The sequence below is a fragment of the Methanospirillum lacunae genome (genome assembly GCF_003173355.1).
Classification (GTDB): domain Archaea; phylum Halobacteriota; class Methanomicrobia; order Methanomicrobiales; family Methanospirillaceae; genus Methanospirillum; species Methanospirillum lacunae.
The window spans coordinates 1-57671 of record NZ_QGMY01000007.1; the positions used below are offsets into that span (position 1 = coordinate 1).

54 protein-coding genes and 2 tRNA genes (1 of these 56 running past the window's edge) are annotated in these 57671 nt (G+C 46.3%); 15 read left to right on the forward strand and 41 right to left on the reverse strand.

Going from position 1 to position 57671, the window contains the following annotated elements; translation table 11 throughout:
- Positions 1–374 precede the first annotated feature (374 nt).
- Genes DK846_RS07955 through DK846_RS07965 form a run of 3 tightly spaced genes read right to left on the reverse strand, consistent with a single transcriptional unit; the run spans position 375 to position 4980 of the window.
- Positions 375–1079, reverse strand: a complete 705-nt coding sequence (locus DK846_RS07955; RefSeq protein WP_109968413.1) for a segregation and condensation protein A — start codon at positions 1077–1079, stop codon at positions 375–377.
- Positions 1072–4512, reverse strand: coding sequence for a chromosome segregation protein SMC (gene smc / locus DK846_RS07960; protein ID WP_109968414.1), 3441 nt, complete (start codon positions 4510–4512; stop codon positions 1072–1074). Before smc ends, DK846_RS07955 begins: the two co-directional genes overlap by 8 nt.
- Before the next feature lie 21 nt (positions 4513–4533).
- Positions 4534–4980 (reverse strand): DUF7518 family protein, encoded by a 447-nt coding sequence (locus DK846_RS07965; RefSeq protein WP_109968415.1) that lies wholly within the window; start codon positions 4978–4980, stop codon positions 4534–4536.
- Between the two features lie 232 nt (positions 4981–5212).
- Here DK846_RS07965 and DK846_RS07970 point away from each other — a divergent pair, with 232 nt between their 5' ends.
- From DK846_RS07970 to cofE, 4 genes are read left to right on the forward strand one after another with little or no spacing between them, the layout of a single operon-like run.
- Positions 5213–6457: a serine hydroxymethyltransferase gene (locus tag DK846_RS07970; protein ID WP_109968416.1), complete on the forward strand. Its 1245-nt coding sequence runs from the start codon at positions 5213–5215 to the stop codon at positions 6455–6457.
- Positions 6454–7293: a bifunctional methylenetetrahydrofolate dehydrogenase/methenyltetrahydrofolate cyclohydrolase FolD gene (gene folD / locus DK846_RS07975; RefSeq protein WP_109968417.1), complete on the forward strand. Its 840-nt coding sequence runs from the start codon at positions 6454–6456 to the stop codon at positions 7291–7293. The genes DK846_RS07970 and folD overlap by 4 nt, the downstream gene beginning before the upstream one ends.
- Positions 7275–8087: a dihydropteroate synthase gene (gene folP, locus DK846_RS07980; protein WP_109968418.1), complete on the forward strand. Its 813-nt coding sequence runs from the start codon at positions 7275–7277 to the stop codon at positions 8085–8087. Before folD ends, folP begins: the two co-directional genes overlap by 19 nt.
- Positions 8084–8866, forward strand: a complete 783-nt coding sequence (cofE, locus tag DK846_RS07985; protein WP_109968419.1) for a coenzyme F420-0:L-glutamate ligase — start codon at positions 8084–8086, stop codon at positions 8864–8866. The genes folP and cofE overlap by 4 nt, the downstream gene beginning before the upstream one ends.
- Positions 8867–8897: 31 nt before the next feature.
- On the opposite strand, the gene DK846_RS07990 is transcribed toward cofE, so the two are convergent.
- A complete protein-coding gene (locus DK846_RS07990) occupies positions 8898–9098 on the reverse strand; it encodes a hypothetical protein (protein ID WP_109968420.1) in 201 nt (66 codons plus the stop codon).
- 497 nt (positions 9099–9595) lie between these two features.
- Here DK846_RS07990 and DK846_RS07995 point away from each other — a divergent pair, with 497 nt between their 5' ends.
- Entirely contained in the window at positions 9596–11398 is a 1803-nt protein-coding gene (locus tag DK846_RS07995; RefSeq protein ID WP_109968817.1) for a S8 family serine peptidase, read from the forward strand.
- 695 nt (positions 11399–12093) lie between these two features.
- On the opposite strand, the gene DK846_RS08000 is transcribed toward DK846_RS07995, so the two are convergent.
- Positions 12094–12810, reverse strand: coding sequence for an HAD family hydrolase (locus DK846_RS08000; protein ID WP_109968421.1), 717 nt, complete (start codon positions 12808–12810; stop codon positions 12094–12096).
- A 67-nt stretch (positions 12811–12877) separates the two neighbouring features.
- Between DK846_RS08000 and DK846_RS08005 the strand changes: the two genes are divergently transcribed.
- Complete coding sequence (locus tag DK846_RS08005; RefSeq protein ID WP_109968422.1) at positions 12878–13378, forward strand: hypothetical protein; 501 nt, start codon at positions 12878–12880, stop codon at positions 13376–13378.
- 77 nt (positions 13379–13455) lie between these two features.
- Positions 13456–14106 carry a putative phosphothreonine lyase domain-containing protein gene (locus DK846_RS08010; protein ID WP_109968423.1) on the forward strand — a complete coding sequence of 217 codons (651 nt, stop codon included), beginning with the start codon at positions 13456–13458 and terminating at the stop codon, positions 14104–14106.
- A 4-nt stretch (positions 14107–14110) separates the two neighbouring features.
- Here DK846_RS08010 and DK846_RS08015 read toward each other — a convergent pair whose 3' ends face one another.
- The 23 genes from DK846_RS08015 to DK846_RS08125 all read right to left on the reverse strand — a co-directional run bounded on the left by DK846_RS08015 (position 14111) and on the right by DK846_RS08125 (position 35270).
- Complete coding sequence (locus DK846_RS08015; protein WP_109968424.1) at positions 14111–14257, reverse strand: 50S ribosomal protein L40e; 147 nt, start codon at positions 14255–14257, stop codon at positions 14111–14113.
- A 126-nt stretch (positions 14258–14383) separates the two neighbouring features.
- On the reverse strand, positions 14384–14923 hold the full coding sequence (rdgB, locus tag DK846_RS08020) for an RdgB/HAM1 family non-canonical purine NTP pyrophosphatase (protein ID WP_109968425.1): 540 nt from the start codon (positions 14921–14923) through the stop codon (positions 14384–14386).
- On the reverse strand, positions 14920–16494 hold the full coding sequence (locus DK846_RS08025; RefSeq protein WP_109968426.1) for a bifunctional N(6)-L-threonylcarbamoyladenine synthase/serine/threonine protein kinase: 1575 nt from the start codon (positions 16492–16494) through the stop codon (positions 14920–14922). The genes rdgB and DK846_RS08025 overlap by 4 nt, the downstream gene beginning before the upstream one ends.
- The gene (locus DK846_RS08030) at positions 16494–16682 is read right to left on the reverse strand and encodes a 30S ribosomal protein S27ae (RefSeq protein ID WP_109968427.1); all 189 of its coding nucleotides are present in this window, start codon (positions 16680–16682) and stop codon (positions 16494–16496) included. The genes DK846_RS08025 and DK846_RS08030 overlap by 1 nt, the downstream gene beginning before the upstream one ends.
- Before the next feature lie 12 nt (positions 16683–16694).
- Positions 16695–17027 carry a 30S ribosomal protein S24e gene (locus tag DK846_RS08035; protein WP_109968428.1) on the reverse strand — a complete coding sequence of 111 codons (333 nt, stop codon included), beginning with the start codon at positions 17025–17027 and terminating at the stop codon, positions 16695–16697.
- A 46-nt stretch (positions 17028–17073) separates the two neighbouring features.
- Positions 17074–17571, reverse strand: a complete 498-nt coding sequence (locus DK846_RS08040) for a GTP-dependent dephospho-CoA kinase family protein (protein ID WP_109968429.1) — start codon at positions 17569–17571, stop codon at positions 17074–17076.
- A complete protein-coding gene (gene spt4, locus DK846_RS08045) occupies positions 17571–17774 on the reverse strand; it encodes a transcription elongation factor subunit Spt4 (RefSeq protein WP_109968430.1) in 204 nt (67 codons plus the stop codon). Before spt4 ends, DK846_RS08040 begins: the two co-directional genes overlap by 1 nt.
- Positions 17775–17776: 2 nt before the next feature.
- Positions 17777–18358: a DNA-directed RNA polymerase gene (locus DK846_RS08050; protein WP_109968431.1), complete on the reverse strand. Its 582-nt coding sequence runs from the start codon at positions 18356–18358 to the stop codon at positions 17777–17779.
- A 2-nt stretch (positions 18359–18360) separates the two neighbouring features.
- A complete protein-coding gene (locus DK846_RS08055; protein WP_245926504.1) occupies positions 18361–18777 on the reverse strand; it encodes a type II toxin-antitoxin system VapC family toxin in 417 nt (138 codons plus the stop codon).
- Complete coding sequence (gene eif2g, locus DK846_RS08060) at positions 18741–19976, reverse strand: translation initiation factor IF-2 subunit gamma (protein WP_109968433.1); 1236 nt, start codon at positions 19974–19976, stop codon at positions 18741–18743. Before eif2g ends, DK846_RS08055 begins: the two co-directional genes overlap by 37 nt.
- A gap of 116 nt (positions 19977–20092) precedes the next feature.
- Positions 20093–20383, reverse strand: a complete 291-nt coding sequence (locus DK846_RS08065) for a DUF2098 domain-containing protein (RefSeq protein ID WP_109968434.1) — start codon at positions 20381–20383, stop codon at positions 20093–20095.
- A 41-nt stretch (positions 20384–20424) separates the two neighbouring features.
- Entirely contained in the window at positions 20425–22971 is a 2547-nt protein-coding gene (locus DK846_RS08070) for an oligosaccharyl transferase, archaeosortase A system-associated (RefSeq protein WP_109968435.1), read from the reverse strand.
- A complete protein-coding gene (locus DK846_RS08075; RefSeq protein ID WP_109968436.1) occupies positions 22968–24245 on the reverse strand; it encodes a GDP-mannose 4,6-dehydratase in 1278 nt (425 codons plus the stop codon). Before DK846_RS08075 ends, DK846_RS08070 begins: the two co-directional genes overlap by 4 nt.
- A gap of 61 nt (positions 24246–24306) precedes the next feature.
- Positions 24307–25380, reverse strand: coding sequence for a glycosyltransferase (locus DK846_RS08080; protein ID WP_109968437.1), 1074 nt, complete (start codon positions 25378–25380; stop codon positions 24307–24309).
- Positions 25381–25382: 2 nt separating this feature from the next.
- Positions 25383–26534 carry a glycosyltransferase gene (locus DK846_RS08085; protein WP_109968438.1) on the reverse strand — a complete coding sequence of 384 codons (1152 nt, stop codon included), beginning with the start codon at positions 26532–26534 and terminating at the stop codon, positions 25383–25385.
- Between the two features lie 22 nt (positions 26535–26556).
- Positions 26557–28296 (reverse strand): glutamine--fructose-6-phosphate transaminase (isomerizing), encoded by a 1740-nt coding sequence (gene glmS, locus DK846_RS08090; RefSeq protein WP_109968439.1) that lies wholly within the window; start codon positions 28294–28296, stop codon positions 26557–26559.
- Between the two features lies 1 nt (position 28297).
- On the reverse strand, positions 28298–29464 hold the full coding sequence (locus DK846_RS08095; RefSeq protein ID WP_109968440.1) for a sugar phosphate nucleotidyltransferase: 1167 nt from the start codon (positions 29462–29464) through the stop codon (positions 28298–28300).
- Positions 29461–30666, reverse strand: a complete 1206-nt coding sequence (gene glmU, locus DK846_RS08100; RefSeq protein WP_109968441.1) for a bifunctional sugar-1-phosphate nucleotidylyltransferase/acetyltransferase — start codon at positions 30664–30666, stop codon at positions 29461–29463. Before glmU ends, DK846_RS08095 begins: the two co-directional genes overlap by 4 nt.
- Entirely contained in the window at positions 30666–31922 is a 1257-nt protein-coding gene (locus DK846_RS08105) for a phosphopentomutase/phosphoglucosamine mutase (RefSeq protein WP_109968442.1), read from the reverse strand. Before DK846_RS08105 ends, glmU begins: the two co-directional genes overlap by 1 nt.
- 27 nt (positions 31923–31949) lie before the next feature.
- Positions 31950–32558 (reverse strand): hypothetical protein, encoded by a 609-nt coding sequence (locus DK846_RS08110; RefSeq protein WP_146201176.1) that lies wholly within the window; start codon positions 32556–32558, stop codon positions 31950–31952.
- 65 nt (positions 32559–32623) lie between these two features.
- On the reverse strand, positions 32624–33271 hold the full coding sequence (locus DK846_RS08115; protein ID WP_109968444.1) for a protein-L-isoaspartate(D-aspartate) O-methyltransferase: 648 nt from the start codon (positions 33269–33271) through the stop codon (positions 32624–32626).
- 2 nt (positions 33272–33273) lie between these two features.
- Positions 33274–34386 (reverse strand): SufB/SufD family protein, encoded by a 1113-nt coding sequence (locus DK846_RS08120; RefSeq protein ID WP_109968445.1) that lies wholly within the window; start codon positions 34384–34386, stop codon positions 33274–33276.
- Between the two features lie 110 nt (positions 34387–34496).
- On the reverse strand, positions 34497–35270 hold the full coding sequence (locus tag DK846_RS08125) for a TIGR01458 family HAD-type hydrolase (RefSeq protein ID WP_109968446.1): 774 nt from the start codon (positions 35268–35270) through the stop codon (positions 34497–34499).
- 90 nt (positions 35271–35360) lie between these two features.
- Here DK846_RS08125 and DK846_RS08130 point away from each other — a divergent pair.
- A tRNA-Gly gene (locus DK846_RS08130) sits at positions 35361–35431 on the forward strand.
- A gap of 899 nt (positions 35432–36330) precedes the next feature.
- Positions 36331–36404, forward strand: a tRNA-Val gene (locus DK846_RS08145).
- Between the two features lie 11 nt (positions 36405–36415).
- On the opposite strand, the gene DK846_RS08150 is transcribed toward DK846_RS08145, so the two are convergent.
- The 11 genes from DK846_RS08150 to DK846_RS08200 form a co-directional block, all read right to left on the reverse strand.
- A complete protein-coding gene (locus DK846_RS08150; protein WP_109968449.1) occupies positions 36416–37882 on the reverse strand; it encodes a DUF2079 domain-containing protein in 1467 nt (488 codons plus the stop codon).
- A gap of 113 nt (positions 37883–37995) precedes the next feature.
- Positions 37996–40719 (reverse strand): PKD domain-containing protein, encoded by a 2724-nt coding sequence (locus tag DK846_RS18150; RefSeq protein WP_109968450.1) that lies wholly within the window; start codon positions 40717–40719, stop codon positions 37996–37998.
- 211 nt (positions 40720–40930) lie between these two features.
- Entirely contained in the window at positions 40931–42511 is a 1581-nt protein-coding gene (sepS, locus tag DK846_RS08160; protein WP_109968451.1) for an O-phosphoserine--tRNA ligase, read from the reverse strand.
- 7 nt (positions 42512–42518) lie between these two features.
- Positions 42519–43400, reverse strand: a complete 882-nt coding sequence (twy1, locus tag DK846_RS08165; RefSeq protein WP_245926505.1) for a 4-demethylwyosine synthase TYW1 — start codon at positions 43398–43400, stop codon at positions 42519–42521.
- A gap of 40 nt (positions 43401–43440) precedes the next feature.
- Positions 43441–45108: an arginine--tRNA ligase gene (gene argS, locus DK846_RS08170; RefSeq protein ID WP_109968453.1), complete on the reverse strand. Its 1668-nt coding sequence runs from the start codon at positions 45106–45108 to the stop codon at positions 43441–43443.
- On the reverse strand, positions 45108–46379 hold the full coding sequence (gene prf1 / locus DK846_RS08175) for a peptide chain release factor aRF-1 (RefSeq protein ID WP_109968454.1): 1272 nt from the start codon (positions 46377–46379) through the stop codon (positions 45108–45110). Before prf1 ends, argS begins: the two co-directional genes overlap by 1 nt.
- 78 nt (positions 46380–46457) lie before the next feature.
- On the reverse strand, positions 46458–47273 hold the full coding sequence (locus DK846_RS08180; RefSeq protein WP_109968455.1) for an alpha/beta hydrolase: 816 nt from the start codon (positions 47271–47273) through the stop codon (positions 46458–46460).
- Between the two features lie 71 nt (positions 47274–47344).
- Complete coding sequence (locus DK846_RS08185) at positions 47345–47851, reverse strand: NUDIX hydrolase (protein ID WP_109968456.1); 507 nt, start codon at positions 47849–47851, stop codon at positions 47345–47347.
- Positions 47852–47854: 3 nt separating this feature from the next.
- Positions 47855–48517: a 7-cyano-7-deazaguanine synthase QueC gene (queC, locus tag DK846_RS08190; RefSeq protein ID WP_109968457.1), complete on the reverse strand. Its 663-nt coding sequence runs from the start codon at positions 48515–48517 to the stop codon at positions 47855–47857.
- Positions 48518–49126 carry a 7-carboxy-7-deazaguanine synthase QueE gene (locus tag DK846_RS08195; protein ID WP_109968458.1) on the reverse strand — a complete coding sequence of 203 codons (609 nt, stop codon included), beginning with the start codon at positions 49124–49126 and terminating at the stop codon, positions 48518–48520.
- Positions 49113–49526, reverse strand: coding sequence for a 6-carboxytetrahydropterin synthase (locus tag DK846_RS08200; protein WP_109968459.1), 414 nt, complete (start codon positions 49524–49526; stop codon positions 49113–49115). The genes DK846_RS08195 and DK846_RS08200 overlap by 14 nt, the downstream gene beginning before the upstream one ends.
- Before the next feature lie 158 nt (positions 49527–49684).
- On the opposite strand from DK846_RS08200, the gene DK846_RS08205 reads away from it, so the two are divergent.
- The 5 genes from DK846_RS08205 to DK846_RS08225 all read left to right on the forward strand — a co-directional run bounded on the left by DK846_RS08205 (position 49685) and on the right by DK846_RS08225 (position 54457).
- Positions 49685–50113, forward strand: coding sequence for a 30S ribosomal protein S12 (locus DK846_RS08205; RefSeq protein WP_109968460.1), 429 nt, complete (start codon positions 49685–49687; stop codon positions 50111–50113).
- A 5-nt stretch (positions 50114–50118) separates the two neighbouring features.
- Positions 50119–50706: a 30S ribosomal protein S7 gene (locus tag DK846_RS08210; protein WP_109968461.1), complete on the forward strand. Its 588-nt coding sequence runs from the start codon at positions 50119–50121 to the stop codon at positions 50704–50706.
- Positions 50707–50750: 44 nt separating this feature from the next.
- Positions 50751–52946 carry an elongation factor EF-2 gene (locus DK846_RS08215; protein ID WP_109968462.1) on the forward strand — a complete coding sequence of 732 codons (2196 nt, stop codon included), beginning with the start codon at positions 50751–50753 and terminating at the stop codon, positions 52944–52946.
- Positions 52947–53171: 225 nt separating this feature from the next.
- Positions 53172–53960, forward strand: coding sequence for a hypothetical protein (locus DK846_RS08220; protein WP_181391686.1), 789 nt, complete (start codon positions 53172–53174; stop codon positions 53958–53960).
- Between the two features lie 11 nt (positions 53961–53971).
- Complete coding sequence (locus tag DK846_RS08225) at positions 53972–54457, forward strand: HEAT repeat domain-containing protein (protein ID WP_109968464.1); 486 nt, start codon at positions 53972–53974, stop codon at positions 54455–54457.
- 5 nt (positions 54458–54462) lie between these two features.
- Here the strand turns inward: DK846_RS08225 and metG are convergent, their stop codons facing one another.
- The gene (gene metG, locus DK846_RS08230; protein WP_109968818.1) at positions 54463–56454 is read right to left on the reverse strand and encodes a methionine--tRNA ligase; all 1992 of its coding nucleotides are present in this window, start codon (positions 56452–56454) and stop codon (positions 54463–54465) included.
- A gap of 43 nt (positions 56455–56497) precedes the next feature.
- Between metG and DK846_RS08235 the strand changes: the two genes are divergently transcribed.
- Positions 56498–57277: a hypothetical protein gene (locus tag DK846_RS08235; protein ID WP_109968465.1), complete on the forward strand. Its 780-nt coding sequence runs from the start codon at positions 56498–56500 to the stop codon at positions 57275–57277.
- 4 nt (positions 57278–57281) lie between these two features.
- Here DK846_RS08235 and DK846_RS08240 read toward each other — a convergent pair whose 3' ends face one another.
- Positions 57282–57671 carry the end of a phosphoesterase gene (locus DK846_RS08240; RefSeq protein ID WP_109968466.1) on the reverse strand. It continues 585 nt past the right edge of the window, so only the last 390 of its 975 coding nucleotides appear in the window; its start codon lies off the right edge, out of view — the gene reads right to left on this strand; it ends in the stop codon at positions 57282–57284.

Below are 57671 nucleotides of genomic sequence, written 5' to 3' on the forward strand. Positions count from 1 at the left end.
CCCGTTGCAACATCGCTGTTCACAGTTCGGGCTCCCATCAAACGGCCTCTTATGTTGAACATTCAAGGCTATATACCTTTCCAGGTACCTACCCTCGCTGTTCAACAAAACAACCGCGTTACACGCTCGTGGTGAGCGTGGGATACAATAGTAGATCACGGACGCATATAATAGTTTCTCATGCGCACTGCGTATTTTTACAAAACGGGGGATGATTGAATGATATTCAAATTTCAGGATAGATCCAAAAAAATCCACTATTGCAGGATATTTTTACTTTTACAATAATTTACGAAGAAATATTGGAGGGATTATATCATCAAAACAAACGATGAGCGCAGGTTAGCATCTGACTCATCACAATTCACGACAGATCACGCCGCAGGATCGCCCGCATGTTTCTCGATATACAACTCGCCAAACATCTGCTCCTGGCGCAGACCTACCTTACCATCATGCATCAAAAACAGAAGCGGAATATACACTTGGGAAATAGGCCACCCAAGTCTGGCTGCAACATCCCGGAGAGTGACCGTATCCTGACGTTCAATACAACCAAAGCATTCCAAAAGAACATCGTCAGTGCTTTCATGGTATCCTTCTTCATGAGCAATGGAGACGATATCCTCCGCATACCATCCGTCGTCACGAACCCATGAATCACGCTGGCGCCGACGATCCTCCTTCTCGGCATTTCGAAGCAATGCAATAAGATCATACAGAGTGATCGGCTGTTTGCGCATACTCTTCCGGTCAAGCCGTCTGACAATTTCGTGCTCCAGTAAAAGTATCGGGTTTCCCGGAACTCTCGAAGACCCATAGTCTCCATCCCCTTCATCGATCTCACCATCATCTTCAGGAATTGGATCTTCCTCCTCAACGGCGAGATAGTCAGATTTGATCCGAAGGAGAGTTGCTGCATAGAAAAGGGTGCGACCAGAAACACGGAGGTCAAGCGTCCGCTGCTTTTCCATCTCGGTAAAAAACCGGTCAGTAACCTCGATAATGTTTACATTCCATGGATCGATTTCTCCCCGTTCTGCCATCTGAACAAGGATTTCAACAGGATCTTCAATCATGTATTGAAACTCCGGTTACCAGAGTTGATTTATCCGGTCGAATCGTCACACCAATGATTCGATCTGCTGAATCTATCATCGGCTTCCGGAGTGATATATTGATAAACTGAGAATTTTCTGATAATTCTTTTATAAGATCCGCTATCCGCTCTACATTAGCCCCGTCAAGATTCATATCCACTTCATCAAAGGCGTAGAATGGGGCAGGAATGTACTTCTGTATAGAGAAGATAAACGCAAGTGTTGTGAGAGATTTCTCTCCACCAGATAGAGCAGCCAGATGATGGACTTTCTTATCTCGTGGCTGAACTGCAAATGAAAGCCCTCCGACAAAGGGATCCTCTTCATTCTCCAGTTTCAGCTCACCACTACCAACCGTAAGCCTGGCAAATATTTCCCTGAAGTTTCGGGCTATCTCTGAGAACGCCTGATTAAAAGCCTCTAATTTTTTCTGTGAAAAGAGTTCAATCCTGGCTGAAATTTCTTCGAGTTCCTTTCCAAGTACTTCAAGTCGTTCCTTCCGCTCAGTGGCAATGGCATTGACCTGCTCATACTCCTCAATTGCCCGCATATTCACATCGCCGATTCTGTCAAGTTCAAGAGCAACGGTGCCCATCTCTTCCTCGATAGCCTCAAGAGCCATTTCAGTAGTGACGCCGGCTGCCTCTTCAGTCAGGGAAGCAATCTCTTCAGATAACTCCTTACCTTTTTGCTCAAGACTCTCAATCTTTACAGCAATGCGTTCACGCTTCCCGGTAAGTTCTCTGATCTTGCTTTCAAAGTCATCCACCTGACTGACAAGGGCATTTCGTTTTACCTGGAGATCCTCAATATCGCGTGAAAACCGGGAGAGAATCATTTCAGTCTCTTTTATCTCCTGCTCCTTTCCGGTTATTGATGCATGAGATTCGAGCATACCTGCATCATACCGCTGACTCTGCTCCCTGATCTGATCCATCTGCTGTTTCTGTTCTGCAATGGTCCGTTCAATATATCCACGCTCACGCTGGGCTTCTGCAATATCATTCTCTTTGTTGCGCAGACGGCGTTCAACCTCCTCAACCTGACGGGACGCCTGATCCATCTGCTCAAACAGAGCAGGAACGCCTGTTCCTTCAAGACGGGAAGTAATTCCATCAATTTCTCCCTGCATTGAAGATATTTCCTGACTGATACTACGAATCTTCCCCTCAAGTACAGCAAGATCTTCAGGTCCTCCAGGTGCTGCTGCGATGGCTGCTGCAATCTGATCCTCAAGACTCTTGATCTCCTCCTCCATTGATGTCCGGGATCTGATTGCAACTTCAACTCCGGCACGGGATCTGGCGACGAGCCCTTCCAGGTCCATTCTCCTCTTCTGAACTTCATCCCGTTCAGCAGATGCTACGGTAAGAGCATCATCAAGAGCGGCCTCTTCATCGCTCATCTTTGCAAGATCACCATACAGACGGCGGAGTTCATCTTCAAAAGAACTACCAAACCCTCCGGCTTCTTTTCGGATGCTGCCACCAGTCATGCTCCCGCTTTTTTCAAGCAGAGAACCATCCAGGGTAACCATCCTGAATGAGCCAATCCGTTTCCTGGCATGTTCAAGAGAGTCGACCACAACAGTTCCGGCAAAAACAACTCTGAAAGCCGGGTCAAACCTGGGATCATAATCGAGAAGATCTGTTGCAAACCCGATGATTTCAGATCCATGAGGAGGTTCAGGAAGCGGCTTTGGCCTGAGCTTGTTGAGGGGAAGAAAAGTCACCCTACCCAGATTATTATCTTTCAGAAACTGGATGGCATCAGATGCGATCTGATCGTTTTCAACTACCACAAAGTGGAGCCTCGCACCTGCTGCTGTATTAAGAGCGGTTGCATACTCGGGCTTACACCGGGCAAGACTGGCTATGGTTCCATACACCCCGTCCATTGCCAGGACGGCTTCTATCGCTTTTCCGTATCGTCCCTGTGCCTGTTGCTGAGCTTCCTTGCGGTTTATCTCGATCTTTAGATCCCGGATCTCTTTCCTTAACCGCTCCTGTTCATCGCGTTTCGAGTAGAGATTTGTATCAAGGAGTCCAACCCGCCGGTCATACTCAAGCTTTTCAGTCTCCAGTGCCTCGAGGTTCTTTGATGCTTCCTCTTCGGTCACCTTTCCTGATGCAAGATCACGCTGCAGAAGAGCTACTCTGGACCGGAGGCGATCTTCCTCAGCACTTCTCATCCGGGAACGCTCAATCATAATATCCTGTTCACGAAGAAGGTCACTGCGTTGATCCTTCTTTGTGATCATATTTTTCCTGAGAACCTGGAGTGCCTGCTCATCCTGCTCGTGTTCAGCAGTCTGCTTCTGTATCTCTTTTTCAATGCGACCTGACTCACTCTTTGCAGATGCAAGAGTCATGGCAAGGTTGGTCCGATCAATCGTAAGGTCACGAATCTCGTTATTCTTCAGAGTGAGACGTTCGTCCTGCCTTTTCGTCTCACCATAGATCGAGCCGAGACGCTTGTCATTCTCATCTTTTTCTCTCTGTTGGCGCTCGATATCACGTTTAAATCCCTCAATTGCAGCCTTTGCCTCTGCAATTCGGGAGATGAGGGTCATGTATTCACTGCCGGTCTTCGCACTGATCTCATGATCCACTCCGGCGATTTCATTCTTTACAAAATCCCGTTCATGCGTAGTCCATGAGATATCAGCGTCAGTCTGGGCGAGTGCTTTCTCTTCCTCCCTGGTGCTGTCCTGTAGTGTTTCAAGTTCTTTCTGTTTTGCAGCCAGCCTAGCAGCAGAACGGCAACTGGTCAAGTATTTAAGGCGATCATGGAGGGAGCGATATTTAAGAGCCTGGACTCGCTGCTTTTCGAGGTGAGACAAACGTAATGTTAATTCTTCCAGGTGGGCATTCTGCTCCTGGATATTATTTCTGACACGGTCAAGCTCCACAAACGCAAGGGCTTTTTTCTGGTCAAACTCTGCTACCCCTGCTATCTCATCGATGATCTTTCTTCGTTCCAGATCACTCATCTCAATGATCCGGTTGATATCTCCCTGCATGACGACGTTATACCCATGTGGGACAATTCCCCGCTGGGCAAGAAATTCTAGAAGGTCTCCCTGCCTGCAGGGACGGCCGTTCAGGTACAGATAATTATAGTAGGTACTGTCAGTCCGTTTTATTCGCCTCTTAATGACGGTCCCATCAGAAAAGGTCAATTCAACTTCTGCAGTGTTTTTTCCTGAATTCAGGTTGATCAGATCAGTCAGCCGCTCTGCTCGGAGAGAACGCGATGAGGAAAGAGCAAGGACAAAAAGGATACTATCAATGATATTGCTTTTACCCGAACCATTGGGCCCGGATATTACGGTAAAACCTGGAAATAAAGGGATTTTGGTCTTTCTGCCGAACGACTTAAAATTATCAGTCTCTAAATGAGTGATATGCAAGCCCGGGCACCAGGTTAACGATTATTTCTTCTCTGTCGGATCTACATCTTCGGCAATGATGAGATCACTTCGGTTCCGATCTCCCCCATCCTTTCCCTTGAGTCGGGCGTCACGAGCCGAAGCTATTATGATATCTTCACCAGTATCGCGAACGGGTGCCAGAGTCCCATCCGGCTGCATCTTTAGGGTGACCTTTTCACGGGGAGGCTGCGAAGGAACGGCAGATGCCACAGAATCGGCACTATCTTCTTCAGACCTGGGTGCTTTATTACGGGAAGGGGCTGGTGGCGTTACCGCCTGAATGACCGGAGCAGGACGCTGATCCTTCTTGATCTTCATGACAACCGCCTTCATATCGAGCATCTCATCAGTCAGACCCTTTAATAGTGCCTCTAATTCTGACACCCGTCGTTCTAACCGTTCAGTTCTGTCTTCCGGGGAAGAGTTCGTATACCCATCATCACTCATATCTTCCTACCTCCATCGTTCTTTTGACCAAATCCCAGATTATGTACCAATATTCGCATAATACATATATATTAGCATGCACAACAAGCGAAATTTTGAACGCATATTTACCGTATCTTACATCTTTCAGGACTCCAGATTCAGAAGAAGAACAAACGGGATGAGACAATAAACAAGATACAGGTCAACACCTCGAAACCATATTACCCTCTCAGAGAGTATTTGTATGCACATGGCCTATCTGGAAAAGATCGATCCAGAAATTGCAGAGATCATCGAAAAAGAAAAATCCCGTCAGATTAACGGACTTGAACTCATAGCTTCAGAAAACCTGGTCAGTCAGGCTGTTCTTGAAGCCATGGGATCGATCCTGACCAATAAATATGCAGAGGGATATCCCGGAAAACGATATTACGGTGGTTGCGAATTTCATGACATGGCAGAGAACCTTGCACGGGATCGCGTCTGTTCCCTCTTTGGAGCAGAACACGCTAACGTGCAGCCCCACTCTGGTTCCCAGGCCAATATGGCAGTGTACTTTAGTGCAATCAAACCAGGAGACAAAATTCTTTCAATGAACCTCTCCCAGGGTGGCCATCTCTCACATGGATCTCCAGTGAATTTTTCAGGTATTATCTATGAAGCCCATCAGTACGGTGTTGACTTAAAGACCGAGAGGATGGACTACGGTGCCATCGCAGAGATGGCAAAAAAGATCAAGCCGAAAATGATCGTTTGTGGAGCCAGCGCCTACCCACGGGAGATCGATTTCAAGGCATTTGCCGAGATTGCAAATGATGTTGATGCATACTGTGTTGCAGATATCGCACACATTGCCGGACTCTGTGCAGCAGGCATTCACCCAAGTCCGGTAGGAAAGACAACATTCACCACTTCTACAACTCATAAAACCCTTCGCGGTCCACGTGGAGGATTTGTGCTCTGTGACAAGGAATGGGCACAGCCTCTTGATAAGGCAGTGTTTCCGGGAATGCAGGGCGGTCCTCTGATGCACATTATTGCAGCAAAGGCTGTCTGTTTCAAAGAGGCATCTACCAAAGAGTTCAAGAAATATGCTGAACAGGTGGTTAAAAACTCACAGATTCTCGGAGAAACCCTGAAAGGACACGGAGTGAGACTAGTATCAGGGGGCACCGACAATCACCTCTGTCTGCTCGACCTCACCAACTTTGGCCTCACCGGGCTCGAAGCTGAGAAAGCACTCGGCTGTGCAGGCATAACTGTCAACAAGAATACCATTCCAAATGAGACCAAGAGTCCATTCGTCACCAGCGGTCTGCGGATTGGAACTCCTGCAGTTACCAGCAGGGGAATGAAGGAAGAGGATATGCGACAGATTGGAGACTGGATTGCTGCAGTCATTAAGGATATCAAGAATGAAGCACTCCAGGCAAAGATCGAACAAGAAGTTAAGGAAATGGCCAGTAAATTCCCACTATATCCGGACCTTGTATGATACTTGACGGAAAAGGACTCGCTGATCGCAGGCTTGAACTCCTGAAAGAAGATATCCGGAAACGGGGAATCACCCCCACCCTTGCAACAGTTCTTGTGGGAGATGATTCAGCATCAGCCATGTATGTTCGGATGAAACATAGGGCATGTGACCAGATCGGAATAAAATCAGTAAACGTTAAACTCCCAGGTGATGTAACAACCAGCGATGTCCTGGACCGTCTAAAGGAACTTAATGAAGATCCTGATATTGATGGTATTCTTGTCCAGCTTCCACTGCCATCCCAAATCGACACGCATCAGGTAATCAATACCGTATCACCTGAAAAAGACGTTGATGGATATCATCCCATAAATATGGGAAAACTTGTGGGCGGGCTGCCAGGTCCGAGATCATGCACACCCAAAGGAATCATGACCATCCTGAAAGAATATGGAATACAAACGTCAGGTGCCCATGCAGTGGTCATAGGAAGGAGTGTTGATGTCGGAAGACCGATGGCCCTTCTTCTCATGCTTGCCGATGCAACAGTTACCATATGCCATAGTAAAACCAGGGATCTTGCCTCAATAACCAAACAGGCAGATATTATCGTCAGTGCGGCAGGAAAAGCAGGCATGGTAACTGCTGACATGGTTAAACCCGGTGCAACTGTAATTGATGTCGGGACAAACCATGTTAATGGAAAACTGCGAGGGGACGTGGATTTTGAGACAGTCAGTCCAATTGCTGGTGCGATTACGCCGGTTCCCGGAGGAGTCGGACCGATGACGATCGCTTCATTAATGGAAAATACCTTGGAAGCTGCCCTCTCACGATGCAAACCTGCACAATAAACAAGATCAAGGTCGGCGGGGGCAGACCTGTGCTCATGGGCATTATTAATATAAGCCCAGAATCTTTTTTTTCCGGTTCATACGTCCCTGATGAGAAGATAAGGATAAAAGCTGAAGCAATGGTTGAGCAGGGAGCAGACATTATTGATATTGGCGGCCGAAGTACTGCCCCGGGAAGCAGAATTATTTCAATTGCTGAAGAGAAAGAGCGGCTCATTTCAGCATTAAAAACACTCGATGGATCGGGAATATCTATCAGCGTTGATACCATGTATCCTGACGTTCTGCGATCAGCCCTCAACCATGATGTTCATGTTGTAAACGATATTTCAGGACTTGCCAATCCGGAAATTGCTAAGATAATGGGAGAGCATAAGATCCCGGGAATACTTATGGCAACACATCATACCCCCGGTGACTGCCGGAACTTTCAGGAAACAGTACTTGCTCTGGAGACAGTAACCAACCGTGCAAAAGAAGCAGGAATCGGCGAATATGTTCTGGATCCCGGAGTCGGAAGATGGATACCAGAAAGGAACCCTGATGCTGATTTTGAGCTCTGCAGACGGTTTCATGAATTATCAGTGTTTGAGAGACCCCTCCTGGCAGCAGTTTCACGCAAATCATTTCTTGGTTCAGTGACAGGAAGAGGACCTGAAAACCGCCTGGCTGCAACCCTGGCAGTAACAACCGGACTCGTTCATTCCGGAGCCGCAATGATCAGAACTCACGATATCCCGGAGACAAAAGACCTGATAGAAGTATTGTCAGCACTTGGGGAGGAATACAATTGACACCGTCCTGTAGTCTGTTTGGTATCAAAACCGGGCTTATTCATCAGGGAGAAGAGATCCTCCCTTTACTATTATTAGGATTAAAAAAGCAGGAACTCACTCTGATTGATGGAGATATTCTGGTGATAGCCGAATCTGCGCTTGCAACCGCAGAGGGCAGACTCGTGGGTCTTACTGGTGTAACTCCTTCAAAAGAGGCGAATGAGCTTGCCATACAATACGAACTGGATCCAAGGCTTGCTGAGATCGTGATCAGGGAATCTGATGAAATAATAGGGGGGATCCCCGGATTTCTTCTCTGTACCTCAAACGGAAACCTTCTGCCTAACGCTGGTGTTGATGGATCAAATGCACCAGAAGGGATGGTCTCCCTCCTTCCTGCAGATCCCAATATGAGTGCCAAAAAAATCAGGGACGACATTTTCCAGTTAACAGGTGCCTCGGTGGCTGTTCTGGTCATAGACTCAAGGACACACCCGATGCGGTATGGATGCAGCGGAGTGGCAATAGGGTGCTCTGGGATTCCATCAGTTCTTGATGAACGGGGGAAAAAAGATCTCTTCGGCAGGGAACTCAAGGTCACAAGGAGGGCTATTGCCGATAATATCGCATCAGCAGCAGAACTTTTAATGGGAGAAGCAGATGAAGGGGTACCGGTAGTATTGGTAAGAGGCCTCGAAATCCCGGTTGGTAATTATGAAGGTGTTGAACAGATAGCAGCGGAGGAATGCCTTTTCATGGGGATCATTTCAAAAAATGCCCAAAATAGGTGTCAGTAAACACCAGCAGAATATGGAAAAAGGTTAGCCCTTACATGAAACTCTTGCGAACTTCATGAAGAAGAATACCAAGAGCGATCAGGATTGCAAGCACTGGCCAGAATGGAAATTTAATATTCCACCATCCACTGTCATTACCAAGCCACACAATACCCCAGGCCAGAATCAGGAGTGCCAGTAGAATTGCACCAATGCTATATGATTTTGATTTACACCAATTAATGTCGTCCATTTTTATCCTCAACCTTTTTAGATTTATAAGAACCTCTGGAATATCATATACAGGGAGATACCCCTCTGGTATTGGAAGCGATTAGAGACCAAATGGAGCTTCCCATTTATGCTTACACGCATTGCAACTGCATTTTGCGATCATGCTGCCGCTTTCAGTAGTGACGAGATCGTCAAATTCAGTGTCTTTTGAATTGCATTTCGGGCAGAGTATTTCACCCATAGCTGGATAGCTCCCTAAACCCGGAACCCGGATCTGTTATATTGATGTAGTCCTACCGGTATTTCAATTTCAGCAATCATGATACAACGTGTACAGATATCGATAGTATGAAGTCAAAATCAGGTAATAACAGATTTCGTGACATATTAGAGTAGCAGGGTATAAATTCACAGACAGATGATCAAATTATTTACACAAAAATGTCCGGATATGAGAAACTTCTAGGTACTATAAAGTTAATAGAGGATCAGGAATTGAATTCGTGGGATGAGGGTATGAGTTACAGATTTTTTACAATGCTATGCTGGACGCTGGTTATACTCACAATTTTGAGTCCAGGCGCTCTGGCAGGTAAAACAAACTTAGAGACATCGGGAGTTCTTGAGAACAATTCATCTCTTCAGAATCTCTCCGATAATCAGGAACAGATCAATGCTTCAGTATCTGCTGAAACAACACTCATAGGTAAGAACACAGTTCAGGTTAAATCTTCATCACCTCTTCAGGTTTCTGCAGAATATGTACCAGAACATGTGATCGTAAGATACAAAACCGACACAATAAGTACAATGTCGGCATTGCCTTCAGTGATGTCAACCGCAAATGCTGAAGTCGGTGCATCGGTGATGACTGATTATTCTGAGGCAGGTCTTCCCGGAATGCAGGTCGTTCAGGTCAAAGGTGTTCCTGTAGACAAGGCAATCCAGGAGTACACCGCCAATCCAAATGTTCTTTATGCAGAACCTGATTATCTGGTCTCGTTACCACAGGAGCAGTCTGATAAGGTTTCAGCAAAGGTAGAGAGCGTTGAGATGGCATCCATGCGGACACCAAACGATCCAAGTTTCTCACTTCAATGGGGTCTGAAGAATTCAGGTCAGGGACCATTTTATGGAAAATCTGGCGCTGATATTAAAGCATCAGATGCATGGGGAACTACAACAGGCTCTTCTTCTGTGATAATCGCAGTGGTTGATACCGGGGTTGATTATACCCACTCTGACCTCGCTGCAAACATCTGGACAAATTCAGGTGAAATTCCTAACAACGGAATTGATGATGACGGAAATGGATACATCGACGATGTCAGGGGTTGGAATTTTGTTTCAAACAGCAACAACCCGATGGATGACCACGGACATGGAACACACTGTGCTGGGACCATCGCAGCTGTAGGGAACAATAATATCGGCATCACAGGAGTCTGCTGGAATGCGAAAATAATGCCACTGAAATTCCTTGACTCAACAGGAAACGGACGTGTGTCTAACGCGATTTCTGCTATCCTGTATGCAAACAAAAAAGGAGCCCAGGTCATCTCAAATTCATGGGGAGGAACCCAGTATACTCAGGCACTCAAGGATGCAATAGATGCCTCATCTGCTGTCGTTGTCTGTGCAGCAGGAAACAGCGGACAGAACTCAGACACAAATCCACAGTACCCTGCAGCGATGAGTAGTAGTAACATCATTTCAGTAGCAGCAACAGACAGCAAAGATAATCTGGCGAGTTTTTCAAACTATGGCTCGTCTTCAGTTGATCTTGCAGCACCTGGAGTGACGATCTATAGTACATACAAAAATAACCAGTACCAGTATCTTTCAGGAACATCCATGGCAACACCTTTTGTATCTGGAGTTGCCGGGTTGGTCAAGGCTGCCAATCCCTCATTGTCAAAGAACCAGGTAAGAGATCGGATCTTAAACACAGTAGATAAACTCAGTTCACTCTCTGGTAAAGTAGCAACAGGAGGCAGGTTAAATGCAGCTTCAGCGGTGGGATCGGTTTCACCATCACCAACGGTCACTCCCACACCTACTTCACAGCCGGGTGTTCTGACTGCTTCTTTCATGGCATCACCAGTGAGTGGTAGAATCCCATTAAGAGTACAGTTCATTGACACTTCTATCGGACAACCAACTACATGGGCATGGAACTTTGGTGACGGGGGTTACTCATATCAGAAGAATCCGGTCTACACGTTTACCAAGAAAGGGGCGTATTCTGTGCGGCTTACAATAAGTAGATCCGGAAAAATGAGCACTGCATATAAGAGCAGGTATATCACTGCATATTAACAATGATCTGAAAATGTTCTGCATTTTCATTCATTTGCCTGAAATTAACCCTCAATTCTTTTTTTAAGAGCAAAGATTTCCCACCTTCAAAAACGGAGATTTTTTATTAATGACTTTTATTGCCTACAACTCCGATTATTACCACACTACTAAGGAAAATATGAGAGATTTTTTGGCCGAATCAAATATGACGGGAGGTACTATAAGAACAAACCACTTTTATGAGGCACGCGCAAGAGTTCCCGCCAGAATATTGAAGACTCCAGTAGAAAAAAAGGGGTTATTATACTCTTCGTGCCGCGCTCCAGGTACAGGCAAACATCCACATATGGACATTTAGTCCAACACAAATTCCGACTTTTCTAAAGAATTTGTGTGATATCACACATTTAGTATACGCATGAAAACCGGGAGATAATAATCATCACATAGAGATAGTACACTAGATAACAAATTGAATCAGAATGACTTGAAGACAAAAAGGGAATTAATAACCATATAAGCCCCAAAATTGTAATTGAATGCTGAAAAAAAACATGAGGTAAATTACCAGTATTATTATCCCAACTGGATTATTATTGCCTAAATAAAAAAATTAGGAACTAAGAATTCATCCAGTGGAAATCGGAATTCAAAAGAAAAATCACAACCCACATAGACAGAAAACAGAATCACTAAAAAAATTACAAGCCGTATCAGGATATGCCCAGGATAGGAATGATACTTTCAAACTGATCGATCACTGAATCAGGGATAACACCTTTTGAATATTCTTCAGAAAGCCGATTGCCATATCGGGCATGAATCCCGTACATACCCACAATTTGAGCAGGGGCAATATCATTAATCAGGTTATCTCCGAGAACACAAATCCTGCAAGTGGGATGATTCATGATCTCTGCTGCCAACTGATAAACTTCAGGGGAAGGCTTCTTTTTCCCAATAATATCAGGAGTTATGAGTGAGGAAATAAGATTTCTAACACCGATCAATTTCAGCCGCTCTTCTGCATGGCAGGATAAGGCATTTGTTACAGCCCCTATTCGAATACCAGCATGGAATATTTGTTGCAGTCCTGATACTACACCAGGATATGGAATAATATTCACATTTTTTATTCTTTCAAACTCATCACAAACTACTTTGAGAGTTGATTCATCCTCAATGCCGACAAGGTTTAGGTATTCAATAAGTGCCTCCCGGCTTTCAACCCCATGCGGCGAAAAGATCAAAGATCGAATCAAATCTTCAGATTCACCGATTCCAATTAAGGAAATAACTGCCCGGGATGCACATTCCATTGCAGCGGCAAAATCGTAGAGTGTATTATCCAGATCAGTAAGAAACACATCAAATTTCATGGGAATGATTGAAGATGTATCATCACCCTTCCTGATACACAGACATAACATTTTCCTTAACACCCATATCAGATCTCCCCATGATCATGTTCTTCTCGCCATGTGAGAAACGACTAGTATGAACTATTCAATCATAACAGGAGGAATACTTGCTATTGCATTTCTTCTCTCTGTTTCTGCAGTAGTCGCAGTAGAGCCGTCGGCTATATATCCCTCGCTTAAAGTTTCAAATACCTCACAGCCATATGAGGACCAGGCCTTCCAAGAGCGCGCTGATTATGCTATAAAAAACCTCACAAATCCTTTACCTAAAGATAACAACCTCATGGAACTCCAGTCAGTTTATTATGAGCTGGTAAAAAAGAATGTGAAACCTGAATTTTATGGAGAAGCTAAAAATATCACACAATTTATCTTCTATGACATGAAAGCGGGAGAAGGAATACAGGAATATAAAGATACGACTCATACCGCAAACAACCGGATTGAATCACGAGATGATGTCGGAAACCAGGCATATGCAGATCTTGATGCCGCCAAACAGGCATGGAAAAAGATTAGTAAACGCTACCCCGACTACACCCCAGATTTTCTAGCTGGTGACGGAAGATCTTCATAAAGACCAAAAGGTGAACCATTCAGGTTCACTCCCTATCAAATAACTATCTTTTTTGCTTCACTCCACAATCCTTGTACATGGACAGGAGCGAGATAGAGGCCCTGGCAGATATTGCATACGGGATCTTTGAGCACTATCTTACAACCCAGTTTCATAACAGAAAAAAACCACTCTACCGTTTAGTAGAAGACGGTACACCTTTTCAAAATGAATTCAATGAAATATATTCCACATTCAAGGAACTCTATCCAGAACTTGTAATCCATCTACAGGAACGATATCCATCTTCGGATGAGATGTATCGGCTTATCTGTGAAGGAGAGGGTGTCATCCCTACCAAAACTATCCAATCCTATTGGATCATTCAGGATGCGCCTGATACTGACCCCCATGCTACAGAGGATGATAAAGCAGGAAAGTGGCTTATCTTCGTCCCGCCAGACCAGGTCGATGATATATGGAAGAAAATTCGTGATTTAACCTGGCAGAATGAACTGGGTATCTCTGCCAAAGTATCAACATCCAAGAGGAATCCTGATTCCCGCGATTACCGCAAAGTCATGTATGTGTACACTGCTGACTGGGAGAATGAAGAAGAGGTCATGCGGGTGCGCGAAAAGCTTCGCTCAATTGGAATAGCAGACAGGATAGGATACAAACGCAACATTGAAACCTTTAAAGGCGAATATGCCTCAAAAGGAAAAAGAGTAACGTATTATAACGCCTGAATTATCAGGCTTTACGCTCTTTGTTCTTTGGTCTCAGATTTTTATAACCGCACTTTCTGCATGCTGTTGCACGGACAGGATTTCGTGCGTTACAGTGCATACAAACTTTAACATTTAGCAGACGTGCTTCTGCCTCAGGAAAACGTGCCATGATATTACTCCACTCGAACTATCTGTCCTATAAAGAAGGTGCTTACTTCACATAAGTGTTATGGAGATGCGTGTCATTAATATCCAGAGATCAACTCCGGAGATCTCCACACCACTTGCCTGCAGTTCACCGTGTAACTAACCAGTTCCGTAGTGCAAGAAAGCCTCTGCTCCTGTGAGAGATAGCATTCTTCTCTTCTTCACTCATCTCTGCAAGAGTCTTCCCACCTACTGAAAATATCGGATCATACCCAAATCCGTGTACTCCCTTCGGGGACACGACAGTACCATCGATTCTGCCCACAAATACTGATACACCATCTTCATCAGCGTAAGCAATACCTGTTTCAAACCAGGCAGACTTGTCTGTCTTATCTGAAAGCAGGCAAAGTATACCCTCATTTCCAATGGTTTTTTGAACGAATGCGGCACAGGAACCGGGAAACCCGTTCAATGCAGAGACAAAAAATCCGGTATCGTCAGTGATTACCGGGCGGCCGAGTTTTTCATACGCGTATGCTGCCTTGCCTTTTGCCACCTCGGCAACCGAATCATTTCGAATCTCCGGGCATTCCAGTTCCACATGCTCCACCTCGGCGATCCCGTTCAAGATACCGGCTGCTTCACGTGCTTTATGTAAATTACTGGTGACAAAAGTTATTTTCACAAATACCGGCCCCGCATATCTATTTCATGCTCACGAATAAGAACATCGTCAGCTTCCGAAAATGTTTCTCTGTACCCATCGATGAACGCTTCTTTTAGATGGATTTCATCTGGTGCTGTACTTTCAAGTACCTGGAACAGGACATGGATGTCAACCCCGCGTGCCTCAATTTCGGTTGAGGTATACCCAAGCCCGAAATCGATGAGATAACATCGATCATTCTTGAGAATCATATTACTGGTTGTCAGATCGCCATGGACTATTCCGGCATTATGGAGGTGACCCACCATTCTGCCTGCTTCTTTTAATACAGAAGATGAAAGAGCATCCTTGAGAATTGTCCCATCTATACGTTCCATTACAATGGTATCTGCAGTAATATCGCTCATAATTGGAGTAGGTACCCCAAATCGCCGGGCTTCCGAAATCAATCGTGCTTCAGCCCTTGTGCGTTCAGTAATGAGACGATGATCAAGATCAGGATGGCGATAGTGTTTGCCAACCCGCCGTTTTATCACTGATTGTTCGCAGATCTCAACAACTGCTTCAGCACCTCTAGTACAGTTTTCATTATCGGAAGAGCAATCCGGATTATGTGTTGGAATGGTACTACGCCAGGTGACAGGCACCTGATCTGCACGATATGACGGATTAACCCTGGAGTCCTTTACCTCAAGAATAGATCCATGTTCCAGCATTATCCGTCCGGTGTATGCTATCATTGCTCCATTGTCTCCAAGAAACTGCATTTCAGGAACTGCAAACGAGGCTCCCCTAGCTTCACACATAATCCGGAGCATCTCCTGAAGACGACGGTTAGCACCAACACCCCCAACAAGAATAACCTCATTCTTACCAGTCTGTGAGAGTGCCCGTTCAGTCACTTCCACACACATTGCAAAGGCAGTCTCCTGAAGACTGTAACAGACATTAGCAATGGATTCATGCGAATCTTTAGCCGCACTGATAAGACCTGAAAATGCCAGATCCATTCCCTTCACCGTATAGGGAAGAGGAATGTATGTTCCATCCTTGGCAAGTTTCTCTATCTGCGGACCGCCAGGGTGTGACAAACCCTTACTCCTGGCAAACTTATCGATAGCATTACCGATACCGATGTCAAGAGTCTCGCCAAAGATCCGGTACCGGTTATTCAGGTACCCGAAAACCTGCGTGTTTGCACCACTGGCATACAGGACAATCGGATCTTCAAATCCAGATGCATACCTTCCGATCTCAACGTGAGCAACACAATGGTTCACACCGATTAGGGGTACCTTGAGTGAAAGCGCCAGAGCACGGGCAGCGGTGCCAACTATCCTTAAACAAGGACCAAGCCCCGGACCCTGGGAAAACGCAACTGCTACTGGCCGGGGACCTTCATCAAGAACTGAACATATCAAGGCTCCAATCTCTGCAGCGTGATGCTGAGCTGCCTCACGCGGATGGATCCCACCAACTACTGGTTTATATGGTTTAGATTTCAGGCAAATGAGATCGGTATCAAAAATAGCAGCACTGAGATTCCAGGCAGTACCTTCGATCCCAAGCACCGGTCCTGATCTTTGCATCAGGCTTTGTTCTTAAATTCGGTGTATCCGCACTTACCGCAGCTTGCACGATCCTTGTGCTCGCCCATAAAAACACCCGGACCACAGCGTGGACAGTACCGGCGTGACGGGGTTGCAGTCTTTCCGCTTACAGTGAAGTATGCTGAACGTTTGACAGATGTCTTCTCTTTCTTACCTTTTGCTGCCATACTTCAACCTCCTTAAGATGCCTCCGCAGCGTCCTCAGACGGCGCATCCTGAGCACCAAAGACTTCTTCAGCAACCCCACCACGGGTCATGAGATAGGCGCGCTCAAGTTTCACCAAATCTTCCTTGCTCTGGTAAACCCGGGCTGATCCGGTCAGAACACTGATTCCAAACCGGGACTTCATTGAGTCAAGAACAACCTGGTCTTTACCTGCATTCACCATTGCAGCAAGCTTGGCCTGAACCAGCTTCCGCGATGGAGTTGCACCATTAAAATTGAGAGTGAACGCAACTTCCCTTCGGGAGAGGAGTTCATTCTGTTTATCAGAAGTAATTAAAATCTCCATAGAGATCCTCTAGTTGTATGCGGTTCTAAAATATATACCTGCGCGGTCAGGTGGTTTCAGGGATTTTTTCAAATTTTTCCAGAAAAGCCTGGGCTTGTTCACGTACCTGCGGCGAAATTTCGAGAACGACAACACCTTCTCCGGGCTGACCATAGAGGATCAGGGAGCTTATTGGAGATACCAGGGCGAGAGGAAGTACCGCAAGATCCTCTTCCCCCGATACCTGTATTACAATTCTGCCTGAATTAACCGCAGTTTTTGTTGCCAGGATTAATTCATCGCTGATACACCCGGCAGGATTCTTCACATTGATGATCTGATATTCTGGAATTTCAACACCATTATGAGGACGCCGCATGGTCTGACCATCAATAATGGCAATGACCGGTGGAGACCCTGCCAAAAGAAGATGCTCGGTTACAACATCGCCCACACTGTAAAAGAGTTTCCCGCTCAGAAGCGGAAGAACCGGATCAAGAGAGGGATATAGGGTGCCGAAAGGTCGAGTAAAAAGATGCCGCTGATCTTCGGGGAGTTTTAGCATTAGCGGACCTTAAGCGCATATCTCCCAGGGAGGGTGATATTCATTCGTTTAGCGACATCGCTGTGTTCAGGATCGATAATAACCAGGTACCCGGTCCAATCAGTGGTAAGATTGTTTGTACCGCAGATAGAGCAGGATGATCCTTCAACCACCCTGTGGCATTCACGACACACAGACAACTGTTTCTTCTTTGTCGCGGCCATAATCAAGCAGTTCCGCCATTTTCTTTCTCTTTCTGTTCGGCCTTCATGTCCTCATCAAGCCACACAAGGCTGCCAAGGCCTGCCTGTCGCATGGTAAGACCGATCTTGCTTTCACGTGGTTCACGCTCACTCAGAGAGAGAGTCACAACACGTGCTCTGACAACATCACCAACCCCGATATGACGATTTGAATCCTGGCAGATAAGTTGGGAATTCTTCTCATCATAACTGATGTATTCATCAGAGATCTGGCTTACGTGAAGCATTGCATCAATCGGACCGAGGCTTACGAACGCACCAAAACTTGTTGTCTCAACAACAATACCCTCAATGATCTCCTGGAGAGTAAGCCTGATTGCAAGCCCTTCAAAATCAACATCGTAAAAGACTGCTCCATCACCCGGAATCATCTCTCCCTCGCCAATCCGGGCCACTTTAGTCACGGCAATGAAGATTCCAATCTCCTTGTCAATACTCCCCTCAAGTTGTTCCTGGAGCACATCCAGAATGACGGTCTCAAGATCCTCACCAAGACGGTTTGGAGGAACCCTGACCTTATCAAACATCTTCAGTCTGTAATACATCTCTATCTCCTGATGATCTCTAACTTCTGCTTCCCTTTCAACGAAATTACTTCTAAACCTTCATTAAGCAACCGGTTTCTGAGATCACGATCATTGGTTACAACCCTGCATCGTTCTCTCCGGGCATACGAAAGGATCTTGTCATCAACCCTCTCGCCTTCTTCTCCATCCATCGACACAACAGTGCAGAACTGTGCAAACCGAAGACCCAGACGGGCGGCAGACGCATCGTTACCCCTGCCACGTGCAAGACCTTCAAGTTCACGAATCACAACATCCGGAACACATGGTTGTGTGACCCCCATCATCCATTTGAGCTCTTCGAGCAGGTCAATCCTGAACTGGGAGGTCATAAGAAACGCGTTTGTATCGATCAGAACGGTCACTCGATCAGCATACCCATTCCGATCAGACGCCATCTCCCCCCGACCTGCCTGCTGATAGCGATTGGTGATCCAATCTCCGCACAGACAGGCCTCTTGAGCGTAACTTCAGCAGCATCCTTCTTGGTATTGGTAACAAGGCCAACAGTCACAGCGGTGCCGACTGAGAGCATCAGAGGTTCGCGTGCCTTAAGAGGTTCAATATCAAGCTCACTGTTCGCTCCGACAACCCGCTCCATGAGCCTGACTGAGAACCACATCTTATCCCAGACTGGTGGAAGTTTACCCACATGCCCAAGCACTTGCCCGGAGAGCATATCACTCTTGGTAATGGCAGGGTCAAGTTTTGTACCGATAGCAAGGAGACCGCCGGGGGTTGCAATATGAACTTTTTTCTGTCCCTTGTGAATCTCTGTGACCTTGGTGACGATTGGATCCCAGCGGATCTTATTCTCTACCTGACTCTGAATACCAGGTCTGATCTCGATCTCATCACCGTCATTGATGACACCCCTGATGAGCGAGCCGCCAACTACGCCCCCTTTGACATCTTTCCAGCTGCACCCGGGCTTATTTACATCAAAAGATCGTGCGATCAGCATGATCGGATCTGCTTCTGGTTTACGCGATGGCTCTGGAATTGTCTCATCAAGAGCCTGAAGAAGTGCCCAGACATTGATATCTTTCTGGGCTGATACAGGAATGATTGGTGCGTTTTCTGCGATGGTACCTTTCACAAATGCCTTTATTTCTTCGTAATTACGAACAGCATCCTTCTGGGTAACAACATCAATTTTATTCTGGACGATAACAATCCGCTTTATCCCGACCAGTTCCAGTGCCATCAGATGTTCTTTGGTCTGGGGTTGCGGACAGTGTTCAGATGCTGAGATAACAAGCATAGCCCCGTCCATGAGGGCAGATCCGGACAGCATCGTAGCCATCAGAGTCTCGTGACCAGGTGCATCTACAAATGATACAGCACGAACAGGTTCAGCCTCTCCTCCACAACGTGGACATTCAGGCTTGGTTGTAAATCCTTCAGGTCCGGGACATTTCTTGCACTTGTAAAAGACAGCGTCTGCATATCCGAGCCGGATGGAGATTCCACGTTTCATCTCCTCGCTATGCCGGTCGGTCCAGACGCCTGTTAGTGCGTTGACGAGTGTGGTCTTTCCATGATCCACATGCCCGACAACGCCGATATTTGTACTCGGTATTATTTCCTCTGGCACCAGTAATCAAACCTCCTTACCAATTTGAACAGATTGATACTTATACGTGAGCATGGCATATAATCCAGATTTCCAGAATAAGACCAGAAAAAGATAGAGCCTATAGAGAGAAGAAATTATCCGGCCCCATTACATGCGCTATCAAGATTGGGAAGCTCCTGGAATGACTGATCGCGTGGATCTGACCGTTCCTTCTCAACCTGCCTGAGTTCTTCCTTGAGATCTTCAGTCCTGACAACCTTTTCAATAAGGATGGCAGGTACTAGCAGGTCTGTCCGGTAAAGCATTCCGGTACTGTCAAGTTCTGCAAATGAATGCCCACTTCTCTCTTCAATTCTTACTACTGTCCCTGTGGTTCCGGTCCGGGGATACCGCACAGAAGATCCAATATCCACTACCGTGCTCATACAACCATCCTTCTCTTCCAATCACTTAAGGGTTCCTACAATCAGGAGACGATAGATCCAGATTGGATCTGATCATCAGTAATCTGGTACTCCTTCCCGGTTGCGGCGTTACGGTATGGCCCCTGAGTTGTAACATCCCCAACCTTTGCATTTGTTGGATATGGAACAGTGAATGTTCCGTTGACACTTTCCTGTCGATAGACAAATGTCCGTCCGGTATTGGTTTTGACCGGAATCTCAATGATACCATCACCATGAATGACAGCCCCGGGAACATACTCAAAGACCTTCACATACCTGACATCAGGGAGGCTCTCTGGAGATGCTCTCGTGGGAGATTCATGAACCAGCCGGTAATGCTGAAGCGCAGGAACTGTAGAGACAGGCTCAGTGTACACATAGTTCACGAGAGCGGTCTCATACTCAGGGCCTACCGTTGACTTTGAATTCTCAAGCATTGCAGATCCGGCTTCGTATGGAACCTGGGATCCATTAACGATTATTGGATCGCTTGTTTTTGAATATTCAGGCTTCATATACTGAATATAATGCACCTGCCCAGGCTGGGTCATGGAACCGTCAAAGTTGTGGAGCTTTGAGATCATCGTCTGATAGTATGGTTCCATAAAGAACGGGAAATTCTGACCAGTATTCGGGTTGTCCGGGTTGGGCAGAATGAAGTTGCGCTGGTATGGTGATGCTCCAAGATCAGGATTATCCCAGGTTGCCATCGCCCAGAACTTTCCGGTATCTATCTCGTAATCTGTGACCACATATTTTGTTTTCAGGTGATCAAGAATACCAGATGCCACTGATTCATTTGTAGTGATAAAGAAACGGGCTGCTCCATAGTCCCCGGCAACACCATACTGGAACGGATTCGCATTTGGCATCCGCTTTGCGAGATAGGTAATCATATGACCATAATCCCACCATGCCATCACACCATATGCCTGGGCTGGTGGCTGCCATCCCTCTTTCTGATAAATCTTGAAGTAATCAACACCGGTATCAGGAGTGTTATTCTCCATCCAGTCTGTTGTCTCCCGCCAGTCAGGGTTCAGGGTAAACTGGCCTATTGCCAGATCGCGCCCGATAGAGTTGTAGGTAAAGAGTGCTCCAAGGAGAACCACTATCACCAGAAAGATCATGCTTCCGGTTGAAACTGTAGCCTGTTTCCCTGATGTTTTCTTTCCATGTGCCTGATCTTTCTGTTTTCCTCCTTTGGAATGTACTGGTGACTCTTCTTTTACCTGGGCGGGGACTCTCCTGATAAGATCGATCCCATACCCAATGGAAATACCACCAAGAATAGCGGCAGGTACAGCCAGATAATACTCGTATCTGATATGCTGCATTGTTGCATAGAGGACAACAACAGACCAGATCAGAATGAAAAGATATGACGGGCAGAGTTCTTTTCTCAGTTTATTCAAAAGGACCCCAATACCGATCACAAACAGAATCAGACTGTACTGGAAGGTCCGCCATGCATCATCAAATGTCCAGGGTCTTGCTTCCTGAATTGTCTTCCAATGGATCTCCTGACCAAAGAACGCATTAGCATTTGCAAGAAGGTAATTGAATAATTCAGGAGAGAGCAATGCAAAGAGAACGCTCCCTATGACAACCGCTCCAACAAGAGAAAGAATATAATGCGAGAAAGGACGCTCACGGAGAAGCCATGAGAACCCGAAGAGAACCCACGTTCCCAGGATGATAAGGGTATATGCAACCACATGCCCGGAAGTATAATAGTTTAATCCACCTTCACCATGAACCCCAATTATGAGGAATCCGATGATTGCAACAAGGAAGGTTATTGTATTTACCACGAGTGCTGATGCCCCAAGATGGCCAATATAGCGCTGGATGATAAACCATACTGGGGTAAACATCCCCACAAGCAGAGCAAAGAGGATCATGGTCGGCATTAGGGCAAGCCCGAGCACATATAATACTCCGCAAAGAAGACCTAATATCGCCGGTATCTTCCAGGTTTCCCTGTTTTCAATATCAACCGGATGTTTGCGACAGTAAACAACTGCCCAAAGGTAACCAAGACAGAAGAGTGTACTGAATAATACCTCCCCGATATGATGATCAAAATACCCGTAATAGGATCTGAAGAAGAACTGTCCAGGACATATCGCAATAAAAAAACCGGCAACAAGGCCAGCCTTCCAGTCCGCAACCATTCGTACCAGGAAAAATATAATGGGGACAAGAAGTGCTGCCATAACACATGGAATAAGAAGGCAGATAGATATGATATCAGGACGGGCGTGAGCCCCGAAAAGCAGGCAGACGGCACTGCTTATCAGCGGAAAGAGCGGGCCCCAGTGCATCGGTTGGCCTTCAGGGAAAAATGTCATCGGGTCAAACCAGGCGATGTTCGGGAAATTGGCCATGCACAATTCAACCCTTCTCAATTGGTAGGTGGGATCATCCATACCCACGTTAGAGAGAACATCAGTATTCCCTGAGAAGACCGGAATAATCCGGATTAACAGGGAGAACAATGAAATAAGAACAACTCCCCCCCCAATAAGGAGTACACGGGGATCTTTGAAATTAGTAAGATTCATATCTTTTTCTCCTGCGATTTACTCTCACATTCTGAACCGGGGAGCACACACCGGTTCTCGGCATCCATAAAGAAGTTCATTTGATCACGAATAATATCCCTGACCTGGTACCTGACCTGATAACCTAACTTTTTCACCTTTGTTATATCAGAGAAGAGGATTGGAACTTCAGAGGGACGGAACCGACTCGGATCAAACCGGATTCTGATGTCAGGGCCATCTGTTCTGACAAGGATCCCTCCATCACCAACGTCAAAAGTGATCTCATCGGTCAGTATCATCTGATCAATCTTTGGTTTTTCAAAATTAATGCCAAACACTGAGGACTCATCTGGCTTCAGAGGATCGTTTACAACTTTGTCAGAATGAATAGTACTAATCTCCCTGACCTTATGGCCTGAGGCCTCAATACTCATGAGAAGATAACTCAAAACTGACGTGGTCCGGTTAGAGCCCACGTTATAAACATCACCATGTTGCCCTTTTTTAGCAATGATCTGATAGCCCTCAATGATATCATCAATATGTGACCAGTCTCTGCAGGCATTCACGTTTCCAATCGAGATCTGACCGGTCTCTCCATACTTTAACTGAGTGACCTGTCTTGTTATAACAGAGGTGACAAACTGATCACCTCTCCCAGCACCTTCATGATTAAAAGAGCGGGAGACCATCCCCTTCAAACCGTAGGTCTGGTAATAGTTCCTGAACAGGATCTCTCCATACACTTTACTGGCTGCATATGGGGACATGGGTCTGAACGGATTGCTTTCTGAAATCGGAAGTTCGGGTATCCGTGAAGGATCAGGAAAAATTGTGTGATATTTCTCTTTTAGAGAGGCATACTGCTCTTCAGAACTGATAACTAAACCATACTCCTCGCTTGTTCCGGCAAAGACCATCACCGGATCAACTTCTTTCTGCCTGACGGCTTCAAGCAGATTAATCGTCCCGATGCAGTTTATCTGGGCAGTTTCAAGGGGATGAGATATTGAACGGGGAACAAACGATTGAGCTGCCAGATGGAAGATATAATCCGGCTCCGCAGTATCCATTGCGTGAGCAAGCCCCGGGAGATCTTCCAGACTTCCTTCAACAAAATGTATTGCATTCTCGATTTTTTTGTGTGAAATATTTTTTGGAATGGTCCCATCAGCCCGGCGGCGAATAAGCCCATACACATTTGCTCCCTTATCAACAAGGTTACGGGCTAGGTATGAACCAACAAACCCGCTAACTCCGGTGATAAGAACATGAGCATCATCCCATTCCATGATTACCCTGACTCCAGCCATATAGAGTGATCAAAAAATTGTATAGGTATTGGTATTACTCTCATGTTTTTGCCAGCGTATGCACATACGTGGATATTTGTTCTTTAAATAACTTATAATCAAACCGTGTAGCCTGGAGCCGTGAGGCTTTTTCATACAGTTCTGGATTTTTATCTATGCGGCAAACCGCTTCTCTGATAGAGAAAGGATCAGGTGCCACCAGCAGACCTGTATGCTCATCAACAACAGTCTCAAGGTAACCACCCTCTTTTGCAGCTACTACCGGTTTGCCACATGCCATTGCTTCAAGCGGAGTAAGCCCGTAATCCTCATCAATTGCCATAGTCAGAAATCCTCGACAATTACTGTACAGAGTTATTAGGTCGTTATCAGTGACTGAACCCAGAAATTCAACATTTGGTGGAGCTGATGATGCCAGAGGCTCAAATGAGGGATAAACCCTCCCTGCTATCTTCAGTTTCTTGTCTGGCATCTCCCTGAAGGATTCTACCAGGTTTTCTACCCGTTTCCACTTGTCAATTCTGGAAACAGATAACCAGTAATCTCCATATCCGGTATTTTGGTAATTTTCAAGGTGAATTGGAGGATATAGCACGTACGCCTGACGTTGATATGTCCTCCATATCCGGTTTCTTACATTATGAGATATACCTGCAATATGGGACACATTCTTCATAACAAACCTGCGATCCAGGAAACGGAAAAATGACAAAACTGGCACATAGATCAATTTCTTTGAAAGAGAAAGATCCGCGATAGTCTGATAATACATATCATAGAGAGCCCTGCGGGGTGTTAGCATAATATAACAATGCGGCTTACCCTTGGAGATGTACCTCAAAGCCATATCATCAGTAACGATAAAAAAATCATAATCCAGTTTTATAGACCGAAAAAGGTGCATCCCAAATACCTGTTTCAAAGGTTCATTAGGCAGGGAAACGTTGAGAGGATGAAATTTTACATCTTTAGCAAGAGGATAGCAGTCTCCCAAAAAAGGATCGTAACTCAAACATACAATTGTTGCATCCAGAGCCATTGCCATGTCAATAAAAAAGCGTTCCGCACCTCCAGGAACACTAAAATCAAGGCACGACAGAATCGCTATTCTCATGTTCACTCCCTGTTGCTTATAAAAGAGATCTCTTTTTCATACTTTTGCGCTACACTTTCCCACTTCAGATCCGAAGGCACCTGATATCGTTGATATCTCATAGAGTGAACCTGCTCCATTGCATGAGCCAGTTCCCTCTCATCTTCAGGTTGTACAAAAGTAGTCCCCCCGTATCCGGATAAACTCTCAGCAAGTCCTCCTACCTGTGATGCAATAATTGGAAGACCATAGGATATTCCGATATGGGCTACGCCACTTTGTGAGGCACGGGTGTAAGGGAGAACCAAAGCATCAGCAGACGAGAAATAAACAGGAATTTCATCATCTGATGCATACTTATTTAAAAGACGTATCCGGTCTGATGCAGGAGATGTTTGAACTGCATCTAACGAAGCATGATCTTCCCATGCTTCTCCCACAATGAAGAGGAAAGAATCATTTCTTATGGCTTCGGGGAGCATCTCAAAGGCATGAATCAGGTGTATAACTCCCTTATATGGACGGATTAACCCGAAAAACAGGAAGACAAAATAATCAGACACCTTAAGAGACCTCTTGGTATCTATTTGTTCAAGGATTGGATACTGATCATAGAGTCCATGAGGAATCACGCCAATCCGGGTTTCAGGAATCCGGTAATGAGTTGAGATCAGGTGTCGGTCATGTTCAGAATGGACAACGTACCGACAAGCCATCCTTCTTATCAGCCGGCCCATCAACCGGGCATAGATGCGTATGGGGCCAAAAGAAAATTCAAGAGGATCGACGACCTCATGAAACTCAATAATGACCGGTATTTTTTTTACATTCATAAGAAGCATGGCCAGGAACATGTGTGCAACACTTGATGTCCACCACTCCAGGATAATGACTTCAGCATCCTTAAACTCATGTGATGCCTGTATCCAGGTTACAGGATTGTACCAGTCCAGAATTTCATAAACCCTTATCGTTTCACTATATTTCAGGGATGTCAGATCGGTTCCGACTCTCTTCCAACCCGGGAAAAGTCGCTGGGGGAGCATATACCTGAAGAGAAGACTGGTAACCTGTAAATGGTCAGCAAGTGCATTGGAAAGCCGGAGTGTATAATAACTTATACCTGAAAGAAAACGAGGAGAAGGGCCAATAACCACTACAGTTCTTTGATTCATGGAGTTTTAGAAAATTGATTTGTTATTCGACGGTCACGCTTTTAGCCAGATTTCGAGGTTTATCAATCTCTCGTCCAAGGCGGGAGGCAGTGTAATATGAAAGCATTTGTAAAATTACGGTCGCTCCTACGATTTGCAGATACAATTGCTCTTCATCAAGAGGAATAACAATGTCAGCCAGTTCAGAAAGTTCTGTATCATCACCGTATCCTATTGCGACAATAGGTGTTCCCCTCGCCTTCATCTCTTTGAGATTGCCCAGCATAACCGCGTAAGAAGGTCCTGGAAGACAGATTGCCACAACTGGCGTTTCTGAAGATAAGAGAGAGAATGGTCCGTGTTTTATCTCACCTGCAGCATATGACTCTGCATGGATGTATGATATCTCTTTCATCTTCAGCGCCCCTTCCATCATTACCGGATAGAATGGACCCCTTCCCACATAGAAGATATGCTGGGCCCTGGCACAGAGAGTCACAGCATCTTCCATATTGAGGAGAAGAACTTTTTCAATGGCCACCCCGGCATGTGAGAGAGTTTCATCACTTATCCGGCCAGACAGAAGATTAACAACTTGTAAAAGGACACCCAATTGTGCAGTAAATGATTTCGTGGCTGCTACACTGATCTCAGGACCGGCCTGCATCAGGATAGTAACATCTGAATATCTTGTTATTGAACTGTTCAAAACGTTTGTCACAGCAACAGTCTGGACATTATTACAGTTCCCTTTATGAATTGCTGACAAGGTATCAGCGGTCTCTCCTGACTGTGATATACCTATGATAACATCGGTGAGGGGAACTGAACAGTATTTAAATTCAGATCCCAACTCAACCCTTACCGGAATACCACATGATGACTCAGCAAGATATCTGAAGATCAAACCGGCATGATATGAACTTCCACATGCCACCACAGTTATCGATTTAGCATCACAGAGAAACCGGGGGAGAGTATCTGATGAAAGAGAGTGAATGGCACGGTTGATAACTTCAGGTTGCTCATAGATCTCTTTGAGCATGAAATGAGGAAATCCACCCTTCTGAACTGCATCTGGTGTCCACTCTATCTCGTGAACTGCACGACTAACCAGGACTGAATCCTGATAGATAGTATATCCATCTTCACTGATTTCTGCAATGTCTCCATCCTCAAGATAGATCACACGGTTTGTATATTCCAGAAGGGGAGTGATATCAGAAGCTGCAAAAAACTCATGATCTCCTATTCCAAGGACTAGTGGGCTGCGATTTTTCACTGCGATAAGCCTGTCACTATCGCCAGATATCGCCAGAATTGCATATGAACCTTCAAGGTGATGGACAGTCTCCTGCATGGCCTTGAGAAGGTTACCCTGGTTTAAATCTTCAAGGATATGCGGGATAACCTCCGTATCAGTCTCTGATTTAAAGATATGTCCTTTGGCTTGAAGTTCCCGTTTGAGATGAGAATAATTTTCAATAATACCATTATGGACAATTGCTACCTGATCATGACAATCAGAATGAGGATGGGCATTAATATCAGAAGGAATCCCGTGGGTTGCCCAGCGGGTATGTCCGATGCCACAGGTTCCCGGGAGTGTGGCTTCTTCAGGAATGAAGTCTGAAACTTTCCCTTTTTTTTTATGGATAAAGATGCCATTAGAACGAGTGGCAATCCCATAACTATCATAACCCCGGTACTCAAGTTGCTTTAATCCCTCTAGGAGTACTGGAGCTGCCTGTCTGTAGCCAACATATCCCACTATCCCACACATATCACATCACCCATGTATGATCTGGGATGAATTTTGATCGAAGACGGATACCATTCCGGGCATCGATATGACAATCATTTCCTATGACACAATTTTCATAAATCACCAGTGGTGACGAAAAAACACCATTACCCATAATAACACCACAGGATGAATGAACGGCTTCTTTCTTAATCTCAAGAAAACCAGTTCCCGCAGTAATTACAGTATGCTCACCAATCGTGCATGCTTCACCAAGTACTGCAGACGCAATCTTCGAGTGTGAACCAATATTGCAGTCATCCATCACCAATGAGTTGCCGATCATTGTGAAAGGTTCAATGATCACTCGTGATCCTATACTTGTACCAGGACTAATCACCACATGTGGTCCAATCACACAATCCTCACCGATTATTACAGGACCTTTAATTGTACAGTAAGGACTGATGACTGACCCCTTTCCAATAGATACAGTACCTTCAATGATCGCACTTGCACTCACTGTTCCTGCATAAGAGGGAGAGATATTTCTCAAAAGCCTCTCATTCATACAGATGAGATCCCAGGGATAAATGGCATCCTGCCATTCATGTGCGTACACCGCAGAAATAGATGTACCTCGTACAATCAGTTCATTTATAGCATCAGAAAGTTGGTTGTCAATCATCCCTGAAAGGAGATCTTGCTCCAGATAGTACACACCACAACTGACAGTCATTCTTTTTGCATGAACTGGCTTTTCAACAATGCCCAGAACAACACCATCTTCGACATCTACAACTCCGAAATTTGATGGGTGCTGATGAGTAGTGATGAGCATTGAATTCTTGATCTTAAGTACCTCTTTCAGTGATGCGGGATCAATGTAGTTGTCTCCTGGAAGGACAAGAAGGTCTCCAGTTATCAGATCCAGTGCACAATTGAGTGCATGACCTGTTCCAATCTGATGCTGCTGCTCAACAATACGGACCTCTACCGGGAGATGGATCAGATGTCTCATCACCTGTTCTTTCCGGTACCCGACCACAACAATAATATCGCGAACCCCACAGGAAAGCAGTGATTCAATGAGGTGCTCAAGAATAGGGCGATTCGCAACTGGAATCAATGCCTTGGGTCTGTTTTGGGTCAGAGGTCTGATCCGGGTCCCCTCTCCAGCTGCGAGGATTACAGCCTGGACACTCATCGTTTCACCACCGAATCATCGGAAATGACACCGGTGACAAAACAGTGTGGAGCAATCCGACACCGGTTGCCAATGACAGCGCCCACATTTACTGAGCAGTTAATTCCAAACAGCACATCATCGCCTATGACGGCACCAAACTTTTTTCTCCGAGTGTTTACCCCACCGGCTGAGATACACTTCTTGTCATGACGGAGATTTGCAATTTTTGTCCCAGCTCCAAAATTACAACCGCTTGCAATGACACTATCACCAACATAATTAAAATGGGGAATATTCGAATGATTCATTACGATAGAATTTTTTAGTTCTATGCTGTGACCGATGTGACAGTTATCTCCGATAGCTGTGGCTCCCCTAATATATGCATGAGGACCAATCCTACAGTCCTTCCCGATAACACATGGGCCCTCAATGTATGTTCCGGCCTTTACCACAGTTCCTTTTCCAACCTGTACAGCACCTTTGAGCACTACACCGTCCTCAATTTCACCTTCAATACAGGAGGAGAGAGAAACTAGAAGAACTTCATTTGCAGTCAGCAGATCCCATGGAGATCCCATATCAGCCCACGAAGAGAGCATGACTGCATGTAACGAGCCCGCTTTGATATATGGAAGTAATGCATCAGTGAGTTCCAGTTCCCCACGTGGAGACGGAGTTATCAGTTTGAGATGAGAAAATAGATCATAGTTAAAAAGGTACAATCCTGCATTGATCAAATCGCTCTTCGGATTTTCACTCTTTTCTTCAAAACCCGTAATGATCCCATCTTTAACCGTGACAACACCAAAATCCCGGGGATGATCCGATTTACAGATCCCAAGAGCCGGGGAAGGACTTGAAAGGACAGCCTTGATATCTTCCCGGGAGAGGATCATATCCCCATTCAGAAGCAGAAAATCCCCGTTTACATGCGATAGGACATTCAATACTGCATCCCCGGTCCCACGCTGGCGTTTCTGAGTTACATATCTGATTGAAACTCCGAAGTCTGAACCATCACCGAAGTGATGCCTGACTGCTGCCTCATGATATCCAACAACAAGAACGAATTCATTAATGCCACAATCCCGGATAGCATTGATCAGATGCTCAAGCATGGGCCGGTTTGCAACCGGGATCATCACCTTAGGTCGTGAACCCGTGAGCGGCCTCATGCGTTTTCCTTCACCGGCTGCAAGTATCACACATTGAACCATCAGGCATCACCTTTCAGCGCCAGTCTGACCATCTCTTCGCCTCTTTCAAGCATCCGCTTGGCATCATCCAATGTACGGCCTTCAGCTGTGAAACGGATTTTTGGTTCGGTCCCACTCGCCCTTACCAGACACCAGCCATCATCCTCTTCAAGGCGAAGACCATCGGTCGGGTTAGCTGCTCCGAGTGCATACAGTATTTCATGGGACTGAGGGAATTGTTGAGAGCGTCGGAGGATTGGATATTTTGGAATTGAAGCGAGTTCTTCTGCAATATTCCACTCCCCTGCCATTTCACAGAAAAGTCCTGCTGCAAAGGGGCCATCAGGGCAGTACGAGATTTGAGGGAAGATCCATGCTCCAGAAGGTTCTCCCCCAAAGTCTCCCCACTGTACCAATTGTTCAGAGACAAAGGCGTCACCTACCGGTGTCCTTCTCACTTCAGCTATCTCTTCAACAGCCATTGAGGCATCGTAGGTAGTGACCACACGCTTAGCTCCAAGGTATTTCGCAAAGAGGATAAGGAGCAGATCACCCGGAATATAGGTACCAGTGTTGTCAAAGGCCATCATCCGGTCTGCATCACCATCATGAACAACGGCACATCGGGCATTGACCTTCTTCATCAAGGCAGGGAGGTAGGGGAGATTTTCAACGAGGGGCTCAGATGGTCTTGAAAAAATACCAGATGGATTGGCATTAACTGCTACAACTGATGCTCCGGCATCAGATAACAGGTGAGGAGTAAGAACAGAACCTGCACCGTTGCCACAATCAAGAATGACAGGGAGATCTTTTTTTACATCAATCTCACTAAGAATCGCATCATGATGAGGAGTGAGTGGATCATATTTCATCGTCTCTCCTTGCGATAACCAGTCTGCTGTCCTGTTATCACTAATAGCATCCTCGATCTCATCCTGCTGAAGTGCCTGGAATGAGGAACCATCAGGATTAAAGAGTTTTAACCCATTATAAGGTTCAGGATTATGAGAAGCCGTGACCATACAGGCTGCCTTGAACGAGCGGCAACAATATGCAATTGATGGGGTTGGTGCGATCCCACCTTGAAGTGCTTTAGCACCGGTGTAACATATTCCGGCAATAAAGGAACTGGACAGAGCAGGACCGGTTGTCCTGCTATCCATTCCAACCAGAACCTGATCAGCCCTGTTTCCTACTGCCATTCCTACCTGCATGGCAAGACTGAGCAGATCCTGATCATAAAGACGACGGATCCCTGACGAGCCGAAGAGCATAGTACTGATAAGTACGCGGTCTATCCTTTAGATATTCGTCCTGCCATATGGACAAAAGTGACAGCCATGAGTGAGAACCGCAACACCGGAAGTTGAAGGCCCGATAAACAAATATCTTTCATCGGGCTCTTCTGGAATAATCCCGTTCTCATCACTGATCATCCCATCTGATGAGACCAGGATAAGATCTGCTTCTTCAGGGGTATTTACAATTTGAGATGAGAAACGCTCACGGATCTGATCCATCCCCCCACAGCACCAGATCTTCTTCCCGGTTATGAGATCTTCAAGTTCTCTGATGCATGTAGGATGATTATCAGGAAGACAGGCATGAAGACGACGCGATGTACAGAGAAATCCGGTCAGAGCATTCAGAATACCTGCAGCCGCAGATCGTAAAGCCGGTTTTCCAAGCGTTGCACCGAACATAAAGGAGGGCTTGGTTGTTGTCCGAACAGGATCATCGGTTGCTAGACCAGCAGATCTACCACCAAATGTAACCCTGAGCAGGGCTCCCCGCTCATACGCACACCTGGCAACCTCATTCTCCTGCTCAAGTATAACCGGATTATCAGAGATACCGCAGTCTTCCACCATCGATTCGATCTGATTTACTGCTTTTTTTATGATATGCATAGAATCTCCAACTGCTTGATATTTGGAATAATAAGTGGATTGGATCTTGAAGATGAAGAGAACTCCTATGAGTTCCATCCATGTCTGCCAATCAGGGGGACAAACCTGACACCTTCATATTCCTCTCTTCGGATCCCTTCAGTATCCCTGGTAAGACGGATTAGTACCTGCATGTGCTGCGGCCCGACCGGTGCTACAATCCTCCCATTGACAGCGAGTTGTTTAATGAGTATGGATGGAATAGCAGGAGTGGCAGCTGTGATAATGATGCCATCATACGGGGCCATTTCATCCCAGCCAAGAGATCCATCTGATACGAATACAGAGACATTGACCACACCAGCTTTCTGAAGATTGGACCGGGCGTCATCAGCGAGTTCGGCAATCCGCTCGAGACTTATCACCCGGGCACCCATGGCAGAGAGGACTGCTGCCTGATATCCGCTTCCGGTCCCAATCTCAAGAATGATATCACCCTCCTCTGGTGCCAGGAGTTCGGTCATCCGGGCTACAATGTAGGGTTGAGAGATGGTCTGGTTATAACCTATCGGAATCGGATGATCGTGATATGCAACGTCAGCAAATTCTTCGGGAACAAAAAAATGCCGGGGTACCGTTTCCAGGGCTTTGAGCACCCGCTGGTCTTTAACTCCGCGTGAAAGGATCTGGGTCTGAATCATCAGTCTACGTTCTTCAGCCCGATCCTTATTCATAGTTAAAATCCGGATTTTTCTGCAGCATCAATGGCTGCATTGATCTGATCCTGAAGTACATCAGGGAGGCCCTCAACTCTGACATCAAGGAAACCCCTGATGATAGTTGCTGTTGCAGTCTCTTCATCAAGTCCTCGTGCCATCAGATACTCAATCTCATCTTTTGCAATCTTTCCAACTGCAGCCTCATGCGAAAGTTCAGTATCGACCACTTCTCCCCTGATCTCAGGGATGGCATGAATGATACCATCCTTCAGGATGAGCCCCTTACACTCAATATGTCCACGGGTTCCTTTGACTTTTCCCTGTATCATTCCACGGGAGTAGATGAGGCCACCGGTAGTAATTGCACGGGTGAGAAGTTCAGCACTGGTCCCTCGTGCATTCAGATTCACAGTGGATCCCAGGTCCAGATGAGATCCCGGAGGAGCAACCACAACACTGGAGAACCTTCCAACCGCATTCTCTCCCATCAGATGGCATACTGGTGACATCTGAATTTTACGCACAGGCTCCATGCAGACATAGTTGGAGAGAAATACACCAGCCTCTTCCACGATTGAGGCACTCCGGGGATAGACTGCAATATTTTTCCCCCAGTTATGGATCATGGTCGAAGTGACTTTTGCTCCTTTACCAACATAGAACTCAGTAACTCCAATATGTGTTCCGCTGTTCCGTGCTGATGCTGATGTACATCCAGATATGATATGGAGTTCTGATCCTTCTTCTGCGATTATGATATTATGTACATGTTGCACCGGAGAGTCTGACATGAGCAGACAGGCCTGCAGTGGATAAACACTCCGGGTTCCTTTTTTTGCAATAATGACAAAACCACGCGGATCTTTCTGGGCAGCGACATAACGGGTGAATTTATCTTTATCCTTTGATACTGCCCGCCAGACATATTCCTTTACCCAGGGGTACTGCTCAAGAGCTTTTCCGAGAGTAAGGAACTCAATTCCATCACAGTCAGAGGTAACATGGCAGACATCCTGGTCCTTCTGAAAGAAACTTCCAGAACGGTTCTTCATATCAACTTCCAGACCGGTAAGAGCAAGGCGCTTCCTATCTTCAGGCGGGAGATCCGTCATCTGTAATTTTTCAGGCATAATCCTCCAAAGGTGAATAATAATTCAGATTTCGTTTGTGAAGGGAGAACTGAACAATCTAATCATTCTTGTTCTGAGAGGCATGGGGTAATAACATACCTGATTGTCATTCATGGTTCCCGGATCAACTCAGGGAGATCTGCTATTGACTTGATGATATGACTCGGCTTGACAAGGGATTTTGCAAGAACTTCTTCATTGAATTTACCGGTCTTTACAAGTACTCCTTTGATACCACATGCCATTGAACCCCCAATATCTGTTAGAATATCGTCTCCAACCATCAAGGTGTTCCCTGGTTCTGCATCCATGCTGGATAATGCCTCACTGAAAAAATGTAATGATGGTTTTCCCATGAGGAGTGCAGTCTTTCCTGAAGCATACTCAAGACCATCAACAAACGGCCCTGCGCCAAGAGAAAGACCATCATGGTCCATCCAGTACCGGTCTTTCTCCAGGGCAATCAGGTCAGCGCCACCGATAACCTGCCGAAATACCTGATTTATTGACTGGTAGGTGAATGCATCCCCGGCATCTGCGATAATTACTACGTGTGCATCATGAACCAGGGAGATCCCTGCCTTACGAAAGTCATTCTTAAGATCGTCAGTAGACAGGAGTGTGCATGATGAGATGCCCCGGCTCAGAAGGTATTGTATCACAGCACCTGCAGGAGTAAAAATTTGATCCTCCCAAACCGGCAGATTCAGGCTCTGAAGTTTTTCGAGAACTGTCTTTTTTGACCGTCTGGTTCCATTTGATATAAATCGGTATGGGATATTCTGATTCTGTAAAAATCCGATAGTTTCTGCAGCACCTGGAAGTGGGTTCATACCTGTAAACAGGGTCCCATCAATGTCCAAAAGCACAGCGTGGACAGACATACTGTACCTTTATTCCGGTAATATTTCAGAATCTCCTCTGGAGATATAGATAAGTATAAAAAGTGAGAGAGCCCACTTTGTAAAGCATCTGCATCGATGGTCTAGAGGCATGACTTTGGCCTTCCAAGCCAATAGCTCGGGTTCAATTCCCGATCGATGCATTGTAACAACGAGTATTTCGTTGCTTATTTTTTTTCTTGAATCGTAATTCTCGTATGTCATTATGTGTCCCAGTTTTCACTGATAACGATCACTTTTGTATGGGTAGATCTGTGGTTGGATGCTTATGCTGAAGTGAATGAGGCCACCCCACACCGGGGATAACAGAAATATCACGATATGAACAAGTGTATGATACCGGAAGTTTGAGATGATGATACTCCAGATTCTGGTGATCTTGAAGAGAAGGAATAAGGTATCAATCAGAAGTATACCGGAACTTCGGAATGTTTCGGACAAAATACAGAAATTTCCGCCATGAATTCAAGCACTAATTGCTGGTTGATCGCAAATTAATTAATAATAATATAATTTTATGTACTAATTACGGAAATTGTGAGAACACAGAGAACAGGGAAGTTGATCATGAGGTTCATGTATCTCTTCATCTGAAGTTTGCAGTTCCGCAAAGAGAGATCGTGATAACCGATCAGGGGAACTATTACATCCTGATTGCAAAAATAAGACAGATATGCATTGCCCAGAAATCCGAAATTCGTTTGCAATACCTCATATTGAGCCTGGATTAAAAGAGAGTTCCGTTATTCTAGGCAATGATTCATCCAGACCTTATAATTTGAGAACGTCGACTGTTGGCCTGAAAACCGGAGATGTATGAAAAGAGTAGATATCTCCTCGAAGGATAGACAGGAAGATTCAACATATAAGATTTCCGGCACCCATTAAATCATATATATCAGCCCGGAATCAAAACCCAAGACTCTACTCGCGTTACAATCAGGAGATCTCTCGATAGACACACATCCAGCAATTCATCATGAGTCTTTGTGAGAAAACTCCAAAGAGGTTAATAAGCAAGAAATACCAACAATTGAAGGCAGGGCCCGTGGTCTAGCTGGTTATGACGTCGCCTTCACACGGCGGAGATCCTGAGTTCGAATCTCAGCGAGCCCATAAAAATATTTTTACGAAATCGATAAATCCGTGAATTTTTTCGTTATCTTTTCAATCAAAGCAGGATTATCGTTTTGCACATATACCGAAGTTCCATCAACATCGATTACTTTTTGATATCTCTCTGAAATCTCTTTGAGATGTTTCTGAAAATTCTCTGCATACTCAGGCAATTTTGAATCAAGCAGGATGACATCAGCCTGGGGATTATAATCCATGTAAACATCATGCCTGTTTACTAAAAATACCAGAATATTCATGGGCGCAGCAACCGACACATCACCGGGAATAATATCAATTACCTGATGCAGAACCGGGCTGTGCTGCCAAGTTGGAATATGCCCACCATGTAATGCATATTGCATGGGAGGAACAACCGGAGACCAGAGAAGAGTTGCAATCAAGGAACATCCCAGTACTATTAACAAAAGATTCTTTTGCGTTATCAGGCTTTTACTCTTTTTTTCAGGGGATATTCTTTTTAATCCCATGATAAACGCCATGATTACTACCGGAACAATAAGAGCTGAGTAATGCTGCCCCACATAGTAATATTCCGGGTTCGGCGAGAGAAGAATCTCCATAAATGAAGGAAATCCTATCGCCAACACAGGTAGAGCAGCCAATGGGATAAACAAAAGTGGCAAAAACAGTTGAATCAGATATGATAGCCGGTTTACATTATGGTCAGACAAATTTGAGGAAATATTTTTGTACTGATCAAGGTTACGGTTGGAAGTATCGGGGTGATCAAGAGGGAATGCAGGTTTTACAACAAAATAGAAAGAGAGAAGGATAAGTAAAGAAAGGATAACCAACAGAACAAATTGCCAGTTCTCTTTTAGTGGTTTCGTCCGGTTTACATATAATCCCACCATTCCAAGCATACATACGAATAACGTAACATCTTCTTTAATCAGAAGACAGAAACACCCACATGCCAGCATCAGATTATTACGCTTGGTAAGATACGCCCATAACGTCATTCCACCAAAAAATGGAAAAAATGAGATCTCATAAAAATCACAGTATGCTAAACCCTGAACAACTGGATATAAAAAATAAATTAATGCAACGATCCAGGCATGTTTGGATCCTATAAATTCACGGGCACAGAGGTATACTGGAACCACTCCGAGCGTAATAAGCACAGACTTGATGATAAACAAAGTTACTGCAGATGACGAGAGATAGTAAAAAGGGAGAGCTAATAAAAGGATGGGAGAGAAATGCACACCTAAATGTGAGCCTCCTTCAAAGGAATTTGTAAGAAATTCGCCTGAATGAATAGTATTCCAGAAGAGTTGATTAAATAAGGCTGTATCATATTGGGGATCAAAAACAGATAATCGATATAATGATACTAAAGAGAAAAATAGTGCAAAAATAATGGATGCTGATATTACGATAATATCATATTTGTCACATTTTGGAAATTTATCCCTTATATCATAACTCCTTTTACTTTCTGAATTCATGGCGATCTCTAATGCCCATATTTGAATTGTATCACATATGAACTGATACGATAGAGGGAGTTGTATAAAAAAGGAGGTAAATTTAAAGATTTTAATGATGAGGGATTACCTTTTTAACTTGTCGACATCGCACTCATCGGAATTACTCCGCCCTGATTCATTTGAGCGATCACATACGCAGTTCTTCCTTCCATAACATTCACCTGTTGCTCAAAAGGCTGGTACCCGGTAAGTTCAACCCGTACTGTGTGAACCCCGGGTTTTACCTGCGAGAGAGTCAGCGGGGTATTCCCTTGTGCCACACCATCCAGATATGCAAGCCCGCCTGATGGTAGTGAAGAGATCATCACATATCCATACTGCGGCAACCACCAGGATGGATAGAGGGCAGCGGTGACATATGTTACACTGCCTCCTCCGATAACATTCACCTGCTGATTCCAGTCAAGGTAGTTTGGTGAAGTAACCCGGAGCGAATGGACACCTGGTGTAACATCAGCAAGCCAGAGCGGACCAGTGCCGGCAAGATTTCCATCAACATACACGGACGATCCGGCCGGGTACGTGTAGACACTTACAATACCGTTGTTTGTCGGTTTGATCTTCATGTCTGCGATGACTTCAATCTCTTTTCCTGCTTCCACAGAAACATCCTTGATATAGTCTGTGAAGCCGGGTTTCGTTATCCGGAGTTGGTTTATTCCGGACGGAAGGTTGCCGATACGGAATGTTTGCAGGAACCGTGTCTCACCCTGCAGTTGATTGTTCAGGTACACCTGTGAGCGGTCAGGGGCATAGGTGATCTTAACAGTTCCACCCGGACCTGCCCGTGAAGCTGTTATGTACCCTGATTTGGTGACCGAGTTTGTAGACTGGGTGTTACTTGCAGTCAACTTGACCGTGTAGGTTCCCGGGTTCCGGTATACATGGGATGGATTTGCTACCATGTCAGTCCCACCATCGCCAAAGTCCCAGGCCCACATGATCGGACCTCCAATAGACCGGTCACTAAACTGGACTGTGAGTGGAGCAATGCCGGAAGTAGGCGTTCCACTAAAGTCAGCAATAATTGATCCTGACTGTGAGACCGTGATGTAACCTTCTTTTGTCTTCGTACTGACCCCACCGGTCTGACTGCTTGCTGTCAGTTTCACGGTGTAAACTCCGGGAGCAGTGTACGTGTGAGTTGGGCTCGCAATATTATTGCAACTATCACCTGCACATGAAGCATCCATCGGGATCACACCATCGCCAAAGTCCCAGATCCACATCGTCGGACTGCCGGTTGACTTGTCGGTGAACTTTACAGTCAGTGGTGCACCACCACTCGTTGGAGAGCCTTCAAAGTCGGCCACAACTCCGCCAGACTGTGAGACCGTGATGTAACCTTCTTTTGTCTTCGTACTAACCCCACCGGTCTGACTGCTTGCTGTCAGTTTCACGGTGTAAACTCCGGGAGCAGTGTACGTGTGAGTTGGGCTCGCAATATTATTGCAACTATCACCTGCACACGAAGCATCCATCGGGATCACACCATCACCGAAGTCCCAGATCCACATCGTCGGATTGCCGGTTGACTTGTCGGTGAACTTTATAGTCAGTGGAGCAGTTCCGCTTGTCGGAGTACCTTCAAAGTCTGCAACAATACCACTCGGGCTGCCACCCACAAGGATATAGTTGTCCCGTTTCATCGTATGGGTTCCACCACTGTTGGACACTGTAAGCGTAACGGAATAACTTCCGGGACCGGTGTACGTGTGCGATGGATTGGCTTCATTTGAGGTGGTCGCGTCACCAAAGTCCCAGTAGTAACCGGTTGGTGGTCCAATCGAGAGGTCAGTGAACTTCACAGTCAACGGGGCTGAACCTGAAACCGGTGTTGCTTCAAACATGGCAACCGGTGGGGGTATGTCGCCGGTAACTGCGATGAAGTCCTTTTCAATCTTTGTATCAGTTCCCTGCTGGTTTGAAGAGGTCAGTTTTACAGTAAAGACACCAGCCCGCTGGTAGGTATGGGACGGAGATGCCAGTGTGGCATTTGTACCATCACCAAAGTCCCAGAACCACATTGTTGGATTGCCCGAAGAGGTATCAGTAAACTGGACAGTCAGGGGATTTGGTCCGCTCCGTTTGTCAGCAGTAAAGGAAGCCTTGGGTCCTGCACCACTACCGCTTACCGTGATGTATCCTACCTTTTCTTTTACACTTGAACCAGCGGTCTGGCTGCTTGCCGTTAATTTGACCGTGTATGTACCCGGGGAGTTGTATGTATGGGTCGGGTTTGCAATATTGTTACAAGAACCACCAGAGCAGGACGCGTCCATTGGAATAGGACCATCGCCAAAGTCCCACTGCCACATCGTTGGATTGCCGGTAGACTTGTCGGTGAATTTCACAGTAAGAGGAGCAACACCACTTGTGGGGGTACCTTCAAAGTCTGCAACAATCCCGGATGGTGCTCCTCCTGTACTCAAATCAAGTTTTTGGACTTTACCTGATTCAAAAGGAACAACCTGATCTGCCTTTGTATCTCCAATATAGAAATTGATAGATAGTGGACCCATCTTGAGATCATTCTCAGATGCCACAACCATCAACTTGTCATCAAAGATACCGGCACCCCCATATTTCCCGGCTTCCTTCAGGGTATACTGACCATAAACCTGGTCGTTTACCTTTGCTATCAGCACTGTTCCTGCCGGAACCGGACTGCCCTGAAGCGTGACAGTTCCATAGAACTCAGCCGGAAGCGGAGGAACCGCTGCCGCACTCATTATCAACGCACAGAGCAGAACAACCAGTGCCAATACTGGTTTTATTGCACGAATCCCATCCATATTTAAAGCCCCAACATCCGTTATCCGGATTACTTCACTAGAAACCTCAGAGTTTCAATTGTTTGAATGTTGTTCCTGTCCATGATAATCTTTCCGGAAGATGTGCCCGGGACAGACGGAAAATTGTATTACGGGACTGCTTAAAAAATATCAGAATTGAAGTATATCAAAAAAAGAATAATCGAATCGACTATTATTCCTGTTATTTACGTTATGGATTGATCTCTGATCTGATCGTGAGAAAGATCGGTCCGCGGACGTCAACCTTTCTGTTATTATCAGTAATATATCTCATGGCATAGGGGGCGATCTTCAGGTTGATATCTCCCGGGAGCCGGGCCATTTTAAACTGCACCGTTGTTCCTTCACCACACATGGCTGCTATCTCGATAGATTCCACAGCACCCGCTGCAGCTGCCTGCAAGAATGAGAGACCTGCAGGAACTCCTTCTTTTCTGACAGTGGCAAACTTTTCTGTGTCTGGTACCCCTAGGATCGAACCATTTTGAACAAAGATCTCATTCATGCAGGCAGGTCCGAGCAGCTTTGCCCCTTCTTCAGGTTCTTCTACATAGATAGAGATGTTTTTGCCAGAGATCTCCCCTTCCCATGCTTTGAATGAACATGGACCTATTGCAGTTGCATTCGGAAGGGCTACATCACAGATTGCAGAAACGATCTGACGACCGGCTGCCGACGGTTCCTTCTCCAGAGAAACTGCCCGGGCGAGATCAGAATCTGAGTACTGCCGTGGAGCAAACTGGGGAAAACACATCTCACGAACATCATTTGATCCCGACGAGATCATCGCAAGTCGCTCTACTCCAAGACCGAGATTCATAACCGGGACACCAATTCCATACCCGGCCAGTGAAGATGGAGAGTAGATACCAAAGGTCGCGACCTCCACCCATCCATGCTTTGGATGAGAAGCATACACTTCAGTCTGGGTGTCAGGAATGTAATATTTTGAACGCTTGTCATCAGGTCTGAATTCAAAATCAGTGTACCCGAATGATGACAGTAATGCCCTGGCAACTGCTTTGCCATCCTCCATGGTGACATCTTCTCCTGCAACAACGCAGGATGCAGAGTGGTAACTCATCAGACGCTGGGCATCTTCGGCCTGTTCCCTGCGGAAACACCGGTCAATCGAGAAGAGCATGATCGGATGAGGAACCTTCTCCCAGATGGAACCAAGCGTCTGAAACCAGCCACTGGTCATATGAGAACGGAGAGTCTGACGGCCTGACTCAGGTTTCAACTCACGGAATTCAGGAAAAACCTGATCAAGAATCTCGACGACCAGTGCATCATCGGTCTTGAGCACTGCTGCAAGTTCATGTGTCAGGTCATCACCGTCGATCTCTGATTTCTTATAGGCATGCAGAGTTTTTCTGAGTGCCTCTTCATCTTCCTCGGATACCTGGCGGCCGATGATTCCTGATATCTTCTCTATCTGATCCTTCCCAATTCCGACATTGGGCCTTGGAAGCCCGCCAAGATAGAAGACACGATCAAGCACTGCCATGGCTTCTGGACCAAACTGGCGATAAACCTCCTGCTCATCAACGATGATCGGGTTTTCTGCCTCGTCAAAGCCCATCGCAAGGTATGTCTCACGAAGCTTCTGGATCGTTGCAAATACCGGATGAGGGGTTGCACACCTGTACTGCAGTCTCGGATATGTTCGATCTACTGACGGAGGCGTCAGGACTGACGGGCCTGCATGCCATGCAGCCTCATAATCTTCCTTTGCCCGCTGTTTGAACTCTTCAATATCAAATCTCATAATATCCTCATGCGTTCTCGATCTTCTCAAGACAGATGACCCGGGACTGGGAGTTTTCTCCTTTTATGGTGTAGTCACAATGTGGAAGGATTGTCTCAACAAATGCCTGGATCTCAGGATGTAATGGCATATGTTTGATTGTGAGACGACGCTGGCTGAATCCCACATGCATATACGATTTCACCTCAACAAAGGAAGCACCGCTCTCCTGAATTAATCTGGCATACCCTTCAGGATCATGGTCATTGATCCCTTTTACAAGCGTGATACGAATTGCAGTTCTCGCGCCCTGATCCCCATCCTTCCCAAGTGATACCAGACTTTCCTGCAGCCGATCCCAGTAGTCTTCAAGTGGCTGGGCAACTTTCAGGTAGGTTTCCCTGTCTGTTGCTGTGAGTGAGACATACTTCTGGAACGGTCTGCATGCTTTGAGCTCTTCAGGGTTCGTTCCGTTTGATACGAGGAAGGTTGTACATCCCTTCTGATTAAGCATCTCAATCAGTTCAGGCAGATGCGGGTACAGGGTTGGTTCCCCGGAGAGGGAGATAGCAACCTGGTCCGGATTGATCGCTTCATCCCATCGCTGGGGAGTAACTTTAGGAGAGATTTTGTATCCGGCAAGCCCTTTTTTCTGCAAAAACGGTATCCTCTTTACAATATCTGCCGGAGGAAGATCTTTTTCTCCCGGATGTTCATGCTCAAATGATCGCCAGCAGAAGAGGCATCGATGGTTGCACTTTAGTGTGGGAGTCAGCTGAACACACCGGTGGCTGGAGATGCCGTAAAACTGGTGTTTATAACACATCTCTCCCCCTGTCAGAGCCCTTTTACACCAGAGACAGGGTTTGAGCGAAGCAGAAGAGGATGGATCAAAGAAGAGATATCCCATCCTCCGGAGGGAAATCTCAGGGCTGTGACCGTTTGGAATCTTACATCGCGCGGAGCGCATCTATCCCCAGTGTTTCAAGAGCCTCTTTCAGGGTGTTCCTGGTTGCCTCAACCAGAGTGAGACGCCGATCCCGCACGGTTCCCTGTGCCTTGAGAACCGGTTCAGCATGGTAGAATGAACCAAAAATGTCTGCAAGTTCGCGGGCATATATTGCAAGCAGATACGGTTTCAGTTCAGTGACTACCTGATCGATAACCTTGGGGAACCGGGCTATTTTTTTGGCCAAGACTATCTCGCCGTCACCTTCGATCTCATAACAGTGAGGAAACTCTCCGGCCTTATCTAGAATACTACAGGCACGGGCATGAGCATACTGAATGTAAGGACCACTCTGTTTTTCAAAGTCAAGTGCTTCTTTCCAGTCAAAGACTGTACTCTTCTCAGGGATCGTCTTGACAATATCATACCTGATTGCTGCTGCTGCGACCCCTTTGGCAATTGTTTTACGTGCCTCTTCATCGAGTTCAGGGCGTCGTACTGTTACCTCTTCCATTGCCCGCCGGCCTGCTTCTTCGATCAGTTCATCAGCCGAGATGAATGTTCCCCTTCTGGTGCTCATAGAACCTTCAGGGAGTGAGACAAATTCAAAGAAGACTATCTCCGGGACCGTCTCGCCAAGAAGATCCATGGTTGCCTGCAGTTGCCTGCCGATAAGTTTGTGATCAGCACCCAGAACATCGATCACCCGGTCAAAGTTATGACCTTTCCAGAGGTGGAATGCGATATCTCGGGCAGCATACACACTGGTTCCATCTGAACGCCTGAGGATGTACTTCTTCTCAAACCCGTACTTTGAGAGGTCTAAAGCTAGTGTCTCCTCATGGACCGCTTCAGGCATGTGAGCAATTCGTCCCAGTAACTTACTGGTGTCACCGTTTCTGACAAAATCACTCTCAAATACAAACCGGTCATGGTGGGCATGGAGTCCGGCAAGAGTCTCCTTGAATCCTTCAAGACATCGCCTGACCGGGCCCTTGAACCTGCGGATGATCTCATCATCCCCATCCTCAACCTTCTGCATCAGGGCATCGATCTCTGCAGTGAGTGATGGATCAGCAGTGAGGTGTTTGTTTGCCTCAATGTAGACCTCGGCAATCAGATGGTCACCTTTTCCTGGCCCATACACATCAGTGTGCTGTCTGTCAATACCCCAGGCAACGATCGCAATCTGCCGGCCCATATCGTTAACGTAGTATTCAACTTCCAGAGGATACCCTGCTTTGCGGAAACACCGGGCCAGGGTATCTCCTATAATAGTATTGCGTATGTGACCGACATGGAGCGGGCCGTTCGGGTTTGCACTTGTGTGCTCAAGGACAACACGGACACTCTTAGGAGGAAGATTCCCATACCCGGGCTTGACTGCAGCTTTCAGAACCTCTGCACAGTACCTTCCCTCAAACGTGAAGTTAATATATGGCCCGGTAGCCTCGGTACGGACATTCAGATCTTTGAGAAGACGGTCAGATATGGCATCGGTGATCTCCTTGGCTATCTGGGCGGGGGCCATCCGCTTCTCTTTTGCCATGGCAAACGCCACGGTTGATGCAAGATCTGCATGCTCTCCACCATCAACCAGGAGAACATCCTCCCTGCCGGTATACTCTTTGAGAACCCCGGCAACCTGTTCACACAAGGAAATATACATTAAAACCCGGTCCTGTATCTAAGTATTGCGGCTATTCCGCCAAATGCACTATATAATTGAGACCCTTCCTCAAAATCATCTGATATGATGGAAACACTGCTGTTGCTCTGGTCAGCAAGTTGGGTCAGTTCATCTATGATGTCAAACTCCTGTTCAAGCTGGAGCGGGGATGTACACTTCGGGCAGGGTCCGAAATCAAGATCACCTGGATCTTTTCCCGCTTCCATCTGGACCGTCTTCTGCTCTGTATACCCACAGGCATCACACTTGATAACCAGGCGTGATTTCCTGAGTTTATCAGATAAGAGGAGCATATCAACCGAACCCAGTTCAAGGTTGGCCCTGACACTTTGTTCTCCATAGGCTGCAAGACCGTTGTCCTTGACAAGTTCCTTGAAGAACCGCTCCATGATGTGCTTCTCTTCAATGACAGTCTGACCTTTCAGGACATCTTCGGCAGCATCCACCAGCTCGGGAAGCCCGCTCTCATTGGTGTATGCAACATCAAAGAGCCCAAGGATCCGTTTTTGCACTTCGTGATGCAGGAACTGACCCTGTTCAAACTCTTCCTTTGTCGGGGACGGACCACCGATCAGTAATCCCTTAAACCGGTTGAAGTAGTCTTTCTCACTCAGGAATATCTCACTGGATCGCTCGCCCACTTTCTTATAGAAATCATTGATAGCGATCAGACGGAGGCGTTCGAATCGGATACTTGACTGACCACCTTTGCGCTGCTTTCCTGGCACCGTAGAGGTGGTTCCACCAATCGGATCAATCCGGTTTCCACGCAGAAATCCCCAGTATGCTTCTCTTCTGTCCAGAACCAGAAGGCCATACACAGCCTTCTCTTCAAGCATGTCACGGAGAGGTTCTAGTTCGAACTTGGAACTGCACCGGTACATGTAGAGATTGATGGGCTGGGGCGGAAGCACCACGTCACACTCAAGGTCCTGGCGATCTCCATGCTTGTTCACACTCCCGCAGAAGACAGCCATCCCTTCCTCCGGTGGCTTGTTATAATATTTAAGCCGGGCAAGAATGCTGGATATCGCACTCTGTACATTTGTCCGGGTCTGTTTCGATTTGATGTTGGCACACTGGCCAAACTCGTCCCGCAGCTGGGCGGTTACATCATAGATCTGCTTATCCGGTGGTATGTAGAGAGAGATCAGTTCGGTTCCACTGCCCTCTTTCGCCTCCAGCCGTTCAAGCATCTTTTTAAATTCATAACGCCGCCGTGCGTCATCATGTTCAACCGCTTCGCTCATGGCAACAAACCTGTATTGTAAGCTGGTATATATTGCTCCGGGCCGGACTTAATATCTGCGGCGGACAGAAAAAGATATTTAATTATTCAGATATTTCTGAAACTGGTCGCGTAGGGTCTGATCCACCTCATCATTGAACCCATGCGTTCCATTGAATGTAAAAAATTGTGCAGACTTACCAAGAGTAGTCGCTAGTTTTTCTCCCAGGTCTATCGGGATAATCGGATCCTTTGGTGCATGGAATATAAGTGAAGGCCTCGGTGCAATCCGCGGACCCATCACGTCAGGATCAATACTGAGTAAAAAGCTCCTGGCACTTCCCTGGTACTGATCACCCTGGCGTTCAAACCCTGACGTGGATATCCCGACATACCCGGCAGACTCGTTATCAATTGCGGCAGCAACTGCAGCGTACCTTCCACCGTTAGACTCTCCAATCATCCAGATGGGAATCAGACCGTACCGTTCGTGAAGGTACCGTTCTGCGTCTATCATATCTGCAATAATCAGGTAGATCTGTGGCCACTCTCCTGCTGAGAACTTTCCATAATCCTTCTCCAGATTTAGCGGGTACCCCGAAGTATTGCCGCCGTTGCCTCTCACATCAACAACCAGAACTGCATATCCCTGCCGACCATACTCAAGCAGATGACCAATATGGCCTGAAGCAGGAACTCCTGCACCAGGTGCCCAGACCGCACCTTCTTTCGGATGCTCCGGGGCAATGAGAACTGCAGAGACATTTCCGCCAAAATTCGTAAATGTCAGTTCTTCAACCGTGACATTCCCTTCAGTCTCAAGAGTTTTATTAACGACCACTCCATGAGGAATCTGCATGGTGAGAATTCCATCATCAGATACCTGATACGCAGGTTTTACTGACTGACTCTGCATACCAGTGCATCCGCAGACTATCAAAAACAGAATCAGAACAAGTATTATAGATAGTGGAAAACAGCAACCCCTCATGTACACTCCTTACCGATGCACCGGGCTACAGCTGCTATCGTCTTTGCATCAACAATCTCACCATCCCTGACCATCCGGAAAACCTCGGAGATTGACAACCGAACAGGTTCAATTATCTCATCAGCATCAGGAGCATACTCGCGTGAGGGGGTAAGACCTCTCGCTTCATAAATAAAGATCCGCTCATCGGTAAAACCCGGAGTTGTATAGATAAAACCACGGGGTATGAGTTCTCTGGCAGCAAGACCTGCCTCTTCGATCAGTTCCCGTCGTGCAGTCTCAATCGGATCCTCACCGGTTTCCATGGTTCCGGCAGGTGCCTCAAGGATATACTGATCAATCGCAAAACGCCACTGACGTATGAGATAGCAGTACTCCCCGTCAATAGGAAATATTACTACAGCACCACGTGGCCTGACTACCACCGCCTCACGTTGCATCCCGTTTGGCAGAGAAAAATTTGATTTTTCAACGATGAGACGCTTTCCCCGGTAGATCTCCATAATTCACCGGTAGGGAATCGGATCCTCTATCCCAATCGTTGCAAACGCTTCCTTTCTGAAATGACAGGAGCCACAGACACCACATGCGGCCTCTCCATCCTGGTAGCACGACCATGTGTCTTCATACGGGACGCCAAGGTCCATTCCAATCTTCAGAATCTCTGATTTGTTGAGACGAACAAAGGGAGTATTAAGCGAGATATGAGTTTCAGGCCGTGTGCCCAGGTTTATTACCTGCTGAAAAGCCTCGATAAATTCAGGCCTGCAATCAGGGTACCCGGAATAGTCTGATGCCTGCACACCGATGTAGATCGCATCCGCTCCCCTGGCCTCGGCAAAACTCGTTGCGACAGAGAGGAGGTTTGCATTCCTGAAAGGTACATACGTCTGTGGAATCCCATCTCCTGCATCAGCATGAGATTTTACCGGCATTGACCGATCAGTCAGACTTGAAGCTCCAACCTGGATCAGATATGCAAGATTTACATCCAGGAACTCTGCTGCATTGAGATGCCGGGCAATCCGTTTGGCACATTCACGCTCTTTATCTTCGGTGCGTTGACCATAGGTGAAGTGAAGGGCATAAATCTCATATCCTTCAGATTTTGCCAGGTAGGCAAGAGTAGATGAATCCATGCCACCTGAAAGAAGACATACTGCTCTCAATTATTGTACCCCGATAATTTTGTGAAGTTGCAACTGAAATCTTACCGGCAGGTTCTGATCCAGAATATATGAGACTATCTTCATAGGATCAGTTCCAAACACCGGCGACCAGAAGATCGTTCCTCTCACCGCGTTTTGTTTCAGAGTCTCATGAGCGTATCTGAGATCCTCATCTGTGCCAATGACGTACTTGACCGAATCTTCAGGCCTAATCCAGTGAAGCAGACTTAAATCGCTCTTCTCCCCTGATGACGGACATTTGACATCCATACAGATGGTCGCATAATCCTGGCAGGTCCTGAAATCCTGTGTCCCATTTGTCTCAATGGTTGTCGCATGCCCGGTTTCTTTGAGCATCTTCAAAAGCGCAGGAAGATTTTGCTGGAGAAGAGGCTCGCCACCGGTGATACATACATGGGCTATCCCGGATTTCTGTACCTCTTCCATTATCTGTGCAAGATCCATTTCAGTCCCGTAGTCATCCTGCGCGGCGCGAGTATCACAGTACAGGCACCGGAGATTGCATCCGGCAAAACGGATGAAGATTGTTGGATATCCGGAGGTGTCGCCCTCCCCCTGAATACTGGTAAAGATTTCAGCGATCTTCATGTGTCAACTCTGCATAGCAGGATGGTGACTCCCAGACCCTTATTGTCTCGACCCTGATATCCCGGCCACTTGGAGCATATGCAGACTCGATCGAGTCACGAATAAGTTCTGCCAGAAGTTCGCTTGTCGGGTCCCCGGGAGTCTTAATTACCGGATGAAATTCCTCAATTCTCGGAACCATCGGGTCATCCTGGTTCAGAATAATCTGGTGATCATACTTGTTGACTGCCTGTTTGATCTCATTATAATCAACCAGAATATTTGTTTGGTCATCAGTCCTACCAGTGATCCAGATCTCAACCTTCCATCGGTGTCCGTGAAGGTTGTGACATTTGCCCCGGTAATGAAGGAGTCGATGACTGGCATCGAAGGAGACTTCCTTGTAGAGCCTGATCTGCATATCATTATGTTAGACGGGAATACAACTATTATATTGCATAAGGGGTAACGTATACAGACAGGTTTCAAACTTAGCACGGTAATACGCATCTGTCGTGCATTTGGACAAAACCTCACCGATACCCGGTGTTTCCGTCGAAATTTTTACAGAGTGATGTAATGGGACAGGGAAAATTCGCAGCACGAAAGTTAAAGCGCGACTGGCATAGATTCCGCTGGAGCGACCCGCATTTCGCCCGCACAGCAGGCGGACTGAAGTTAAAATCAGATCCTCTTGAGGGCGCGCCACAGGGGCGCGGCATTGTTCTTGAGAAGATTGGTGTTGAGGCAAAGCAGCCCAACTCAGCAATCAGGAAATGTGTCCGTGTACAGTTGATCAAAAACGGCCGTCAGGTTTCTGCATTTGCAGTTGGTGACGGTGCTATCAACTTCATCGACGAGCACGACGAAGTTGAGATTGAAGGCATCGGAGGCCGTCTCGGTCGTTCAATGGGAGATATCCCAGGAGTCAGATACGTGGTCACCAAGGTGAACAATGTCTGTCTTCATGAGATGGTCATAGGACGGAAGGAGAAGCCACGCAGGTGAACGTGATGAGTGAAGAAACAGCGTCGGCCCCTTCACGCCTTCTTTTCAACAAGTGGGACGTGACTGAGGTCAATATCAAGGACCCGGGTATTGCACGATACGTGAACCTCACCTCCATGATGGTGCCACATTCATGCGGCAGACTCACGAGGCAGGAATTCAACAAGTCAAATATGCTCATCGTAGAGCGGCTTATCAACCAGCTCATGCGGACTGAGGTCAACACAGGCAAGAAGACACTGGCAATTCGCATTGTCAAGGACGCCTTTGATATCATCAACAAGAAGACCAAGAAAAACCCGGTTGAAGTTCTTGTTGATGCAGTTGCAAATGCAGGCCCCCGCGAAGAATCAGTAAGACTGAAGTACGGAGGAATCAACGTTCCAAAGTCTGTCGACACCGCACCAATGCGCCGTGTCAACACTTCAGTTGGGTTGATTGGGGCCGGAGTTTACTCTGCCAGCCACAAGAAGAAGAAGCCGGTGGCAGTAGCCCTTGCCGAGGAACTTATCGCTGCAGCAAACGGCGATCCAAAGTGTTACTCAGTAGGCAAGCGGGAAGAACGTGAACGTGTTGCAAAGTCTGCACGTTAGAGAACAATCTCTCAATACTTTTTTCAGAGAATTTCAGGTGTAATATGAGCCGAGGGAAGAAAACGGTTGAGCGCGTCACGCAGCTCATGAACAAGCCGGAGAATATCAGGAACATCGGTATCGTCGCCCACATTGATCACGGGAAGACAACCATGTCTGATAATCTCCTGGCAGGTGCAGGAATTATCAGTGAGGATCTTGCAGGGAAAGCCTGTTGGATGGACTCAGATGAAGAAGAACAGGCACGTGGAATCACCATCGATGCTTCAAACGTCTCCATGGTTCACGAGTATGAGGGCAAAGAGTATCTCATCAACATGATTGATACTCCAGGTCACGTGGACTTTGGTGGCGATGTTACCCGAGCAATGCGTGCAGTAGACGGAGCAGTTGTCCTTGTGGACGCAGTAGAAGGCACAATGCCACAGACCGAGACTGTTCTTCGTCAGGCACTCAAAGAGCGGGTAAAGCCAGTTCTGTTCATCAACAAGGTTGACCGGCTTATCAATGAGCTTCAGGTTGACGAGATGGAGATGCAGATCCGCCTCGGAAAAGTCATCGACAAGGTCAACAAGCTCATCAAGGGTATGAACGAGGAGATGTACAACAACGGGTGGAAACTCGATGCTGCACAGGGAACCGTTGCATTCGGATCTGCACTCTATAACTGGGCAATCTCTGTCCCGTACATGAAAAAGAGTGGAATCTCATTCAAGAATGTATATGACCACTGCAAGGCTGGTGAGATGAAAGAGCTCGCAAAGAAGAGCCCCCTTTGTGATGTTATCCTTGATATGGTCGTAACATTCCTGCCAAATCCACTTGAGGCACAAAAGCGGCGTGTTGGTGTGATCTGGCACGGGGATATCAACTCACCCGAAGGCAAGGGTATGTACAACTGTGACCCCAATGCACCAAGCTGCATGATGGTGACTGACATATCCTTTGACCCACACGCAGGAGAAGTTGCAACCGGACGTCTGTTTGGTGGAAAACTCAAGCGTGGAGACGAAGTCTACGTCATGCAGTCTGCCAAGAAGGTCAACCGCCTTCAGCAGGTTGGTATCTTCATGGGTCCGACCCGTGTTGAGGTTCCTGAACTCTTTGCAGGAAACATCGCTGCAGTCACCGGTCTGAAAGACGCAGTTGTCGGATCAACTGTATCAAGTCTGATGGACATGACCCCGTTCGAGTCACTCGAACACTACAGTGAGCCTGTCGTCACCGTTGCTGTTGAAGCAAAGAACATGAAAGACCTTCCAAAACTGGTTGAAGTGCTCAGGCAGGTCGCTAAGGAAGATCCAACCCTTCGTGTCAACATCAATGAAGAGACCGGAGAACACCTCATCGCAGGAATGGGAGAACTCCACCTTGAGATCGTTACCGGCCGTATCAAGCGTGACAAGAACGTGGAGATCGTCACTTCAGAGCCTATCGTGGTGTACCGTGAGACCATTGTCAACAAGCTCGACAGCGCTGTTGAAGGAAAGTCTCCAAACCGTCACAACAGATTCTACTTCATGCTCGAACCAATGCCTGACCATGTCGTTGAGTTGATCAAGAACCATGAGATCTCAATGAACCAGGAGCAGCTTGAGCGTCGTGACGCGATGGTCAAGGCAGGATTTGAGAAGGATGAAGCCAAGAATGTCAAGGATATCTACGGCACCAATATGCTCCTTGATATGACCAAGGGTATCCAATACCTCAATGAAACCATGGAACTTATCATTGAAGGTATTCATGAGGCACTTGACGGAGGTCCACTTGCAGACGAGCCGGTCCAGAACCTTCTGATGAAACTGGTTGATGTCAAGCTTCACGAAGATGCTATTCACCGTGGACCTGCACAGGTCATCCCTGCAGTAAGAAGTGCAATCAAGGCAGGTCTTCTCCTTGGAAATGACTCACTCCTTGAGCCAATGCAGAAACTTCACATCACCGTCCCACAGGACTACATGGGTGGAGCAACAGCCCAGATCCAGAGCCGCCGTGGCCAGGTCTTTGATATGACCAGCGAAGGAGATACCATTACCGTCGTTGGAAAGGCACCGGTTGCCGAACTTTTCGGATTTGCCGGAGATGTCAGATCTGCAACCGAAGGCCGTGCCATGTGGAATCAGGAATTTGCAGGATTTGAACTTGTTCCAGCCGGTATGGTCAAAGATGTAGTGATTGAGATCCGTAAGCGCAAGGGTCTCAAAGAAGAGATGCCTAAAGCATCAGATTATCTCGCGTGACCTGAACCCAAACGCATCACTCCTTTTTTAATTTCGTTGTTATTATAATATTTGAGAATTATAGCCCAGAATATTCCCCTTTTCTCCCCAACAAATAAGGAAAATATATAACTATGACAAACGAATTGTTCTTGTCCAATTTTTATCGGGGGTTAGATGCTCATGCATTTGATGGGGAAGATAAGAATGAAAAAAAGGGATTGGAGCAGGTTTCTCATCTTGCTCATGGTTGGCCTATTTATCCTGCCAGGATTCGTCTCAGCAATAAGGCCCACGTCTGCACTATACGACCAGACAGGTCTTACAACAACAATTGATGCTACCTGTATCGGAACACTTGTTGTTGATCATGATATGGATTGGGGACAGACAAATACGCCGGAAGGAAATCTTAACTCAGCAACCCTGCGTGGGGATGAAGTAAGAACAGATACCACATATCGTGAAAACACACTTGCGGCATCTGGTACTACCAGGTATACTAAAGACTTCAGCATGGACGGTTCAAATGCAACTCAGGGAACCGATAATCTTGGAGTCAGGCACACTATCAATTACCTTGCCAATGAGAGTGAAGGTGGGCAGATGCTCTATGATGAGCAGGGTACAATAACTCAGTATGGTAGGGGAACATCCAACAATACAGAAGTAAAATGTGTGTTTGCATCAGGATCTGGTGGAGCAGCAGGATTTGGCGGATACGTTAGCGCGGGCAGTCTGATGGACGTCAAAGAAGTAGCTGCAGTCACACAGATGGGTGGAAGAATGATATCAGCAGATGCTAAGACTCCTGTCAATCTGCGATATGCCTTTGATGCTCAGGGTCTCGACACAGATACAAAAGACAAGCTCGCAACCGGTTCAGCTTCAGTCTATCAGACTACTAACTTTGAGACCTACGGCAAAGATCCCTCGTCAACAAATACCACAACCAAGATTGACGACAAGCAGAATACACAGGCACGGGGATTATTCGACCTCGCACAGACGGTTGGATATACCTCTACCTACTAACTCTTTTTTGCATGAACTCTCATTCAACCAATAAGATTGCCGTCCTGATCAAAGAGTTATACCATCCAAATAAAGAGTGCCGGGCTAAAACAGTTCAGAAGGTTGTAAAATACGGGAATGAGGCAGTTGAACCTCTCCTGTCTCTTCTTCATGATCCAGACTGGAGAATAAGGTACCGGGCAGCTGAAGCACTCGGACTTATCAGATCTATTGAGCCGGTTCAGGAACTTATCCAGGCCTGCAATGATGAGAAGGATCATGTCAGGTACATGGCTGCAAAATCTTTAGGAATAATAAGAGATGCAAGAGCAGTTCAAACACTGATCCATATGCTGAATGATGAGCACCAGTATACCCGGGGGATTGCTGCTACAGGACTTGCTTTAATAGGGGATAGTACAGCAAAACGAGAGATTGAAGCAGCTCTTGCAAGGGAAACAGATCAGACAGTAAAAGAAAAGATGATTCAGAGCTTAAAAACTCTGAATGGAGAATAAGAAAATTACCTGATTTTTGTTCCCGGTTCTACGGGTTTAAACGGTACGAGAAGGGATGCCTCATCCCCTGCTGCAAGAATCATACCGTTGCTCTCGATGCCAAATATTTTCGCTGGTTTCAGATTCATGACCACAATAACGTCCTTGCCCACTAAATCCTCTGGAGAATAGAACTGGGCGATGCCACTGACGATCTGCCGGGTTTCAGATCCAAACCCAACCTGTAACTTCAGAAGTTTGGACGATTTAGGCACATTTTCTGCAGACAATACTCTTCCGGTCTTGAGCTCAATTTTTGAAAACTCTTCTATTGTGATCTGATTATCTGGTTCTGGAGGTGAAGTAAGGGCATCTATACGTTGCCTAAAATCAGCATCAAGTACATTGATCCTCTTCTCATCCAGTTTTTCAAACAATATTGATGGTTGAGAAAGTGGACCAGGTAATAGGTCAACCAGTGCATCATCAAACCCTGCTTTTGCAAGAGGGGTAGTCATTCCAAGTTGTGTCCAGAGTTTTTCTGCCCGGTCAGGCATAACCGGATCGATGAGCAAGGCAAGGGCTTTGGCTATCTGGAGACTGTTTCGCATGACCTGGGCCATTGCAACCAGATCAGTCTTGGCAAGTTTCCAAGGCTCATTAGTCTGCACATAGGTGTTACCATACGCTGCAAGTGCGAGTATAGCATCGACGGCACCTTTAAAATCATATGATTCAACAAGGTCTGATACTGTTGTCAGAGTCTCAGCAATTCTGGTTTTTATCTCCTGATCCACTGGGACATCAGGTACCCCGCCAAACTGCTTGTGTGAGAGATGAACTGACCGGTACACAAAGTTACCAAGGGTATTCACCACTTCAGAGTTTACCCTCTCTAGAAACAACTTCCAGGAGAAGTTCATCTCTTTTGTGTGGCTGGTATATGTGAGGAGGTAATACCGCAGGTAATCACTTGGGAGGCCCTGATCCAGGTAATCATCATTGGTCCAGACCACATACCCACGAGACTTGGAAAATTTATGATCATCAATTTTGACCATTCCTGATGCAACCACTGCATAGGGCTTTCCGTACCCTGCACCCTTCAGCATTGCAGGCCAGAAAACACAGTGATGATAGGTAATATCCTGTCCGATAAAGTGAGTGATCCGTGCTTTATCCTCACACCAATAATCTTTCCAATCAGAACCAGATTTCTCTGCCCATTCTTCGGTAAACCCGATATATCCGATAGGGGCGTCGACCCAGACGTACACTACCAGATCATCCCGGCCCGGAAACTTCGTTCCCCATTCCAGGGTTCGGGTGATACACCAGTCGTGAAGATCTTCATTGACCCAGCCGAGGGCGTAGTTGATTGCGTTGTCTGTTCCTTTGAGATCTTTCAGAAAATCCTTGAGATAATCCTGAAATGATGAAAGTCTGAAGAAGAAATGCTCCTGCTCCCTGAACTCTGCGGCTGTTCCACAGATCTTACAGGTTGGCTTAAGGAGTTCCCCAGGTTCCAGATGCTTTCCGCACCCCTGATCACATTCATCTCCCCGGGCAGGCTTACTGCAGTGAGGGCAGATTCCTTCCAGGTACCTGTCAGGAAGGAATTTTTTACACTTGGGGCAGTAAGCCTGCTGAATAATTTTTGGGTAGACATGACCGGCTTTGATCAGTCTGTTTACAATATGAGTTGTGCGGGCCTTCGTAGCAGGATCATCTGTCATTCCAAAATGATCAAAGTGAATATTCATGCGTTTGAAGGTCTCTGCAAAGTGAGTGTGATAGCGTTCAGAGATCACCCGGGGTGTCACACCTTCTGCTTCAGCACTGACAACTATCGGCGTTCCGTGGTTATCAGAACCACAGACAAAGACTGCATGTTCCCCTTTTCTCCGCATAAACCGCACATAAAAATCGGCTGGAACATATGTCCGGAGGTGTCCGAGATGACAAGGACCATTGGTATAAGGCAGTCCACACGTTACTAGCAGAGGCCGACTGTTCATCACTACATTTTTGGGATTGATATTATAAATAAGATCATCAGAAATGGCAAAAAAAATCCGGTTAAAAACGATATCTCTCGGATCAGAGCCCGATCAGCCGGATATGGATGAACTCACCTGCTTTATCAGGTCGATGAAGGGTCAGGAAGCAGATCTGACAACATACTATCTAATCCGGTCGCTGGAAAAGCAACTCGAAGCAGGAATAACATCACCTGCTTGTGGAGGGAGGTTTATGCAGTCACGCTTTGAGGATGCTCTCATCTGTTCTCCTGAAGGGTGCCATGTAAGCACTTCTGTTTTTGAGGATGATGCACGGGTGATGATTAAAACTGCTGGCCCGGTAGCATCGGTTCTCCCGTCACCGGGGCTTTTGCCAGAATCACCGGATCCAGAAGATGAAGAGGCATTTGCAGAGTTTTGTGATGTATATGCAAAAATTCTCAGGAACATGCGGGACCAGAAAATAACAGGCCACATCCTTCATGCCAAAGAGGTCAGTATGATAGAGGCAGAACATCTCTCTTCACGAAAGACGATCTTTGTAATTCCAGATGGGACATTCGTTGCCCAGTCAGGACTTCTTGAATTTCAGAGTACAATTGCACTATCCAGAACCAGGGTTAAGTTTCTTGATGAACTCATTGATCAGTTTGATATCAGAAGACTCATTCTTGTAGATCCTAATGAGGAGGGGTTTAAAAAAGCACTACAACACCTGGATCCTGAAAAGATCCAGGTCGGAGGATATGGGAAAGGAGAAGACAGGCAATACTGGAAGTGTATAGCTGATAGTGCAGAGATACCGCTTCCAAACAACTGATTTTTTATTTTTGTAATTCTGCAACTACAGATATCTTCTCAAAGTGCCTGTTTTTCTTTAGTATCTTAAGGAGTATCTTATCCCAGAGAGTAAACCTGAAAAAACCTCCGGCGGCATGGGGATGGCCTCCTCCACCAAACTCCCGTGCGATGAGATGACTTATCGGGGGAACAGATCTGATAGAAAATTTACCTGAATCAGATACAAGTACTTCAATATCAGACTTGAGTTCTTTACGCAGGTATGCGGCGGTTTCACTTGGATACCCAAACATCGGACTGACAGCCATCCGGTACTTTGTGCCTAAAATACTTGCAGCCCGCAGGGTCCGGTCCATAACCCTCTGCATCTCACGCATGATATCCTGGTACTCGCTTCTGATCTGGCCGTCATC

What these genes read in the sequence shown, in the direction of transcription:
- DK846_RS07955 (WP_109968413.1), bottom strand. Translation starts at nt 1,079, where the DNA reads ATGATTGAAGATCCTGTTGAAATCCTTGTTCAGATGGCAGAACGGGGA.
- DK846_RS07965 (WP_109968415.1), bottom strand. Translation starts at nt 4,980, where the DNA reads ATGAGTGATGATGGGTATACGAACTCTTCCCCGGAAGACAGAACTGAA.
- DK846_RS07970 (WP_109968416.1), top strand. Translation starts at nt 5,213, where the DNA reads ATGGCCTATCTGGAAAAGATCGATCCAGAAATTGCAGAGATCATCGAA.
- folD (WP_109968417.1), top strand. Translation starts at nt 6,454, where the DNA reads ATGATACTTGACGGAAAAGGACTCGCTGATCGCAGGCTTGAACTCCTG.
- folP (WP_109968418.1), top strand. Translation starts at nt 7,275, where the DNA reads ATGCAAACCTGCACAATAAACAAGATCAAGGTCGGCGGGGGCAGACCT.
- DK846_RS07990 (WP_109968420.1), bottom strand. Translation starts at nt 9,098, where the DNA reads ATGGACGACATTAATTGGTGTAAATCAAAATCATATAGCATTGGTGCA.
- DK846_RS07995 (WP_109968817.1), top strand. Translation starts at nt 9,596, where the DNA reads ATGAGTTACAGATTTTTTACAATGCTATGCTGGACGCTGGTTATACTC.
- DK846_RS08000 (WP_109968421.1), bottom strand. Translation starts at nt 12,810, where the DNA reads ATGTTATGTCTGTGTATCAGGAAGGGTGATGATACATCTTCAATCATT.
- DK846_RS08005 (WP_109968422.1), top strand. Translation starts at nt 12,878, where the DNA reads ATGAACTATTCAATCATAACAGGAGGAATACTTGCTATTGCATTTCTT.
- DK846_RS08010 (WP_109968423.1), top strand. Translation starts at nt 13,456, where the DNA reads ATGGACAGGAGCGAGATAGAGGCCCTGGCAGATATTGCATACGGGATC.
- DK846_RS08015 (WP_109968424.1), bottom strand. Translation starts at nt 14,257, where the DNA reads ATGGCACGTTTTCCTGAGGCAGAAGCACGTCTGCTAAATGTTAAAGTT.
- DK846_RS08025 (WP_109968426.1), bottom strand. Translation starts at nt 16,494, where the DNA reads ATGCAAAGATCAGGACCGGTGCTTGGGATCGAAGGTACTGCCTGGAAT.
- DK846_RS08030 (WP_109968427.1), bottom strand. Translation starts at nt 16,682, where the DNA reads ATGGCAGCAAAAGGTAAGAAAGAGAAGACATCTGTCAAACGTTCAGCA.
- DK846_RS08035 (WP_109968428.1), bottom strand. Translation starts at nt 17,027, where the DNA reads ATGGAGATTTTAATTACTTCTGATAAACAGAATGAACTCCTCTCCCGA.
- DK846_RS08040 (WP_109968429.1), bottom strand. Translation starts at nt 17,571, where the DNA reads ATGCTAAAACTCCCCGAAGATCAGCGGCATCTTTTTACTCGACCTTTC.
- spt4 (WP_109968430.1), bottom strand. Translation starts at nt 17,774, where the DNA reads ATGGCCGCGACAAAGAAGAAACAGTTGTCTGTGTGTCGTGAATGCCAC.
- DK846_RS08050 (WP_109968431.1), bottom strand. Translation starts at nt 18,358, where the DNA reads ATGTATTACAGACTGAAGATGTTTGATAAGGTCAGGGTTCCTCCAAAC.
- DK846_RS08055 (WP_245926504.1), bottom strand. Translation starts at nt 18,777, where the DNA reads ATGGCGTCTGATCGGAATGGGTATGCTGATCGAGTGACCGTTCTGATC.
- DK846_RS08065 (WP_109968434.1), bottom strand. Translation starts at nt 20,383, where the DNA reads ATGAGCACGGTAGTGGATATTGGATCTTCTGTGCGGTATCCCCGGACC.
- DK846_RS08070 (WP_109968435.1), bottom strand. Translation starts at nt 22,971, where the DNA reads ATGAATCTTACTAATTTCAAAGATCCCCGTGTACTCCTTATTGGGGGG.
- DK846_RS08075 (WP_109968436.1), bottom strand. Translation starts at nt 24,245, where the DNA reads ATGGAATGGGATGATGCTCATGTTCTTATCACCGGAGTTAGCGGGTTT.
- DK846_RS08080 (WP_109968437.1), bottom strand. Translation starts at nt 25,380, where the DNA reads ATGAGAATAGCGATTCTGTCGTGCCTTGATTTTAGTGTTCCTGGAGGT.
- DK846_RS08085 (WP_109968438.1), bottom strand. Translation starts at nt 26,534, where the DNA reads ATGAATCAAAGAACTGTAGTGGTTATTGGCCCTTCTCCTCGTTTTCTT.
- glmS (WP_109968439.1), bottom strand. Translation starts at nt 28,296, where the DNA reads ATGTGTGGGATAGTGGGATATGTTGGCTACAGACAGGCAGCTCCAGTA.
- DK846_RS08095 (WP_109968440.1), bottom strand. Translation starts at nt 29,464, where the DNA reads ATGAGTGTCCAGGCTGTAATCCTCGCAGCTGGAGAGGGGACCCGGATC.
- glmU (WP_109968441.1), bottom strand. Translation starts at nt 30,666, where the DNA reads ATGGTTCAATGTGTGATACTTGCAGCCGGTGAAGGAAAACGCATGAGG.
- DK846_RS08105 (WP_109968442.1), bottom strand. Translation starts at nt 31,922, where the DNA reads ATGCTCTTCGGCTCGTCAGGGATCCGTCGTCTTTATGATCAGGATCTG.
- DK846_RS08110 (WP_146201176.1), bottom strand. Translation starts at nt 32,558, where the DNA reads ATGCATATCATAAAAAAAGCAGTAAATCAGATCGAATCGATGGTGGAA.
- DK846_RS08115 (WP_109968444.1), bottom strand. Translation starts at nt 33,271, where the DNA reads ATGAATAAGGATCGGGCTGAAGAACGTAGACTGATGATTCAGACCCAG.
- DK846_RS08120 (WP_109968445.1), bottom strand. Translation starts at nt 34,386, where the DNA reads ATGCCTGAAAAATTACAGATGACGGATCTCCCGCCTGAAGATAGGAAG.
- DK846_RS08125 (WP_109968446.1), bottom strand. Translation starts at nt 35,270, where the DNA reads ATGTCTGTCCACGCTGTGCTTTTGGACATTGATGGGACCCTGTTTACA.
- DK846_RS08150 (WP_109968449.1), bottom strand. Translation starts at nt 37,882, where the DNA reads ATGAATTCAGAAAGTAAAAGGAGTTATGATATAAGGGATAAATTTCCA.
- DK846_RS18150 (WP_109968450.1), bottom strand. Translation starts at nt 40,719, where the DNA reads ATGGATGGGATTCGTGCAATAAAACCAGTATTGGCACTGGTTGTTCTG.
- sepS (WP_109968451.1), bottom strand. Translation starts at nt 42,511, where the DNA reads ATGAGATTTGATATTGAAGAGTTCAAACAGCGGGCAAAGGAAGATTAT.
- twy1 (WP_245926505.1), bottom strand. Translation starts at nt 43,400, where the DNA reads ATGGGATATCTCTTCTTTGATCCATCCTCTTCTGCTTCGCTCAAACCC.
- argS (WP_109968453.1), bottom strand. Translation starts at nt 45,108, where the DNA reads ATGTATATTTCCTTGTGTGAACAGGTTGCCGGGGTTCTCAAAGAGTAT.
- prf1 (WP_109968454.1), bottom strand. Translation starts at nt 46,379, where the DNA reads ATGAGCGAAGCGGTTGAACATGATGACGCACGGCGGCGTTATGAATTT.
- DK846_RS08180 (WP_109968455.1), bottom strand. Translation starts at nt 47,273, where the DNA reads ATGCAGAGTCAGTCAGTAAAACCTGCGTATCAGGTATCTGATGATGGA.
- DK846_RS08185 (WP_109968456.1), bottom strand. Translation starts at nt 47,851, where the DNA reads ATGGAGATCTACCGGGGAAAGCGTCTCATCGTTGAAAAATCAAATTTT.
- DK846_RS08195 (WP_109968458.1), bottom strand. Translation starts at nt 49,126, where the DNA reads ATGAAGATCGCTGAAATCTTTACCAGTATTCAGGGGGAGGGCGACACC.
- DK846_RS08200 (WP_109968459.1), bottom strand. Translation starts at nt 49,526, where the DNA reads ATGCAGATCAGGCTCTACAAGGAAGTCTCCTTCGATGCCAGTCATCGA.
- DK846_RS08205 (WP_109968460.1), top strand. Translation starts at nt 49,685, where the DNA reads ATGGGACAGGGAAAATTCGCAGCACGAAAGTTAAAGCGCGACTGGCAT.
- DK846_RS08210 (WP_109968461.1), top strand. Translation starts at nt 50,119, where the DNA reads ATGAGTGAAGAAACAGCGTCGGCCCCTTCACGCCTTCTTTTCAACAAG.
- DK846_RS08215 (WP_109968462.1), top strand. Translation starts at nt 50,751, where the DNA reads ATGAGCCGAGGGAAGAAAACGGTTGAGCGCGTCACGCAGCTCATGAAC.
- DK846_RS08220 (WP_181391686.1), top strand. Translation starts at nt 53,172, where the DNA reads ATGGTTGGCCTATTTATCCTGCCAGGATTCGTCTCAGCAATAAGGCCC.
- DK846_RS08225 (WP_109968464.1), top strand. Translation starts at nt 53,972, where the DNA reads ATGAACTCTCATTCAACCAATAAGATTGCCGTCCTGATCAAAGAGTTA.
- metG (WP_109968818.1), bottom strand. Translation starts at nt 56,454, where the DNA reads ATGAACAGTCGGCCTCTGCTAGTAACGTGTGGACTGCCTTATACCAAT.
- DK846_RS08235 (WP_109968465.1), top strand. Translation starts at nt 56,498, where the DNA reads ATGGCAAAAAAAATCCGGTTAAAAACGATATCTCTCGGATCAGAGCCC.